Annotated in this window: 47 protein-coding genes and 4 pseudogenes (2 of these 51 cut by a window edge); 19 read left to right on the top strand and 32 right to left on the bottom strand. The window is 57.9% G+C overall.

Annotated features, from left to right (window positions below; all coding sequences use genetic code 11):
* Window positions 1-175 carry the 3' portion of an IS256 family transposase gene (locus tag P3S72_RS12995; RefSeq protein WP_276194114.1) on the top strand. 1,085 nt of this gene lie to the left of the window's left edge, so the window shows 175 of its 1,260 coding nt (coding positions 1,086-1,260); its start codon lies beyond the left edge, outside the window; its stop codon occupies window positions 173-175.
* A gap of 954 nt (window positions 176-1,129) precedes the next feature.
* On the opposite strand, the gene P3S72_RS12990 is transcribed toward P3S72_RS12995, so the two are convergent.
* Genes P3S72_RS12990 through P3S72_RS12980 form a run of 3 tightly spaced genes read right to left on the bottom strand, consistent with a single transcriptional unit; the run spans window position 1,130 to window position 3,280 of the window.
* Entirely contained in the window at window positions 1,130-2,056 is a 927-nt protein-coding gene (locus tag P3S72_RS12990) for a FecR domain-containing protein (protein ID WP_276197634.1), read from the bottom strand.
* Window positions 2,057-2,093: 37 nt separating this feature from the next.
* Window positions 2,094-2,639 (bottom strand): RNA polymerase sigma factor, encoded by a 546-nt coding sequence (locus P3S72_RS12985; protein WP_247408728.1) that lies wholly within the window; start codon window positions 2,637-2,639, stop codon window positions 2,094-2,096.
* The gene (locus P3S72_RS12980; protein WP_276197930.1) at window positions 2,636-3,280 is read right to left on the bottom strand and encodes a secretin and TonB N-terminal domain-containing protein; all 645 of its coding nucleotides are present in this window, start codon (window positions 3,278-3,280) and stop codon (window positions 2,636-2,638) included. The genes P3S72_RS12985 and P3S72_RS12980 overlap by 4 nt, the downstream gene beginning before the upstream one ends.
* A gap of 215 nt (window positions 3,281-3,495) precedes the next feature.
* Between P3S72_RS12980 and P3S72_RS12975 the strand changes: the two genes are divergently transcribed.
* Window positions 3,496-3,807: a hypothetical protein gene (locus P3S72_RS12975; RefSeq protein WP_276197633.1), complete on the top strand. Its 312-nt coding sequence runs from the start codon at window positions 3,496-3,498 to the stop codon at window positions 3,805-3,807.
* A 63-nt stretch (window positions 3,808-3,870) separates the two neighbouring features.
* On the opposite strand, the gene P3S72_RS12970 is transcribed toward P3S72_RS12975, so the two are convergent.
* A complete protein-coding gene (locus P3S72_RS12970; RefSeq protein WP_247406271.1) occupies window positions 3,871-4,938 on the bottom strand; it encodes an NAD(P)-dependent alcohol dehydrogenase in 1,068 nt (355 codons plus the stop codon).
* Window positions 4,939-5,085: 147 nt separating this feature from the next.
* On the opposite strand from P3S72_RS12970, the gene P3S72_RS12965 reads away from it, so the two are divergent.
* Window positions 5,086-5,904, top strand: coding sequence for an alpha/beta hydrolase (locus tag P3S72_RS12965; RefSeq protein ID WP_276197632.1), 819 nt, complete (start codon window positions 5,086-5,088; stop codon window positions 5,902-5,904).
* Window positions 5,905-5,959: 55 nt separating this feature from the next.
* On the opposite strand, the gene P3S72_RS12960 is transcribed toward P3S72_RS12965, so the two are convergent.
* Complete coding sequence (locus P3S72_RS12960) at window positions 5,960-6,346, bottom strand: DoxX family protein (RefSeq protein ID WP_247406265.1); 387 nt, start codon at window positions 6,344-6,346, stop codon at window positions 5,960-5,962.
* Between the two features lie 137 nt (window positions 6,347-6,483).
* Here P3S72_RS12960 and P3S72_RS12955 point away from each other — a divergent pair, with 137 nt between their 5' ends.
* Window positions 6,484-7,482: an NAD(P)H-quinone oxidoreductase gene (locus P3S72_RS12955; RefSeq protein ID WP_276197631.1), complete on the top strand. Its 999-nt coding sequence runs from the start codon at window positions 6,484-6,486 to the stop codon at window positions 7,480-7,482.
* 93 nt (window positions 7,483-7,575) lie between these two features.
* Here the strand turns inward: P3S72_RS12955 and P3S72_RS12950 are convergent, their stop codons facing one another.
* The 3 genes from P3S72_RS12950 to P3S72_RS12940 form a co-directional block, all read right to left on the bottom strand.
* Entirely contained in the window at window positions 7,576-8,700 is a 1,125-nt protein-coding gene (locus tag P3S72_RS12950; protein ID WP_276197629.1) for an alkene reductase, read from the bottom strand.
* A gap of 88 nt (window positions 8,701-8,788) precedes the next feature.
* The gene (locus P3S72_RS12945; RefSeq protein ID WP_276197628.1) at window positions 8,789-9,466 is read right to left on the bottom strand and encodes a type 1 glutamine amidotransferase domain-containing protein; all 678 of its coding nucleotides are present in this window, start codon (window positions 9,464-9,466) and stop codon (window positions 8,789-8,791) included.
* 26 nt (window positions 9,467-9,492) lie between these two features.
* Window positions 9,493-10,092: a TetR/AcrR family transcriptional regulator gene (locus tag P3S72_RS12940; RefSeq protein ID WP_276197627.1), complete on the bottom strand. Its 600-nt coding sequence runs from the start codon at window positions 10,090-10,092 to the stop codon at window positions 9,493-9,495.
* A 173-nt stretch (window positions 10,093-10,265) separates the two neighbouring features.
* On the opposite strand from P3S72_RS12940, the gene P3S72_RS12935 reads away from it, so the two are divergent.
* Window positions 10,266-11,210 (top strand): GlxA family transcriptional regulator, encoded by a 945-nt coding sequence (locus P3S72_RS12935; protein ID WP_253396638.1) that lies wholly within the window; start codon window positions 10,266-10,268, stop codon window positions 11,208-11,210.
* Here the strand turns inward: P3S72_RS12935 and P3S72_RS12930 are convergent.
* A complete protein-coding gene (locus P3S72_RS12930) occupies window positions 11,207-11,713 on the bottom strand; it encodes a GNAT family N-acetyltransferase (protein WP_247408585.1) in 507 nt (168 codons plus the stop codon). The two genes, P3S72_RS12935 and P3S72_RS12930, sit on opposite strands and share 4 nt — an antisense overlap.
* Before the next feature lie 180 nt (window positions 11,714-11,893).
* Here P3S72_RS12930 and P3S72_RS12925 point away from each other — a divergent pair, with 180 nt between their 5' ends.
* Entirely contained in the window at window positions 11,894-12,766 is an 873-nt protein-coding gene (locus tag P3S72_RS12925) for an undecaprenyl-diphosphate phosphatase (RefSeq protein WP_276197626.1), read from the top strand.
* A 31-nt stretch (window positions 12,767-12,797) separates the two neighbouring features.
* Here the strand turns inward: P3S72_RS12925 and yghU are convergent, their stop codons facing one another.
* Window positions 12,798-13,634 (bottom strand): glutathione-dependent disulfide-bond oxidoreductase, encoded by an 837-nt coding sequence (yghU, locus tag P3S72_RS12920; protein ID WP_276197625.1) that lies wholly within the window; start codon window positions 13,632-13,634, stop codon window positions 12,798-12,800.
* Between the two features lie 198 nt (window positions 13,635-13,832).
* On the opposite strand from yghU, the gene P3S72_RS12915 reads away from it, so the two are divergent.
* Complete coding sequence (locus P3S72_RS12915; protein WP_276197624.1) at window positions 13,833-14,435, top strand: glutathione S-transferase family protein; 603 nt, start codon at window positions 13,833-13,835, stop codon at window positions 14,433-14,435.
* Window positions 14,436-14,441: 6 nt separating this feature from the next.
* Here P3S72_RS12915 and P3S72_RS12910 read toward each other — a convergent pair whose 3' ends face one another.
* Complete coding sequence (locus tag P3S72_RS12910; RefSeq protein WP_276197623.1) at window positions 14,442-15,209, bottom strand: SDR family oxidoreductase; 768 nt, start codon at window positions 15,207-15,209, stop codon at window positions 14,442-14,444.
* 163 nt (window positions 15,210-15,372) lie between these two features.
* Here P3S72_RS12910 and P3S72_RS12905 point away from each other — a divergent pair, with 163 nt between their 5' ends.
* The 3 genes from P3S72_RS12905 to P3S72_RS12895 all read left to right on the top strand — a co-directional run bounded on the left by P3S72_RS12905 (window position 15,373) and on the right by P3S72_RS12895 (window position 18,394).
* On the top strand, window positions 15,373-16,578 hold the full coding sequence (locus tag P3S72_RS12905; protein WP_276192863.1) for an ISL3 family transposase: 1,206 nt from the start codon (window positions 15,373-15,375) through the stop codon (window positions 16,576-16,578).
* A gap of 85 nt (window positions 16,579-16,663) precedes the next feature.
* Window positions 16,664-17,812 carry an aldose epimerase family protein gene (locus P3S72_RS12900; protein WP_276197622.1) on the top strand — a complete coding sequence of 383 codons (1,149 nt, stop codon included), beginning with the start codon at window positions 16,664-16,666 and terminating at the stop codon, window positions 17,810-17,812.
* A gap of 150 nt (window positions 17,813-17,962) precedes the next feature.
* Window positions 17,963-18,394: a hypothetical protein gene (locus tag P3S72_RS12895; protein WP_276197621.1), complete on the top strand. Its 432-nt coding sequence runs from the start codon at window positions 17,963-17,965 to the stop codon at window positions 18,392-18,394.
* Window positions 18,395-18,446: 52 nt separating this feature from the next.
* Here P3S72_RS12895 and P3S72_RS12890 read toward each other — a convergent pair whose 3' ends face one another.
* Both P3S72_RS12890 and P3S72_RS12885 read right to left on the bottom strand, forming a co-directional pair.
* The gene (locus tag P3S72_RS12890; RefSeq protein ID WP_276197620.1) at window positions 18,447-19,424 is read right to left on the bottom strand and encodes a saccharopine dehydrogenase NADP-binding domain-containing protein; all 978 of its coding nucleotides are present in this window, start codon (window positions 19,422-19,424) and stop codon (window positions 18,447-18,449) included.
* 15 nt (window positions 19,425-19,439) lie between these two features.
* Window positions 19,440-20,183, bottom strand: coding sequence for an SDR family oxidoreductase (locus tag P3S72_RS12885; protein ID WP_276197619.1), 744 nt, complete (start codon window positions 20,181-20,183; stop codon window positions 19,440-19,442).
* 138 nt (window positions 20,184-20,321) lie between these two features.
* Between P3S72_RS12885 and P3S72_RS12880 the strand changes: the two genes are divergently transcribed.
* Both P3S72_RS12880 and potE read left to right on the top strand, forming a co-directional pair.
* Window positions 20,322-21,206: an AraC family transcriptional regulator gene (locus P3S72_RS12880; protein ID WP_276197618.1), complete on the top strand. Its 885-nt coding sequence runs from the start codon at window positions 20,322-20,324 to the stop codon at window positions 21,204-21,206.
* Between the two features lie 70 nt (window positions 21,207-21,276).
* On the top strand, window positions 21,277-22,605 hold the full coding sequence (gene potE, locus P3S72_RS12875) for a putrescine-ornithine antiporter (RefSeq protein WP_276197617.1): 1,329 nt from the start codon (window positions 21,277-21,279) through the stop codon (window positions 22,603-22,605).
* Window positions 22,606-22,719: 114 nt separating this feature from the next.
* Here the strand turns inward: potE and P3S72_RS12870 are convergent, their stop codons facing one another.
* From P3S72_RS12870 to P3S72_RS12845, 6 genes are read right to left on the bottom strand one after another with little or no spacing between them, the layout of a single operon-like run.
* Window positions 22,720-24,462, bottom strand: a complete 1,743-nt coding sequence (locus P3S72_RS12870; RefSeq protein WP_247397799.1) for an ABC transporter substrate-binding protein — start codon at window positions 24,460-24,462, stop codon at window positions 22,720-22,722.
* Between the two features lie 33 nt (window positions 24,463-24,495).
* On the bottom strand, window positions 24,496-24,768 hold the full coding sequence (locus P3S72_RS12865; protein ID WP_247397802.1) for a DUF2160 domain-containing protein: 273 nt from the start codon (window positions 24,766-24,768) through the stop codon (window positions 24,496-24,498).
* Window positions 24,769-24,778: 10 nt separating this feature from the next.
* Complete coding sequence (locus P3S72_RS12860) at window positions 24,779-25,579, bottom strand: carbohydrate ABC transporter permease (protein ID WP_276197616.1); 801 nt, start codon at window positions 25,577-25,579, stop codon at window positions 24,779-24,781.
* Between the two features lie 10 nt (window positions 25,580-25,589).
* Window positions 25,590-26,456, bottom strand: a complete 867-nt coding sequence (locus tag P3S72_RS12855) for a sugar ABC transporter permease (protein ID WP_247397808.1) — start codon at window positions 26,454-26,456, stop codon at window positions 25,590-25,592.
* Window positions 26,453-27,550: an ABC transporter ATP-binding protein gene (locus P3S72_RS12850; RefSeq protein WP_276197615.1), complete on the bottom strand. Its 1,098-nt coding sequence runs from the start codon at window positions 27,548-27,550 to the stop codon at window positions 26,453-26,455. The genes P3S72_RS12855 and P3S72_RS12850 overlap by 4 nt, the downstream gene beginning before the upstream one ends.
* Window positions 27,550-28,644, bottom strand: a complete 1,095-nt coding sequence (locus P3S72_RS12845) for an ABC transporter ATP-binding protein (protein ID WP_276197614.1) — start codon at window positions 28,642-28,644, stop codon at window positions 27,550-27,552. Before P3S72_RS12845 ends, P3S72_RS12850 begins: the two co-directional genes overlap by 1 nt.
* 287 nt (window positions 28,645-28,931) lie before the next feature.
* Between P3S72_RS12845 and P3S72_RS12840 the strand changes: the two genes are divergently transcribed.
* Together P3S72_RS12840 and P3S72_RS12835 are read left to right on the top strand one after the other, a co-directional pair.
* Window positions 28,932-30,749 (top strand): sigma-54-dependent Fis family transcriptional regulator, encoded by a 1,818-nt coding sequence (locus P3S72_RS12840; RefSeq protein ID WP_276197613.1) that lies wholly within the window; start codon window positions 28,932-28,934, stop codon window positions 30,747-30,749.
* 89 nt (window positions 30,750-30,838) lie between these two features.
* Window positions 30,839-31,168 carry a hypothetical protein gene (locus tag P3S72_RS12835; RefSeq protein WP_276197612.1) on the top strand — a complete coding sequence of 110 codons (330 nt, stop codon included), beginning with the start codon at window positions 30,839-30,841 and terminating at the stop codon, window positions 31,166-31,168.
* Here the strand turns inward: P3S72_RS12835 and P3S72_RS12830 are convergent.
* From P3S72_RS12830 to P3S72_RS12810, 5 genes are all read right to left on the bottom strand, one after another.
* On the bottom strand, window positions 31,138-33,255 hold the full coding sequence (locus P3S72_RS12830; RefSeq protein WP_276197611.1) for a TonB-dependent receptor: 2,118 nt from the start codon (window positions 33,253-33,255) through the stop codon (window positions 31,138-31,140). The genes P3S72_RS12835 and P3S72_RS12830 overlap by 31 nt on opposite strands.
* 223 nt (window positions 33,256-33,478) lie before the next feature.
* Window positions 33,479-33,748, bottom strand: a complete 270-nt coding sequence (locus P3S72_RS12825) for a hypothetical protein (protein ID WP_247397819.1) — start codon at window positions 33,746-33,748, stop codon at window positions 33,479-33,481.
* A gap of 111 nt (window positions 33,749-33,859) precedes the next feature.
* Window positions 33,860-34,153 carry a hypothetical protein gene (locus P3S72_RS12820; RefSeq protein ID WP_276197610.1) on the bottom strand — a complete coding sequence of 98 codons (294 nt, stop codon included), beginning with the start codon at window positions 34,151-34,153 and terminating at the stop codon, window positions 33,860-33,862.
* A 73-nt stretch (window positions 34,154-34,226) separates the two neighbouring features.
* The gene (locus P3S72_RS12815; protein WP_276197929.1) at window positions 34,227-34,940 is read right to left on the bottom strand and encodes a hypothetical protein; all 714 of its coding nucleotides are present in this window, start codon (window positions 34,938-34,940) and stop codon (window positions 34,227-34,229) included.
* 1,332 nt (window positions 34,941-36,272) lie between these two features.
* Complete coding sequence (locus P3S72_RS12810; RefSeq protein ID WP_276197609.1) at window positions 36,273-37,598, bottom strand: OprD family porin; 1,326 nt, start codon at window positions 37,596-37,598, stop codon at window positions 36,273-36,275.
* 370 nt (window positions 37,599-37,968) lie between these two features.
* On the opposite strand from P3S72_RS12810, the gene P3S72_RS12805 reads away from it, so the two are divergent.
* A complete protein-coding gene (locus tag P3S72_RS12805; RefSeq protein ID WP_247397827.1) occupies window positions 37,969-38,130 on the top strand; it encodes a hypothetical protein in 162 nt (53 codons plus the stop codon).
* 287 nt (window positions 38,131-38,417) lie between these two features.
* The gene (locus tag P3S72_RS12800) at window positions 38,418-41,018 is read left to right on the top strand and encodes a cation-translocating P-type ATPase (protein WP_276197608.1); all 2,601 of its coding nucleotides are present in this window, start codon (window positions 38,418-38,420) and stop codon (window positions 41,016-41,018) included.
* Window positions 41,019-41,349: 331 nt separating this feature from the next.
* On the opposite strand, the gene P3S72_RS29565 is transcribed toward P3S72_RS12800, so the two are convergent.
* From P3S72_RS29565 to P3S72_RS12785, 3 genes and pseudogenes are all read right to left on the bottom strand, one after another.
* Window positions 41,350-41,532: a hypothetical protein gene (locus P3S72_RS29565; protein WP_346429966.1), complete on the bottom strand. Its 183-nt coding sequence runs from the start codon at window positions 41,530-41,532 to the stop codon at window positions 41,350-41,352.
* A 1,006-nt stretch (window positions 41,533-42,538) separates the two neighbouring features.
* A pseudogene (locus tag P3S72_RS12790) lies at window positions 42,539-42,754 on the bottom strand (transposase); the annotation flags it as partial.
* Between the two features lie 107 nt (window positions 42,755-42,861).
* Window positions 42,862-43,040: pseudogene (locus P3S72_RS12785) on the bottom strand (lysis protein); the annotation flags it as partial.
* A gap of 355 nt (window positions 43,041-43,395) precedes the next feature.
* Here P3S72_RS12785 and P3S72_RS12780 point away from each other — a divergent pair.
* The 3 genes and pseudogenes from P3S72_RS12780 to P3S72_RS12770 form a co-directional block, all read left to right on the top strand.
* Window positions 43,396-44,232, top strand: a complete 837-nt coding sequence (locus tag P3S72_RS12780; protein WP_276197928.1) for a S24 family peptidase — start codon at window positions 43,396-43,398, stop codon at window positions 44,230-44,232.
* 51 nt (window positions 44,233-44,283) lie between these two features.
* Window positions 44,284-44,937, top strand: a complete 654-nt coding sequence (locus tag P3S72_RS12775; RefSeq protein ID WP_276197606.1) for a putative 2OG-Fe(II) oxygenase — start codon at window positions 44,284-44,286, stop codon at window positions 44,935-44,937.
* A 170-nt stretch (window positions 44,938-45,107) separates the two neighbouring features.
* A pseudogene (locus P3S72_RS12770) lies at window positions 45,108-45,971 on the top strand (IS110 family transposase); the annotation flags it as partial.
* A gap of 971 nt (window positions 45,972-46,942) precedes the next feature.
* Here P3S72_RS12770 and P3S72_RS12765 read toward each other — a convergent pair.
* The 5 genes and pseudogenes from P3S72_RS12765 to P3S72_RS12745 all read right to left on the bottom strand — a co-directional run.
* Entirely contained in the window at window positions 46,943-50,596 is a 3,654-nt protein-coding gene (locus tag P3S72_RS12765; protein WP_276197605.1) for an Eco57I restriction-modification methylase domain-containing protein, read from the bottom strand.
* A gap of 959 nt (window positions 50,597-51,555) precedes the next feature.
* Window positions 51,556-52,520: pseudogene (locus P3S72_RS12760) on the bottom strand (DUF4113 domain-containing protein); the annotation flags it as partial.
* A 569-nt stretch (window positions 52,521-53,089) separates the two neighbouring features.
* Complete coding sequence (locus P3S72_RS12755) at window positions 53,090-54,424, bottom strand: TolC family outer membrane protein (RefSeq protein ID WP_276197927.1); 1,335 nt, start codon at window positions 54,422-54,424, stop codon at window positions 53,090-53,092.
* 56 nt (window positions 54,425-54,480) lie between these two features.
* On the bottom strand, window positions 54,481-55,905 hold the full coding sequence (locus tag P3S72_RS12750) for an HlyD family type I secretion periplasmic adaptor subunit (protein ID WP_276197604.1): 1,425 nt from the start codon (window positions 55,903-55,905) through the stop codon (window positions 54,481-54,483).
* A 3-nt stretch (window positions 55,906-55,908) separates the two neighbouring features.
* Window positions 55,909-57,671, bottom strand: partial view of a type I secretion system permease/ATPase gene (locus P3S72_RS12745; RefSeq protein WP_276197603.1) — the 3' portion only. 397 nt of this gene lie beyond the right edge of the window; 1,763 of the gene's 2,160 nt are visible here — the last part of the coding sequence; its start codon lies beyond the right edge, outside the window; its stop codon occupies window positions 55,909-55,911.

Genomic DNA, 57,671 nt, shown 5'->3' with positions numbered 1-57,671 from the left:
CAAGATCATCAAGACCAGAGGCCATTTCCCAACGGACGATGCCGCGACGAAGCTAATCTGGTTGGGCTTACGCAATATCACCGCAAACTGGGGCAAGCCGGCACACGACTGGAAGAGTGCGATGAATCAATTTGCGATCTTGTATGGAGATCGATTTATCAGGCCGACCTGGTAAAACTACGGCCTGCCTAACGGCAGGCCGTTAACGGCCCGCACACAAAAAATCTGACACTCTCGTTTTTTTGGTAACGGCGGCGGCTGAGTACATATCCGTTTTTTTGGTAACGGCGGCGGCTGAGTACATATCCGTTTTTTTGGTAACGGCCGCTTATGGTTCCGCTCTTACAGCGGGTCACTTTGGAAAAGCCCCAAAGTAACCAAAGGGCTCTTGCCCCACCACTCGGCACCTCGCCTAGGCTCGGTGTGGCCGAACGCAGGCATTACTCCGCGGGCCGCCGTCACGGGCCATCCTTGGCCCGGGACGGCTAAACCGGCATCCCTGCCGGTTTACCCGCTGCGTAATACCTGCGTTCGGCCAGCGTGGTTTTACGGGGCGCCTAAGATCAAGAGCAAGAGCAAGAGCCAGAGCCAGAGCCAGAGCCAGAGCCAGAGCCAGAGCCAGAGCCAGAGCCAGAGCAGAATGAGGTCTATCTGATCCATGGAGATCAAAATGTGGGAGGGGGCTTGCCCCCGATAGCGGTGGATCAGTCATGCATGTAGTGACTGACACACTGCCATCGGGGGCAAGCCCCCTCCCACATTTTTGACCGGGTTCGGCTTCCAGGATCAGGTCGGCTATAAGGCCGCCTCGCTTTTGCTTTGGCTTTTGATCTTAGGCGCCCCGTAAAACCACGCTGGCCGAACGCAGGCTTGAATCCGTGGGCAACCCGGCAGGACGCCGGGTTAGCCGTCCTGGGCCAGGGATGGCCCATGACGGCGGCCCACGGATTCAAGCCGGAGTGAGGGCACACCGAGCACTAGCGAGGTGCCGAGTGGTGGGGCAAGAGCCCTTTGGTTACTTTGGGGCTTTTCCAAAGTGACCCGCCGTAAGGGCGGAACCCATAGCAGCCGTTACCGCAGAAATGGATATGTACTCAATCCAATCCAATCCAAAAAATGCGCGGTCAACCTAACTCAACAACACCACGCCCCCAGGCAACTCCGTACACTTCGCCCCATACGCATCACGAATCAACAACGCCACCCCCGCCAACTGCTGCAAATTGAACCGCGCCTGCACCCGGCGCTGGCCCAGTTCTTTGTTCAACAACACCAACATCCCCGGGCGATATCGGTTGATCTCATCCACCACCGTCGCCAGCGTCGCGTTGTTGAACACCAGCACCTGCTCGCGCCAAGCCACCACCGCCTGGGTGTCCACCGTCGCCACCTCTCCGATCACGTCGGCGCCATAGGTGAGTTGCCGGCCACTCTCCATGTGCACAGTGCGCCCGGCGACATCCACCGACAGCCACCCTTCGATGCAGGTCACGCACACGTTCCGATCGGTATGCCGCACATTGAACCGCGCCTGCGCCGCACTGACCCAGCCAACGCCGGCCTGGACCTTGAGCGGTTGGGCCACGCGGGCGAGCACTTCGACTTCGCCTTCGAGCAATTCGATCCCCTGCCCCACCCGGCTGATGCGCGTCTGGGTATTGAGTTCCAGGCTCACGCCGTCGCTCAACAGGACCTGGCGCTGCTCGCCGACCTCGGTGCGATAGTCCGCAGTCAAACCGGCCAGCCCACCCGGTGCGCCGACGCCCACCATCACCAACGCCGCCGACGCCGCTATCGCACCGCCGAGGAAGGCCCGCCGGCCAAAATGGTGCGGGCGCTGCGCCTGTTCAATCGCCGTGCCCAATTGCCGCCACATCGCCTTGATCTGCTCGAACGCCTGGGCATGCTCCGGGCTCTGGGCGCACCACGCCTTCAGGGCCTTGGCATCCGCCACGGTGGCGCCGCCCGAGGTCAGCAGGAGCAGCCAGTCGCGGGCTTCATCGTGCAATGGGCTGGCGGGGGTTGCCCGGACGGTGGAGAGGCTAAAAATGTTCAAGCGCGCAAATACTCACGGATTTATCAGGGACTCAACACTAAGACGGTTTTCCGGCCCCGGGACCGAACCGCTGGATGACTTTTCTTTCCAGACGCTTGGCGCAGTGGCCCAGGGCGGCCTTGATTTCTTTTTCGACCATGCGCGTGGAAATACCGAAGCGCTGGGAGATTTCCAGGTGCGGCGCTTCTTCCAGGCGCGCGGCGATGAGGATCTTGCGCCGGCGTGCCGGCAGTTCGTAGAGGGCCTTGACCAGGGATTGGATTTCTTTTTGACCACCCACCACCCGCGAGGGGTCCTGGGCTTCGTCGGCGCTTTGCAGCAGCTCTTCAACCTCGCTGCCAGTCAACAGGCGGGCGTCGGCCTCGCGGCGGTCGGCGGCGATGTTCAGGGCCATGCGGTACAGGTAGGCATTGGGTTGCGCCAGGTTCGGCGGCACGTCCATGCGGTCGACGCGCAGGTAGGTTTCGTGCAGGACGTCGTTGGCCAGGTCCTCCGAGCCCAGGCGCTTGCGCAAACGCACCTTGAAGTCCTCGTAGGACGCCAGGAACAAGCTGACCATCGTGCTGTGCCCGGAATCTTTCATCCGCCCCAGGCTCCTTTCCCTGCTGTGCATTCCATGCGTGTTCCTGTTGTGTCGGGCATCAAAAGTAAAGTCACCGGCTGGCGCAGCGAACTGGGCGCCGGGCGTTCGACCCGGGCAGCGCCCAGGCTGCGCACCAGGGCTTCATCGCGTTGTTCATCGCCAGTGGAACTGACCAACCGGCTGTATTCGATCAGCCCCTCAGGGCTGACCCAGAGTTGCACCAGCGCCCTGAAACTCCCGGGGCGGGTCAACGGCAAACGGCACAGGCTGGTTTCGATCGCCTGTTGCACCGCCGTGGCATAGCTGTTGTTGATCCGTGCGGCGTTGCGCGCCGATGCACCACGGGTGACAGCGGGTGGGCTGACCTCGGGCAGTTGCAAGGTGAACGCGTCACTGCGCGCATAGCGCGCCATCAGGCCACTCCCGGTCAGCAACATCGCCAAAGCCTCCTGCGCCGTGAAGCGCCCACGCACGCTGATGGCGCGCCGGCCCCGCGTCAGTTCACGGTCGACCAGCACCGCCATGCCGCTGGCGCGGCTGTACGCTTGCAGTGCGTGCTCCAGATCTTGCGCCGGCAGGTCCAGTACCAACAGCGGCGGCTCTGCTCTCGCCGGGGTGCCCCACGCCAGCAGCAACAGCAAGGCCAGGGCGCCGATGGCACGCCGCAAGCCCCGCTGCTCACCCCCCGCTCTGCATTGCTGCACGGCCGACGTGTCCTTGAAAACCGTCATCCTGAGGCCAATTTATGAACCTGATGTTACGGTGACAGCAAAAAAAACATCACGGTGACGGGAAACCCGCTGCACTACACTTTCAAGCCTACCGGCCCACTCCCTCGGGCCCGCCAGGAGGCCCCATGAAGCTGTTTCCAACCCTCGCCAGCCTGTTGCTGTGCGCCGCGCTGCCACTGCTCGCCCACGCCGAAACCACCGCCAAAGGCTGCACCGATGTCACAGTGGATGGCTACAAAGCCCGCGACTATGGCTGCATGAGCCAGCAGATGGGCAATGACCCGGACGCGGCCAAGGCGGCGCAGAAGAACCGCGAGGCGCAGAACATCCCGGTGCAGAAACGGCCGCCGAACCAGGTGGGGTTATCCACCCCTGCGGCGACCAGCATCCGCATGGGCAATACGTTTGGGACGGCGGTGAAACCGCAGCGGCCTTGAGCCGCTGACCGGTTGTACGCTTGCGGTCTGAAGACCTCTGGGAGCACGCCGCTAAAGGGTGTTTCAGGCCACGTGAGGTTCTTTCTTCAAGCTTTCCATATCGATCACGAACCGATATTTCACATCGCCTTTGAGCATGCGCTCATACGCTTCGTTGATGTCCTGGATATCGATCATCTCCACGTCCGAGACAATCCCGTGTTGGGCGCAGAAATCCAGCATGTCCTGGGTTTCCTGGATGCCGCCGATCAGCGAACCGGCCAGGCTGCGGCGCTTGAAGATGAGGTTGAACACCGTCGGCGATGGGTGCGGGCTGTCGGGGGCCCCGACCAGGGTCATGGTGCCGTCGCGCTTGAGCAGGTTGAGGAACACGTCGAGGTTGTGCGGCGCGGCGACGGTGTTGAGGATGAAATCCAGGCTGTTGGCGACCTTGGCCATTTCGTCCGGGTTCTTCGACACCACGACGTGATCGGCGCCGAGGCGCAGGCCGTCTTCACGCTTGTTCGGCGAGGTGGTGAACAGCGTCACGTGTGCGCCCATGGCATGCGCGATCTTCACCGCCATATGGCCAAGCCCGCCGAGGCCGACCACGCCGACTTTCTTGCCGGGGCCGACCTTCCAGTGATGCAGCGGCGAATAGGTGGTGATACCGGCGCACAGCAGCGGCGCCACGGCCGCCAGGTTGGCGTCATCATGGGAGATGCGCAGCACGAACTGCTCCTTGACGACGATGTTGTCCGAATAGCCGCCAAGGGTATTTTCGCCACCGAACACGGGGCCGTTGTAGGTGCCGGTAAAGCCGTTCTCGCAGTATTGCTCCTCGCCCTCGGCGCAGGAGGCGCAGTGCTGGCAACTGTCGACCATGCAGCCGACCCCGGCCAGGTCGCCGACCTTGAATTTTTTCACATGGGCCCCGACCGCCGTTACGCGACCGACGATTTCATGGCCTGGGACCGAGGGGTACAACGTGTTGTTCCACTCGTTGCGCACGGTATGCAGGTCGGAGTGGCAGACGCCGCAATAAAGAATGTCGATCTGCACGTCATCCGCCCCCGGCGCGCGACGTTCGAAGGTAAAGGGCTTGAGCGCATCCTTGGAGTCCCGAGCCGCGTAGCTGTAAGTCTTGGCCATTTCGTTCACCTGTGTGATCTGACGGTAGAGGTCAGTGGACCAGCGTAGACGCTGAACCGTTCAACCGAGCACATGCATACAAGCCCTTCGTCGGGTTTGCGGCAATAGTGAAGCCGAGCCCTTTCCCTCTCACCCCAGGAGTTTTCCATGAGCACATTCGTTGCCAAAGACGGTACCCAGATCTACTTCAAGGACTGGGGCAGCGGTAAACCCGTGCTGTTCAGCCATGGCTGGCCGCTGGATGCCGACATGTGGGAATACCAGATGGAATACCTGAGCAGCCGCGGCTTTCGCACCATCGCGTTTGACCGCCGCGGTTTCGGGCGCTCTGACCAGCCGTGGACCGGTAACGACTACAACACCTTTGCCGACGATATCGCCCAATTGATCGAACACCTGGACCTCAAGGACGTGACCCTGGTGGGTTTCTCCATGGGTGGCGGCGACGTCGCGCGCTACATCGCCCGCCATGGCAGCGCCCGTGTCGCCGGCCTGGTGCTGCTGGGGGCGGTGACGCCGCTGTTCGGTCAGAAACCGGACTACCCGCAGGGCGTTCCCGCCGATGTGTTCGACGGCATCAAGGCCGGCCTGCTGAAAGACCGTGCGCAGTTCATTGCTGATTTCAACCCGGCGTTCTTCGGCATCAACAAAGGCCAGAAAGTCTCCGACGGCGTACTGACCCAAACCCTGCAGATCGCCCTGCTGGCGTCGCTCAAGTCGACCGTGGATTGCGTCACGGCCTTCGCCGAGGCCGACTTCCGTGCAGACATGACCAAGATCGATGTGCCGACCCTGGTGATCCACGGCGATGGCGACCAGATCGTGCCGTTCGAAACCACCGGCAAGGTGGCAGCCGAGATGATCAAGGGTGCCGAGTTGAAGGTCTACAAGGATGCGCCGCACGGGTTTGCAGTGACCCACGCCCAGGCCTTGAATGAAGACCTGCTGGCGTTCCTCAAGCGCTGAAGCGCTTAGACTCCCTTCTCCTTATTTTGGCCGGGCTTGCCCGGCCTTTTTTTGCTCAGGCAACACGTTGACCGAGGGTGAAGCGACCCGGCCCGGCGATCAGGATGCTGGTGAAAATGATCAACAGCAGCCAGCCGAACTGCCCTTCAAACAACGTCCATTGCGGATGCACCACGAGCATCGCGATCAGCAGCACCGCGAGGATCGGCAGGCAGGCCAGGCGCACCAGCACCCCGGCGATGATCAGCAGCGGGCACAACACTTCGGCGAAAATTGCCAGCAATAGCGTGACGTTGGCCCCCAGGTGAAACGGGTCTTCGATCAGCTTTAGCTGTTCGCTGTAACCCAACAGCTTGGGCAAACCGTGTACCCACAAGAGGAACGCAGCCGCGCTGATCCGCAAAAACAGGAGGCCGAGGGCCTGGTTTGTTGATTCATTCATAAACACCCTGCATCCGTAAAAAATCATCGACATCGATTGTGTTCGCCAAGCTGGGTGTACGCTTGCATGTTTGTGCTGAACCGCCCGCCGCTCGATGCGGTCCCAAGCCATACGCTCATCGCTACAGGAACTCTCGAATGACGCTCCCGAAAGAAATGACCCTGATAGAAATCACCCGCCCCGGCGGCCCTGACGTCCTGCAACCGCGCCGGGCCGATGTACCGGCGGCAGGCCCGGGCGAGATCCTGATTCGGGTGCAGGCTGCCGGGGTCAATCGCCCGGACGCGTTGCAACGCGCCGGCAAGTACCCGATGAAACCCGGCATGAGCCTGATTCCAGGGCTGGAAGTGGCGGGTGAAGTGGTGGCGCTCGGTGACGGCGTCAGCGAGTATGCCCTCGGCGACAAGGTGTGTGCCCTGACCAATGGCGGCGGCTATGCCCAGTTTTGCGCGGTGCCCGCCAGCCAGGCGCTGCCGATCCCAGAGGGTATGGACTGGATTCAAGCCGCCGCCGTGCCGGAAACCTTCTTCACCGTGTGGGCCAACCTGTTCGGCCTCGGCGACGCGCACACAGGCCAGCGTGTGTTGGTCCACGGCGGCACCAGTGGCATCGGCACCACCGCGCTGATGCTCTGCCGCGAGTTCGGCATCCAGGCCTTCGCCACTGCCGGTAGCGCCGACAAATGTGCGGCCATCGCCAAGCTGGGCGCCGAACCGATCAATTACCGCGAGCAGGATTTCGCCGACGTCATCGCGCAAAAGACCGATGACAAGGGGGTTGATGTGATCCTCGACATCATGGGTGCCTCGTACCTGAACAACAACCTCAAGGCCCTGGCCATGGACGGTCACCTGGTGATGTTGGGCTTTCTCGGGGGTGGCAAGGCCAATGACGTCGACCTGCTGACGATCCTCGCCAAACGCGCGGTGATTACCGGTTCACTCTTGCGCGCACGCAGCAAGGAGGAAAAGGCCGCAATTGCCGAACAGCTGCGCGAATACATATGGCCCGTGCTGGCCGCCGGGCGTTGCCTGCCGATCATCGACAAGGTCTACGCATACACCGATGCCGCCCAGGCCCATGCGCGGATGGAAGGTGGGGAGCATATCGGCAAGATTGTGTTGCGGGTGGCCTGACACCTAAACAGTCGCCTTGATGCAGGCACTGTCGGGCCTTGGCAGGGCTCGACAGGTTCCACAAAAACCGGCCTTTGCGAGCCAGTCGACAACCTATTTCGCATGCACCGGGTAATCGATATAGCCCACCTCATTGCCGCCATACATCCCCTCCGCCCGCAGCGGATTCAACGGCCAGCCATTGAAAATCCGTTGCGGTAAATCCGGGTTGGCGATGAATGGACGCCCGAACGCAATCAGGTCGGCCAGCCCCGCGTCGACCAACCGCGCACCGCGCTCGGCGGTGTAACGCCCGGCGTAGATAATTCGGCCTTGGAAGGTGTCACGCACGGCCTGACGGAACGTGTCGGGCAGGTCGGGCGCGTTGTCCCAATCAGCTTCGGCAATGGAGACGTAGGCGATGCCCGACGCTTGCAGCACCTTGATCGCTTCGAGGTAGGTGTGGTGCGGGTCGTCTTCCACCAGGCCGATGTACACCCGGTCCTGGTCGGTGCCGCTGAACAACGGCGAAAAACGTACCCCCAGGCGTTCCGGTCCAACCACTTTGCTGACCGCCTCGACGATCTCACGCAAAAAGCGCAGACGGTTGTGCAGCGAACCACCGTACTCATCGTCGCGCTGGTTGGCGCGGGCCGAGATGAACTGGTTGACCAGATAACCGTTGGCGGCATGGATCTCGACCCCGTCAAACCCCGCGTCCAGCGCATTGCGTGCGGCCTGTGCGTAATGCCCGACCAGTTCCTTGACCTCAAGGGTGGTCAACGCACGGGGCACGGGCGGTTGTACCAAGTCACCCACGCCAGGCCCGGTGGCGATAAACGCCTTCGCTTGCTCGGCCTGGATCGCGGACGGCGCGATGGGCGCGGCGCCGTCAGGCTGCAACGCGTTATGGGACACCCGGCCCACATGCCAGAGCTGAGCGAAGATCACCCCGCCTTCGGCATGCACCGCGTCGGTGACGGTGCGCCAGCCATCGATCTGCGCCGGGGTGTAGATGCCCGGCGTCCAGGCGTAACCCTGGCCACGCGGCTCGATCTGCGTGCCCTCAGTGACCATGAAACCGGCCGAGGCACGTTGACGGTAATACTCAGCCATCAACTCGGTGGCGATATCGCCGGGTTGCGCGCTGCGTTGGCGCGTCAGCGGTGGCAGCACGACACGGTTCTTCAAGGTGTGGTGCCCGAGTTGTATCGGGGTACTTAAAACACTGTGGGTCATTCGAAATATTCCAAATTCAGGACGAACGAAAGCGTCGGCGGCTCCTGAGAGCCGCCAAGCAATAAAGCAGTAAAAGTGAGGGGTTAACTTACGCGGTGAGTTTCAGCAGGGCCTTGGCCACATCGCTGGAGCTGGCGGGGTTCTGCCCGGTGACCAGCAAACCATCTTCAAGCACAAAGGATTGCCAATCGGCGCCCTTCTCATACTTGCCGCCCAGCGCCTTGAAATCGTTTTCAATCAGGAACGGCACCACGTCGGTCAGGCCGACTGCGGCTTCTTCCGAGTTGGAGAAGCCGGTGACGCGACGACCCTTGATCAGCGGCTCACCATTGACCGCCTTGACGTGGCGCAAGGCGCCCGGTGCGTGGCAGACAAAACCGATGGGCTTGCCGGCACGCTCGAACGCCTCGATCAGGGCGATGGACACCGGCGACTCCGCCAGGTCCCACAGCGGGCCGTGGCCACCTGGGTAGAACACGGTGTCGAAGTCGGCGGTGTTGACCGTGTCCAGCTTGACGGTGCTGGCCAGGGCCTGTTGCGCGGCCGGGTCGGCGGCAAAGCGGCGGGTCTGTTCGGTCTGCGCATCCGCTTGATCACTCACCGGGTCCAGCGGCGGCTGGCCACCGGCCGGGGATGCCAGCACCACATCGGCGCCGGCGTCCTTGAACACGTAATACGGCGCCGCAAATTCTTCGAGCCAGAAGCCGGTCTTGCGGCCGGTATCGCCCAGCTGGTCGTGAGAGGTCAGTACCATTAATACTTTCATTTTCCAGTGCCTCGATAGGGTGAAGGTCAGTGTGTGTCAGGGCAACCCAACAGCTGTCGGGTCAGTAGCAGCGCCTGATCAAAAGGCGCGGATGTACGGGTGATCTTGCTCATGACGCTGGTCCCCAGCCATAACGCATACAGGCTGCGGGCCAGGCTTTGCGGGGTTTGCGTCACTGTCAGCGAACCGTCTTCGACGCCGCGCCCAATCGCGTCGGCCAGCAAGGCGATGGTCCTGGATGTGCCGCGATCCAGGGCCAATCGCATCGGTTCTGAAAGGTCTGACACTTCTGCACCGAGTTTGACGGCAAGGCATTTGCCCGCGTCGGTGCAACCGGTCTGATTGTCGATCCAGCATTGCCAATAGCGCATCAACTTGGCGTGTTGGGATAGCCCAGGCGCGTCGAACAGTTGCGCCATCCCCTGCACGTAGTGATCGAAGTAGGTATCGAGCAATACCACACCGAACGCGTCTTTGGAGTGGAAGTAGTGATAAAACGAACCTTTCGGCACATCGGCAGCTTGAAGTATTTCGTTCAGGCCCACCGCAGAAAACCCTTTGGCGCCGACAATCGATTGCGCCGTCTCCAGAATGGTCTGCCGGGCACTTTTGGTTGCGCTGTTCATGCTTCACTCCGTCCGATTAGACCAGTCGTCTAGTTCGTGGGGTGAATGTTAGGAGCCGGGCCGGACGCCCACAATGTCATATACGCAAGGATTCCGGACATGACGCGAACCCGGTTGCCGTTTTCCCGGCACGCGCCGACAATCGCCCCTCCCGCCCGCGTTGGAGAATGGCGATGCACAGCGTTGCGCTGATGGTTTACCCGAACTTCCAGTCCCTGAGCCTCAGCCTGGGCTCGGTGTTCGAGTGCGCGAACCTGCTGCGCGGCGAGCCGGCCTATGAGTTTCACCTGGTGTCCGAGAGCGGCGGCGCGGTGATGACGTCGCAGGGGTTCTCGGTGAATACCACGCCGATCCGGCCGCAGGGCTATGACACCCTGATCGTCAGCGGTTACCTGGAGTTTCGTCTGCCGGAGGCCAACCTGCTGGAGCTGGTCAAGGCTGCGTCGGCGCAATCGCGGCGCGTCGCCTCGCTGTGTACCGGCATTTTTGTGCTGGCCGAGGCCGGATTATTGGCGGGTAAGCGCACCACCACCCACTGGATTCACGCGCCGGCGTTTCGCAAGCGCTACCCGGATATTCAGCTGGAAGAAGACAAGCTGTTCGTCGTCGACGGCCAGATCTGGACCGGCGCCGGCATGAGCGCCGGGGTCGACCTGGCGCTGGCGATGGTGGAGAACGACCTGGGCAGCGACCTCGCCCGGCGCATCGCGCGCAAGCTGGTGATTGCCCAGCGCCGGGGCAGCGAACAGTCGCAGCTATCGGCGTTGCTGGAATTGGACCCCAAGTCCGACCGCATACAACTGGCCCTGGCCTACGCCCGCGAAAACCTGACCCACGACCTGTCGGTGGAAGCCCTGGCCGATGTCGCCCGGCTCAGCCCGCGTCAGTTCAGCCGGGTGTTTCGTGAAGAAACCGGGCAGACCCCGGCCAAGGCCATCGAGTCACTGCGAGTGGAAGCCGCGCGGGCGATGATGGAAACCAGCCGCCACCCGGTCGAAGTGGTGGCCCGCGAAACCGGCTTCGGCGACCGCGAGCGCATGCGCCAGGCGTTTCTGCGCGCCTTTGGGCAACCGCCCCAGGCCATGCAACAGGCTTTTTTTGGCGAACGCAGCGCTTAGTGCAACGACGCCCGCGTAATCAGGTAACTGGTCAATTGCGGATCATCGTCCAGCTCTAGGGTCTGCACCGGGCGTGGCAGGTTATCCAGCACGGTGCGCCAGAACGCCTGGGACACTTCATCCTGATCATAGAAGCGCACCAGCCAGTTGGCCGCGCCGCTGCATAGCACCTGGGTCGCGATCGCGCTGCCGATGCCCTTGCGGCGGTAGCGCTTGAGGATGAACAGGTCGGCCAGTTCCAGGGCATCGATGCCCGGTAACTCACTGCCTTCGATCAGCAGGAAACCGGCGATATAGCCATCGACCAGCAGCAGGTTGGCGCTCCATTGCGGGTCTTGCCAGTAGCGGTTCAGGTGTTCGTCATGGATGTAGAAGCGGCCGTCCGCCTCCACATCTTCTTGCTCCCAGTCCGAAGACTCATAAGCGTAGTACTGGTACAGGTTGCGGATCAGCTCGGACGCTTCCGGGCCGGTCTGGATCAATTCGACGGTGGTTTCAGGCATGAGGCTCTCGGTGAAAAAACGCAGGGCGCCATTGTTCACAAAACCCTGCCCCAGTCCAATAGCGGCTTGAACCTTTCTACTTGCTGAACCGATTGCAAATAGGCGCGGCCTTGTCCGAACCCTCGAAACATTTCGAATAAACTTCGCCGGCTTGCCTCTTTTTTCTCAAGGACACGTACTTTGACCAACGTCTGTTCCGCCGGCCTGGATGTGGGCTTTGCCTCCCTGGATTACCTGCAGATTTTCATCCTGGGCGTGATCCAGGGCATTACCGAGCTGTTGCCGGTGTCGTCCACCGCCCATATGCGTGTGGTGCCCGCCCTGCTCGGCTGGCAGGACCCGGGCTCGGCGTTTTCGGCGGCGATGCAATTGGCGGCGCTGGCAGCGGTGGTCAGTTACTTCTGGCGCGATGTGCGCCAGGTGGTCACCGGCAGTATTGGCGCGGTACGCCAGGGTGATTACAACAATCAGTGGTTCAAGCTGGCGGTGGCGATTGTGCTAGCGACCATTCCGATCGGCATTGCCGGCCTGGCGTTGTCCTCGACCTTGAATGCGTGTAACTCACCGCTGCGCGGGCTGATGGTGATCGGCATTGCCTGCGTGGTGATGGCGGTGTTGCTGGCGGCGGCCGAACTGAGTGCGCGGCATACGCGCAAGGTGAGTGAAATGCGCCTGCGCGACGCGCTGATCGTCGGCATCGCACAGATTGGCGCCTTGATTCCTGGGGTCTCGCGCTCCGGTTCCACGCTGACCGCCGCGCTGTTCCTCAACTTCAAGCGTGAAGAAGCCGCGCGTTTCTCGTTCCTGCTGGGCCTGCCGGCGATCGCCCTCGCCGGTTTGAAGGAGCTGTGGGTGCTGCTGCACGCCGACATGCCGGCCCATGCCTGGCCGCACTTGCTGTTTGGCCTGGTGGTCGCCAGCGTCTCGGCGTTCTTCGCGATCTGGGGCCTGATGAAGTTCCTGGAGCGGTTCTCCACCTGGCCGTTCGTGATCTACCGCGCACTGCTGGGGATCTTCCTGATCGTGGCGGTCAGCACCGGGTTGTTGAGCTAAGCCTCAGGGGCGCAACGGCGCGGCATCGACCTTAACGATCGAAATCGCGCGCATCGTGCCGCTCCGGCAACTGCTCTTCGAGCGGCCCGGACACCCGGTTGACCCGCCGCCCGCGCTGCACCGCCGGCCGCGCCTCGATCGCATCGGCCCAACGCAGCACGTGCTTGTAATCCTGCACCGAGAGAAACTGCGCCGCGTCATACAAGCGGCCTTTGACCAGGCCACCGTACCAGGGCCAGATGGCGATATCGGCGATGGTGTATTCGTCACCGGCAATGTACTCGCTCACGGCCAGGCGCTGGTCGAGCACATCCAGTTGACGCTTGGTTTCCATGGCAAAGCGGTTGATCGGGTACTCCATCTTGCTCGGCGCATACGCGTAGAAATGCCCAAAACCACCCCCCAGGGACGGCGCGCTGCCCATCTGCCAGAACAGCCACGACAGGCACTCGGCACGGGCCGCGGGTTCAGTGGGGAAGAACGCGCCGAATTTCTCCGCCAGGTACTGCAGGATCGCGCCGGACTCAAACACGCGAATCGGCGTAGCACCGCTGCGGTCGAGCAAAGCAGGGATTTTCGAGTTCGGGTTCACCGCGACAAAGCCGCTGCCGAACTGGTCGCCGTCACCGATCTTGATCAGCCAGGCGTCGTATTCCGCACCGGTATGCCCGAGGGCCAACAGCTCTTCGAGCAGGATCGTGACCTTCTGCCCATTCGGCGTGGCCAGCGAGTACAACTGCAACGGGTGTTTGCCGACCGGCAGGGTCTTGTCGTGGGTCGCCCCGGCGATGGGGCGGTTGATACTGGCGAACGTGCCGCCACTTTCGGCGTCCCAGGTCCAGACCTTGGGGGGTACGTATTCGGTCATGCTCACGGCTCCTGATGTGCTTGCGGTCAACGAAGCGTTCCAGACTAAACCAAAGGCAGGTGGCGCGTCACACCTGCAGCGCCGCGCCCACCGTAATGGGCGGCGCACGGGCATTGCGCGTTCAAACATTGCACAGACCGAACGAGTGCCTTTTAATCTTCCAGGCACCGCAATTCACCCGGCATCAATGGAGGCTTTATGAGACTGATCGGAATGCTCGACTCACCCTACGTGCGTCGCGTGGCCATTTCCCTGGAACTGTACGGCGTGGATTTTGTGCATGCGCCCTTGTCCGTGTTCAGCACCTACAGCGAATTTGCGCGGATCAACCCCGTGGTCAAGGCCCCGACCCTGGTGCTGGACGATGGCACCGTGTTGATGGACTCCAGCCTGATCCTGGATTACCTCGAAGCCCTGGCCCCGGCCGACAAAAAACTGCTGCCGCAGGCCCCTACGGCACGCGCCAAAGACCTGCAACTGCTCGGGCTGGCCCTGGCGGCCTGTGAGAAAAGCGTGCAGATCGTGTATGAACACAACCTGCGGCCGGCCGAGAAGCAGCATGCGCCGTGGCTTGAGCGCGTCAACGCGCAATTGCTGGCCGCGTATACGCTGCTGGACCAACACCTGAGCCAGACCGACAACGAAGCGCTGACCCAGGCCTCGCTGACGGCGGCGGTCGCCTGGTCCTTCAGCCAGTTCACCGTGGCCTCGGTCGTCAAGGCGGACGCGTTCCCCCATGTGCAACGCCACGCCGAGCGACTGGAGCAGCATCCAGCCTTCAAGCGCTGCCCGATCGTGTAACCCGCTCTACACCCAGCCGCCATCGACAATAAAGTTCTGCGCCGAACACATCGCCGACGCCTGCGAAGCGAGAAACAGCGCCATGTTGGCGATGTGTTCCGGCAATACGCTGCCAGGCAGGCACTGGCTGCGGCTGATCAGTTCCTTGGCAGCGTCGTCGACCCACATCATCAGTTGTTTTTCGGTCATCACCCAGCCCGGCACCAGCGTATTCACGCGGATACGGTCCGGGCCCAGTTCGCGCGCCAGCGCCCTCGTCATGCCGTGGGCGGCGGCCTTGCTGGCGGCGTACACCGGGTAGCCGGCGGAGGCCATCATCCAGCCAACGGAGCCCAGGTTGATGATCGAACCGCCGCCCGCCCGCTTCATCATCGGCACCACGGCCTTGGTGGCAAAAAAGGCGTGCTTGAGGTTGACGGCAATCAGCTTGTCGAAGGTCTCCGAGTCGACTTCCTCCAGGGTATGACGCACGTCGTTGGCGGCATTGTTCACCAGCACGGTGATCGGCCCCAGGGCGTATTCGAAGCGCGCAATCGCGGCCTTGTAGGCAATCTCGTCGGTGATATCGCAATGCCCGAACTCGACGGTATGCCCCTGGGCACTCAACAACGCGGCCAGGCGCTCGCCCTGGCCTTGCGCGCGATCGACGAAAGCCACCTTGGCCCCCTGCCCGGCGAAGGCGCGCACCATGAATTCGCCGATCCCCGAAGCGCCTCCGGAAATCAACACGGTCTTGCCCTTAAGGTCGGGATAAACGGCCTGTTCAGTACTCATATCAAGGTTGCCTCGATCAATTAGTCTTATTTTATTTTACGAAATCGGCGTTTAAGGCTATAAATTTGGTTCTTCACGGAATCTCGGGAAACACAGAAACAAGAACGCCGATTTGGTTGATGATGTTCGTGCGAGCAAACACATCTAACAAACCGGCGTTCTTATGCGAGATATTAATACTTTCCTTCCCTTTTGGGAGGGCTTTTCTGTCGTCAACATCAAGCCTGACGGCGATGCCCTTCAGATCGACCTGATCCCCCATGCCACCCGGTTCCCATGTTGTGGCGGCTGTCAAAAGCTCTGCTCAACCACTCATGAGTATTGCGAGCGCATCATTCGTGATTTGCCTATTCTCGGCCATGCGGTGCGCTTGAGCGTTTTGCTCCGGCGCGTTGGTTGCCGCGATTGTGGCAAGCGTATGGAGGCCGTTAGTTGGCTGGATCGCTATGCCCGCATGACCCGGCGCCTGGCAGAGGCCGTCATTCAAGCGTGCGAGCGCCTTCCAACGCTGCACGTGGCGCAGATGTTTGGCCTGCATTGGGAGACCGTTCGTTTACTGGAGCGTCGAGCCCTGCAAGCAGCATTAAGCGTTTTGCCAAAGGCGAAACCGCGACGCTTGGTCATGGACGAGTTCGCACTCTTCAAAGGTCATCGTTATGCCACCGTTGTCCTGGATGCGGATACGCGACGGGTGCTGTGGATCGGCGAAGGCCGTAGTCGGGCGGCGGTTAGACCCTTTTTTGAAGAGCTGGGGCCCGAGGGCTGCGCGCTAATCGAAGCGGTGGCGATGGACATGAACACCGCTTTTGATCTGGAGGTTCGTCACCACTGCCCCAAAGCGCGAGTGGTCTACGACCTCTTTCATGTGGTGGCCAAATATGGTCGAGAGGTAATTGACCGGGTTCGTGTCGACGAAGCCAATCGACTGCGCCATGACAGGCCTGCACGCAAAGTCATCAAGCAGGCGCGATGGTTACTGCTGCGCAATCCTGAGAACCTGAAAAACCCAGAGCAACAGGTTCATTTGCAGGATCTGCTGGCGGCCAACCAGTCGCTGATGACGGTCTATTTAATGAAGGCTGAACTCAAAACGCTCTGGACGCCGAGCACCGCCTGGGACTGGAGATCAGCTTGGAACCAATGGCTGCGTCACGCCCATGAAAGCGAGATACCTGCCCTGATGCAGTTTGCCAAAAGACTAAAGGGTTACTGGCGAGGCATCGTCAGTCGGGTTCGCTGGCCAATGCACACCGGTCAGTTGGAAGGAATAAACAATCGAATAAAGGTGATCAAGCGTATGGCGTATGGTTACCGGGATAGCGAATTCTTTTTCATGAAGATCAAGAGCGTCTTTCCCGGTAATCCGTGAAGAACCATAAATTTGCGGTCACACCGACAAAATATCGCACATTAGTAGAACTATTCCACTCAAAACAACAAAAGGAAGTTCGACCATGAAGCACCCTCGATACCTGCTGTCCGGCCTTGCCTTGTCCATGCTGATCGCCAGCGGTGGCGCGCAAGCGGCCGGTCTGTCCAGTGAACATAAACCGTTTGGGAAAACCAACGACGGCAGCGCCGTCGAGCAATACATATTGCGCAACAGCCATGGCATGCAAGCCACGGTGATCACCTATGGCGGCGTGTTGCAGGCGCTGAAAGTGCCGGACAAGCACGGCAAGGTCGAGGACGTGGTGCTCGGCTTCGACGACGTGCAGGGCTATCAGCGCGGCACGGCGTTTTTTGGCGCGACCATCGGCCGCTTCGGCAATCGCCTGGCTGGCGGTGCGTTTGAACTCGACGGCAAGCGCTATCAGGTGCCACTCAACGATGGTCCCAATTCGCTGCATGGCGGCGCCCAGGGCTTCGACAAGCGCGTGTGGCAAGCCAAGCCCGTCAAGGACAAGGATTCGGTCGGCGTAACCCTGACTTACCTGTCCAAGGACGGTGAGATGGGCTTTCCCGGCAACCTGACCACCGAAGTCACGTATCGGCTCAACGACAACAACGAACTGCACATCGACTACAAGGCCACCACCGACAAACCGACGGTGCTCAACCTCACCAACCACAGCTATTTCAACCTCGCCGGCGCGGGCAACGGCGATATCCTCAAGCAGGTGGCGACGTTGCATGCCAGCCACTACACGCCAGTGAATGCGACCTTGATCCCCACCGGCGAACTGGCGCCGGTCAAGGGCACGCCGATGGACTTTCTCCAGCCCACTGCCATCGGCCAGCACATCAAGGACGATCATCCGCAACTCAAATTCGCCGAGCCGAAACAGGGCGGGTTTGACTTCAACTGGGCGCTGGACACCCAAGGCGATCTCAAACAACTCGCCGCCGACGTGTACGACCCCGACTCCGGCCGCCGTTTGCAGCTCTACACCACCGAACCTGGAGTGCAGTTCTATACCAGCAACTTCCTCGATGGCTCGGTGAAGGGCAAGGCAGGCAAAACCTACAAGCACTGGAGCGGTTTCACGCTGGAGACCCAGCACTTTCCCGACGCGCCGAACCAACCGAAGTTTGCCTCGACACGCCTGGACCCAGGGCAGACCTACACCCAGCGCACCGTCTTCAAGTTCTCCGCCGATTGAGGCTGGCGGCCGGCTTACCGGCGACCAAAACACGGTCGCAGGCAAGCCGGCGTCCGGATCTATTGTGATGCAAATAGTCCCCAAAACCGTGCTTGGCTGCTATTGTGCCGCGCTTTGAAAAGCCGCCGCCTACCAGCAAGGAAATGGACGTTGAACACTGACGAAAAAATGACCGGGGACCTGTTCGAGGTGGATAAGCGCCTGTCACTCAAACCCGTGGTGGACTTCAACACCTACCTGCGCAACGCGTTTGGCGACGGCCCATGCACCTGCGTGCGCTGTGCTGCCAGTGGCGGGGATGAAACCGGCTATGCGTTCCAGCACACCTTCAACCTCGACGCCAAACCCACCCACCGCCGCTTTGCCTCGACGGCCGGCAGCGATGTGTTGTTGATGTTGAAGAAGGCGTGGCTCTCGTACACCAAGGCGGAATTGCCGCTCAGCGGCGTGCTGGCGTTGCCGACGGTAAAGGAGTTTGTCGAGCCGCAGTTGCACAAACGCCTGGCGCCGCTGTTTCTGGCCAGCGGGTTGGCAAAGGAGGTGGACGGCGAACTGCGCATCCAACCGCAGGCGATGGCCTGATCCCCTCCCCTGAAAACCACCGAAATCCAATTTGGGGCTCAGGCGCCGGGCGCTATAAATCGATGATCCGCGTGCCTGCAATCGTCTGTGCAAAACCCACGCCGAACAGGCCTGCCGGGGTTGCAAAACCTACACGCCGCTCGCCGCCGAGTACGCGACGTGCGGCTTCCACGGCGGCCAGCGGCGTGTAGCTATAGCCATTGACGGTCTCGATCACGGAGCGCGTAACGCTGCCGTCGGCAGCGGTCACTTCGGCCACGGCGCGGGCGCGGTGGGCATCGCGTTGCGCCTGGTTGGGGCCGTCGGGCAGTTGTGACAGGTCACCGTCGGGGAAGGCCTCGCCAGTGATATGCACGAACATGGCGATATTGGGAATGCCCGTGGAGTGCCACGCGGTGACCAGGTCGCCAAACGAAAGCGGTGCGCACAAGACCGGACCGGCGCCGAAATCCAGGTGTTGCGGTGGCGCGTCCGGGGTGGCGACCAGGTGACCATCGATGCGCGCCAAGACGCCGGCGCCGATGATCTCGCCGACACTCATCGCCGAACCACGCGACATGGCGCCGGGCACCTGCAGCGCGATCCTCAGCGCATGGGGTTGCTGCACGCGGCTGGCGACGTGCATCGCCAGACTGTCAGTGGGAACCACGTCCCAGCCCACGCCAGGCAGCAGCATCACGCCGGCCTCACGGGCGTCAACACCGAGTTGCTCGGCCAGCCGGTACACATTGATCTCGGCGGTGATGTCGAGGTAATCGGTACCGCTGGCGATACAGGCGCGCATCAATGGCTGGGCGGTGTGTACGAACGGCCCGGCGAAATTGAGCAGGACGTCGATGCCCGTGAGGCTGGCGGCGGCATGCTCATCCGCGCTGAACACACGGTAGGCAACGTCCAACTGTGCGGCGAGAGCTGCCAGGGCCGTTGCGTTGCGGCCCGCAATCACCAGGTCGAGCCCGAGTGCCTTGGCGTGCTCGGCCGCCATGCGCCCGGTGTAGCCGGTGGCACCGTAGATCATCAACGTTTTCATAAGGTGTACTTCCAATCAGATGAGGTAACCGCCCGCGACTTCAATCGTCTGGGCATTGATCCAGCGGCCTTCCTCAGACAGCAGCATCGCAATCACGCGCGCCACGTCTTCCGGCTCGCCGACCCGACCCAGGGCAGTTTGCCCGGCCAGCAGTGCTTCGAATTCATCGTTCAAGCCACCGCCCAGTTCGGTGCGAATGGCGCCAGGGGACACCGCGTTGGCGCGGATACGCCGCGCGCCGAACTCCTTGGCCATGTAGCGGGTGAGCACATCCAGGCCGCCCTTAAACGCGGCATACGGTGCGACGCCGGCAGTGGCGACACGGGTGGTAGCGCTGGTGAGGTTGACGATGCCGGCATGCTCTTCCAGCAGCGGCAGCAAGGTTTGGGTGAGGAAGAACGGGCCCTTGAGATGCACATTGAACAGGCCGTCGAACTGCGCCTCGGTCACCGACTCAAGGGGGTTGAACAGACCGTAGCCAGCGTTGTTGACCAGCCCGCTCAAGCTGTTCACGCCCCACGTGGCGCTCAGGGCCAGTGTCACTGTGTCGCGAAAGGCCGCGAAAGCACTCACATCGGCGACGTCCAGTTGCAGCGCGAGCGCCTTACCGCCGGCGGCTTCGATGCGCTGCACCACCGCCTGTGCCGCGTCGGTGTTACGGTTGTAAGTGAGGATCACGCCGTGGCCCTGGCGGGCACACCATTCGGCGGTACTGGCACCGATTCCACGGCTGCCTCCGGTAATCACGATGACGCTCATGGCCTGCTCCACTGTCGAAAAGTTAAGTGACCACAATAGCGATCGCCCTACCCTGGGACGCTGCCGTTCCTACTCCAATCCTGCCTGTTTCTGCTTTTCCCTTGCGCAAGGTTCATCAGTGGGATCAGCATGGCTCTCATGAATAATCAATTGATCGAACTGCGCGCCTTGGCCGCCAAGGCGGAAAACCGTCGCACCGAGACTGGCATCCCGCGCGTGGCGATGGTCCAGGGCGCGATTCCGGAGCATATGCTCGCGGCCGTGTACGACCCGATGATCAACCTGATCCTCCAGGGCAGTAAGTGCATGACCGTGGGCGACCGCACCTTGCATTACGACCCGGCGACGTATTTTGTGATGTCCATCGAGTTGCCCGCCGTGGGGGTGGTCAACCCGGCGAGTACCGGTGAGCCGTACCTGGCGGTCAGCCTGACCCTGGACCCGACGGTGCTCAGCACCTTGCTCAATGACCTGCCGGCGCCCAGCGGCCGCGGCGAGCAGGAAGCCGGGTTTTCCGTGGCGGCGGTGACGCCTTCATTGATGGACGCTTGGGTACGCATGCTGCGCCTGATGGGCGATCCGGTGGCGATTGCAGCCCTGGCGCCAGCCTACGAGCGGGAAATCCTCTACCACGTGCTGCAAGGCCCGCACGGTTGGATGCTGCGGGAAATCGCCGCGCCGGACACCGCCATGGCGCGGGTCAGCCAGGCGATCCAGTGGATCCGCCGCGACTTTGCCGAACCGATCCGGGTAGACGCGCTGGCTTCGCTGGCGGCGATGAGTGTTTCGGCGTTTCATCGGCACTTCAAGGCGGTGACCAACCTGAGCCCGTTGCAGTATCAGAAACGCGTGCGCCTGCTGCACGCGCGCACATTGATGGTGGCCAGTGCGAGCAGCGTGACCCAGGCCGCGTTCGAGGTGGGGTATGAAAGCCCGACCCAATTCAGCCGGGACTACGCACGGGTGTTCGGCTTGCCACCGGCACGGGATACGGCGCGGATTCTCAGCGCGACTAAAGGATAGAGCGGCTAAAACCGTCATCTGACGGCCTCAGCACAGGCTCGGGTTTTGCATTGATCACAAGGAGTTTCGGATGACCACACCCAGCAAGAAGATGAGCCTGTTGGGCCTGACCACCCTGGTAGCGATTAACATGATGGGCTCGGGGATCATCATGTTGCCGGCCAGCATGGCGCAACTGGGTGCGATTTCGCTGCTGTCGTGGGTCGTCACCGCGCTCGGTTCAATGGCGATTGCCTACGGCTTCGCCCAATGCGGGATGTTCTGTACCCGCACCGGCGGGATGTCGGCGTATACCGAGGAGGCCCACGGCAAGTCGGGGTTTTTCCTGTGTTCGTTTCTGTATTTTCTGTCGCTGATCATCGCCAATGTGGCGATTGCAATTTCGGCGGTGGGCTATTTGTCATCGTTTATTCCGTGGCTGGGTAGCGGGCCGGTGCCGTTGTTGGTCGGCAGCCTGGCGCTGATCTGGCTGACCACCGTGGCCAACTTCGGCGGCCCGCGCATCACTGGGCGCATCGGTGTGGTGACGGTATGGGGCGTGATCATTCCAGTGGCGGGGCTCTGTGTGATCGGTTGGTTCTATTTCAAGCCCGAGGTGTTCACGGCCGCCTGGAACCCACACCAACTGCACCTGTGGGACGCCGTCAGTGCGAGTATTCCTCTGACCCTGTGGGCCTTTCTTGGCATGGAGTCGGCCGCCCAGGGCTACGATGCGGTGGAGAACCCCAACCGCACCGTGCCCCTGGCCTGCCTGCTCGGCACGCTTGGGGTGGCCGTGGTGTATGTGCTGTCGACCTCGGTGATCCAGGGCATCGTGCCCAATGCCGAACTGGCCGCGTCCTCGGCACCGTTTGCGCTGGTTTACGCGCAGATGTTCAACCCCGGGGTCGGCCAGCTGATCATGGCGCTGGCGGTGCTAGCCTGTATCGGTTCGTTGCTGGGCTGGCAATTCACCCTGGCGCAAACGGCCAAGATGTCGGCGGACCAACGCCTGTTTCCGCGCTTTTTCAGCCGCGTCAGCGCCGCGAATGCGCCAGTGCTGGGGTTGCTGGCCTGTGCCACGCTGCAAAGCCTGATTGCCTTGTCGACCATCTCGCCCACTGCCAGCGCGCAGTTCAGCAAACTGGTGAACCTGGCGGTGGTGACTAACCTGTTGCCTTATGTGACCGCCCTCACCGGCTTGCTGGTGATGATGTATAAGGCGCACGCCAGCGCGACGGTGCAGGCGCGCAATACGCTGGTGGTGCTGGTGGCCGTGGGGTATTCGCTGTATGCGATTTATGCCTGCGGTGAAGACGCGGTGTTTGGCGCGATGCTGGTGCTGGCGTTCGGGTATCTGTTGTATGGCTTTCTGGCCAAGCGGTTTGTCGGGGAACAGGTCTATCCCCCTGACAGATGAAGATCAAAATGTGGGAGGGGGCTTGCCCCCGATAGCGATGGTTCAGTCAATGCATGTATCGACTGGCGCCGCAATCGGGGGCAAGACCCCTCCCACATTTTCTACCGAGTGCGTTTATTTACGCGCCGCCTCCCACTGTTTGAGCAGGTCGCCGTAGGCCACGGTTTCGCCTTTGGGTTTCTCGTTGGCCAGTTTCGGCTTCGGCGCGCCCGGCTGGTCGAACCAGTATTGGGCGTCGCGTTCCGGGTTCATTTTCGGCCCGCACACCGGTTGCACTTTGGAACGCTCCAGGCGCGCCATGATCGCGTCTTGCTCCTTGGCCAGATTGTCGAGCGCCTGTTGCGGGGTTTTCTCGCCACTGGCGGCCGCTGCGATGTTGCTCCACCACAGTTGCGCCAGGCGTGGATAGTCGGGCACGTTGGTGCCGGTCGGGGTCCACTCCACCCGGGCCGGGCTGCGGTAGAACTCCACCAGGCCACCGAGTTTCGGCGCCAGGTCGGTCATGGCTTGGGAGTTGATGTCGGACTCACGAATCGGCGTCAGGCCAACGATGGTTTTCTTCAGCGACACGGTTTTCGAGGTGACGAACTGCGCGTACAGCCAGGCCGCGAGTTTCTGCTTCTCAGGCGTCGATTTGAGGAAGGTCCAGGAACCCACGTCCTGATACCCCTTCTTCATGCCCTTTTCCCAATACGGCCCGACGGGCGATGGCGCCATGCGCCATTTCGGCGTGCCGTCGGCGTTTACCACAGGCAGGCCCGGTTTGGTCATGTCGGCGGTAAACGCGGTGTACCAGAAGATCTGCTGGGCGATATTGCCCTGGGACGGCACCGGGCCGGACTCGGAGAAGGTCATGCCCGCCGCTTCCGGTGGCGCATAGGCTTTCATCCAGTCCACGTATTTCTGCGTGGCAAACACGGCGGCCGGGCCGTTGGTGTCGCCGCCACGGGTCACGCTGGAGCCCACCGGGTGGCAGTCCTCCACGCGAATGCCCCACTCATCCACCGGCAAACCGTTGGGCAAACCCTTGTCGCCACCGCCGGCCATGGAGAACCAGGCATCGGTGAAGCGCCAGCCCAGGGACGGGTCTTTCTTGCCGTAGTCCATATGCCCATAGATGCGCTTGCCGTCGATTTCCTTGACGTCTTCGCTGAAGAATTTGGCGATGTCTTCGTAGGCCGACCAGTTCACCGGCACGCCGAGGTCATAGCCGTACTTCTCCTTGAACTTGGCTTTCAGCTCGGGACGTTCGAACCAGTCGGCGCGGAACCAGTACAGGTTGGCGAATTGCTGGTCGGGCAACTGGTAGATCTTGCCGTCCGGCGCGGTGGTGAAGGAGATCCCGATGAAGTCCTTGATGTCCAGGGTCGGCGAGGTGAAGTCCTTGCCTTCGTTGGCCATCAGGTCGGTGATGGATTCGGTCTTGCCGTAGCGAAAGTGCGTACCGATCAAGTCGGAGTCGTTGACCCAACCGTCATAGATGTTCTTGTCGGACTGCATTTGGGTCTGCAGTTTCTCCACCACGTCGCCTTCCTGCAGCAGGTCGTGGGTCAGCTTGATGCCGGTGATTTCACTGAAGGCCTTGGCCAGTACCTTGGATTCGTACTCATGGGTGGTGAGGGTTTCCGACACCACGTTGATCTTCATCCCACGGAACGGTTCGGCGGCCTTGATAAACCACTTGAGTTCCTCGAGCTGCTGGTCGGCCGTGAGGGTCGACGGTTTGAACTCGCTGCCGATCCATTTTTTCGCCGCCTCTTCATACGCATCGGCCCAGGCCGTGGCGCTCAAACCACTGAGGGCCAGTACGGCGGCCAATGAAATGCTATGTCGCAGCTTATTGTTTTTATCGAACATAGAGACCTCCTGGTTGTTTATTCATACGGAGCGCTAGCCCCAACGCATCACAGACAACAGCCACACCACAGACAGCGCGGACGCCACCCAGATGCTCCAGTCGGTTACGCCGATCACCAGCAGGTGCAGGTAGGCGCTTCCGAGAAGACCGATAAACAAACGATCACCACGGGTGGTGCTGATCGGCAAAAAACCGCGCCGAGGGATACTCGGCGAGCGCAGTTCCCAGGTGGTCATGCCCGCCAGAATCAGGGCGATACCGCCAAAGAACAGCGCGGTCGGGGTGGTCCAGGCCATCCATTCCATCATCGACTCCTCAGACCCGGCCCAGGGCAAAGCCCTTGGCCACGTGGTTGCGCACAAACCAGATCACCAGCATGCCGGGCAGGATGGTCAATACCCCCGCCGCTGCCAGCACGCCCCAATCGATCCCCGACGCCGAGACGGTGCGGGTCATCACCGCCGCGATGGGCTTGGCGTTGACCGAGGTCAGCGTGCGCGCCAGCAGCAGTTCGACCCAGGAAAACATGAAGCAGAAAAACGCCGTCACGCCGATGCCGGAGCCAATCAACGGGATAAAAATCTTCACAAAGAACTTGGGAAAGGAGTAGCCGTCGATGTAGGCCGTTTCGTCGATTTCCTTGGGCACGCCAGACATGAAGCCTTCGAGAATCCACACCGCCAATGGCACGTTGAACAGGCAATGCGCCAAGGCCACCGCGATATGCGTGTCGAACAGGCCGATCGACGAATACAGCTGGAAAAACGGCAGCAGAAACACCGCCGGTGGCGCCATACGGTTGGTCAGCAGCCAGAAGAACAGGTGCTTGTCGCCCAGGAAGCGATAGCGCGAGAACGCATAGGCCGCCGGCAGCGCCACGCTCAGGGAGATCACGGTGTTCAGGCTCACGTAGTACAGCGAGTTCAGATAACCGGTGTACCAACTCGGGTCGGTGAAGATCACCTTGTAGTTGGCCAGGGTAAAATGCTGCGGAAACAGCGTGAGCCCGCCGAGGATTTCGGTGTTGCTTTTGAAGGACATGTTCAGCAGCCAGTAGATCGGCACCAGCAGGAACAGCATGTAGATCAGCAGCGGTATGAGTTTGCGCTTGCTCATGTTGGCGGCCTCAACGGTTGGCGTCGGAATGGGTCATGGCGGTGTAGAACAGCCAGGACACCAACAGGATGATCAGGAAGTACACCAGGGAAAACGCTGCGGCCGGGCCCAGGTCGAATTGGCCGACAGCCATCTGGGTCAGCGTCTGACTGAGGAACGTGGTGGCGTTACCCGGCCCGCCGCCGGTCAGTACGAAGGGCTCGGTGTAGATCATGAAACTGTCCATGAAGCGCAGCATCACCGCGATCAGCAGCACGCTTTTCAGCTTCGGCAACTGGATGTGTCGGAAAACCGCCCACGCCGACGCCCGATCGATACGCGCTGCCTGGTAGTACACGTCCGGAATGGCGCGCAGCCCCGAGAAGCAAAGCAGCGCCACCAGGGACGTCCAGTGCCAGACGTCCATCACCAGCACCGTGACCCAGGCGTCCATGGTGTTGGCCGCATAGTTGTAGCTGATGCCCATGGCATTGAGGGTGGAGCCGAGCAGGCCAATATCGGCGCGGCCGAAGATCTGCCAGATGGTGCCCACCACGTTCCACGGAATCAGCAGCGGAATGGCGAGGATGATCAGCACCAGCGATGACCAGCGCCCCTTGGTCGGCATGGTCAGGGCGATGGCGATGCCCAGCGGGATTTCGATCAGCAGCACGCACGCCGAGTAGATGAACTGGCGCAACAACGAGTCGTGCAGACGCGGGTCGAGCAACACCTGCTTGTACCAGTCGGCGCCGACGAAATAGCGACTGGACTGGTCGAAAATGTCCTGCACCGAGTAGTTGACCACCGTCATCATCGGGATCACCGCACTGAATGCCACCAGCAGGAACACCGGCAACACCAGCCACCAGGCCTTGTTGTTCTGCACCTTGTTCATGGCAGCACCTCCAGCAGGTAATCGTCGGCGTAGAGCATCAACCACTGCGTGGGGAAGCTGATGGAGGCGCGCCCCTCGGGCACCGGTTTGTCTTCGGCCAGGCGCACTTTCAGCGGTGCGCCGTCGAGGTTGAGGGTCAGGATCTTGTAGGTGCCGAGGTCCTCCACATAAACGACGTCGGCCTGGAGGGCGTCGGGATTTGGCTCATCCCACACGTGAATGAATTCCGGGCGGATGCCCACCTGCAAGGTCGTGTAGTGCGTATCGGTAATGCGTTGCTGCAACGCGGCGGACATGGGCAGCTGGGTGCCGGCAAAGCGCACGCCGCCCGCCTCGGCCTGCACTTCGATCAGATTCATCCCCGGGCTGCCGATGAAATAGCCGACAAACGTATGGCTCGGCCGCTCGAACAACTCGCGTGGCGTGCCGAACTGCACGATCTGCCCGCCGTACATCACCGCGATCTTGTCGGCGAAGGTCGAGGCTTCCAGTTGATCGTGGGTCACGTAGACCATGGTGATATTGAACTGCTCGTGGATCTGCTTGAGCTTGCGCCGCAGTTTCCATTTGAGGTGCGGGTCGATCACCGTCAGCGGCTCATCGAACAGGATCGCCGAGACATCGTCGCGCACCAGACCACGGCCCATGGAAACTTTCTGTTTTTCGTCGGCGGTGAGGTTGCGCGCCTTTTTGCCCAGCAGGCTTTGCAGGTCGAGGACTTCGGCGATTTCCTGCACTTTGCTGTGAATTTTCGCCTCGGCCATGCCCTGGTTACGTAACGGGAAAGCTAGGTTGTCGAACACCGTCATGGTGTCGTACACCACCGGGAACTGGAACACCTGGGCGATGTTGCGTTTTTCCGGGGTCAGCTCGTTGACCACTTTATGGTCGAACAGCACCTGCCCTTCGGACGGGCTGAGCAGGCCGGAGATGATATTGAGCAGGGTCGACTTGCCACAGCCCGAAGGCCCGAGCAAGGCGTAGGCACCGCCCTGCTCCCACACATGGTTCATTTCCCGAATGGCGTAGTCTTCAGGACCAGTCGGCGTAGGGCTGTAGCTGTGCGCCAAGTTCTGCAAATGGATCTCGGCCATCAGGCAACCCTCGCGACACGGCGTCCGGGCGCCTGGACCAAACGGCCCTGGCTGTCGAACACAAACAGTTTATGGGTGGGGATGTACACGCGGATCGGCGCGTCGACGTCGTACTCATGCACCCCCGGCAAGTGCAGCACCAGCAGGAAATGCTCGCTGCGTACATGCAGGAAGGTTTCCGAGCCACTGATCTCGGCAACTTCCACGGTCACCGCCAGTTCGAGGTCGTCGTCGTTGCTGGGCACCAGGGCGATATGGCTGGGGCGCACACCAAAGCGGAACTCGCCCTCGCCGATGGGGCGCAGGTCGACGTTGAGCGGGAAATGAATGAAATTGGCGAAGCTCACTTCGTTGCCGCTGATGCGTCCCGGCATCAGGTTGATCGGCGGTTCGGAAAACAACTCGGCGGCCAATACGGTTTGCGGCTGGTGGTAGACCTCGGCCGCCTTGCCGCTCTGGATCACCCGGCCTTCGTGGAGGATGGTGGTGGTGCCGCCGAGCGCCAGCGCTTCGTTGGGCTCGGTGGTGGCGTAGATGGCAATGGTGTGGCGGGCCTTGAACAGCTCGCGCATTTCCTGACGCAGTTCTTCGCGCAGTTTGTAGTCCAGGTTCACCAACGGCTCATCGAACAGGATCAGTTCGGCATCCTTCACCAACGCGCGGGCCATCGCCGTGCGTTGCTGCTGGCCGCCGGACAGTTCCAGCGGGTGACGCTTGAGGAATTTCTCGATGCGCAGCATCTTCGCGGTTTCGAGCACCTTGCTCTGGATCAGCTCGTTGGACACACCGGCCTGGCGCAACGGCGAGGCGATGTTCTCGAACACGGTCATGGTCGGGTAGTTGATGAACTGTTGATACACCATCGACACGTTGCGCAGGCGCACCGGTTTATGCGTGACATCCACGCCGTTCATCAGGATGCGGCCGCTGTCGGGCTTGTCCAGGCCGGCCATCAGGCGCATCAGGCTGGTCTTGCCGGACAGGGTGCGACCGAGCAGCACGTTGAAAGAGCCGGCCTCGAAACGCAGGTTGGCATCGTCGATCCAGGTCTGGCCTTCGATGACGCGGGAGACATGTTCCAGGGTCAATGACATGACACGCCCTTTTTTATTATTGGAATGAATCTGGCCAGTCGTCAGAGCGAGTTTCATGCCAACTGCGGCAGGTGCTTGATCCACAAGCAAATGCCCTGAAAGAGATGTTCGGGAGTGAACAAAAATGAACAATGCTGACTGAACAACTGAACACTCGCCGGGTTGACAATGAACAGTTCTGAACAACACTGTTTTAACCCGATTTACTGAACACCGCCCCTCCCACATTGACTTGGTTACATCCGTTAGATTGTGCAAGACCCCAAAACAATAAAAAGAAGGTCTCCATGGCCGAACCGCTGACTCACGACACCCTCATCCAGGACTCCTGGCGCCGCTGCCGCGCGTTCGGCCTGGACCATCTGAGCCCACCCAGCTTTGACCAACTGCCCGCCGAGGGCATTAGCCAATTGCTGGAGAGCCAGCATTCCTTGGTGCAGACCACCCACCAGGAAGTATTGCCTTACTACGAGAACATCCTGAGCAACTCCAACTGTCTGATCATGCTGGCCGACAACCAGGGCCAGGTGTTGACGTCGTGGGGCACCCAACGCTTCATCGAACCCAAGTTGGCCCGTGGTTTCAGCGCCGGCGCCAGTTGGATGGAACGCTCCAGTGGCACCAATGCCATCGGCACAGCGTTGGCCTGCGCCCAGGCGGTGCATATCGAACACGATGAGCACTTCCTCAAGGCCAACCGCTTCATGACCGGCTCGGCGGCGCCGATCTTCGACGCCCAGCGCGAAATCATCGCGGTGCTGGACGTGTCCAGCGACAGCTACCTGCCGCCCTCCCACACCCTGGGCATGGTCAAGATGATGAGCCAGACCGTGGAAAACCGGCTGATCCTCAACCTGTTTCGCGGCGAGCATTTCCAACTGACCTTCAACACCGGGCTGAACAACCTCGACAGTCAATGGGCGGGCCTGCTGATCTTTGATGAAAGCGGCCAGGTGTTGTCGGCCAATCGGCGCGCCGACAATTTGCTGGGCATCAGCCTGTCGCGGGTGATGATCGACCGTTTGTTCAAGGTGTCGATGCTGGAGTTACTGAATCAGCCGCAGGGTTTGCCGTTTTCCTTGCAGGCGGCAGGCCGCAATCGCTTCCAGTGTTTATTGAAGCGGCCCAAGCAGATGCCGGTACACGCGCGCGTTTTCAGCCAACCGGCGCCGCCTAAAGCCGCATCGATCAGCCTCAACACCCTGCATTTCGGCGATGTGCGCGTGGAAAAGGCCGTGCGCCAGGCCGAACGCCTGCTGGAAAAGGACATTCCGCTGCTGATCCACGGTGAAACCGGCGTGGGCAAAGAGGTGTTCGTCAAAGCCCTGCACCAGGCCAGTTCGCGCAGCCAACAGGCGTTTATCGCGGTGAACTGTGCGGCGATTCCCGCTGAACTGGTGGAATCGGAACTGTTCGGCTACGAAAAAGGCGCGTTTACCGGTGCCAATCAAAAAGGCAGCATCGGCCTGATCCGCAAGGCCGACAAGGGCACACTGTTTCTCGACGAGATCGGCGATATGCCACTGCCGACCCAGGCCCGCTTGCTGCGGGTCTTGCAGGAGCGCTGCGTGCAACCGGTGGGCAGCAGCGAACTGTTCCCGGTGGATTTGCGCATCATTTCCGCCACCAACCATGTACTACGCGAGCAGGTGCAGGCCGGGCGCTTTCGCGAGGATTTGTACTACCGCATTGGCGGATTGACCCTGGAGCTGCCGCCACTGCGCGAGCGCACTGACAAGCAGGCGCTATTCCAACACCTGTGGCAGCAACACCGCGAACCGACCCAATGGGCCGGGCTGAGCGCCGAGGTGCTGGCGTTGTTCGAGCAGCACCCGTGGCCGGGCAATTTGCGCCAGGTCAGCAGTGTGTTGCAGGTGGCGTTGGCCATGGCCGAGGGGCAGGCGATCCGTCCGGAGCATCTGCCGGATGATTTCTTCGTGGATCTGAACGTGACGGCGCCGCTGCCCGCCAGCGCGTCTCTAGATGACAGCGTCGATCTGACGCTGCGCTTGAAAGCGGCGGGCGGGAATATTTCCCACCTTGCGCGGGAACTCGGAGTGAGCCGCAACACGCTGTACAAGCGCCTGCGCCAAGGCAATGACTGAACAAACGCGATTGAGACAGGGCCACCTCGGACTTGAAACCGCCCCGTCCACACGCGACACTTCGCCGCTCCATCACGAGGACACTGCCGATGACCGCAAGCGCCGCCACCGTTTCTGCACGGGAGGCTTATCAAGTGCTCAAGGATATGGCCCTGGAAACGCGGGTCATCAGCGCCTGCGCGGCAGTGGATGACACGGTGAGCGTGGAAATCGACGGCTGGCAGGTAGTGCTGCTGATCCAAGGCGCGGTGCTGGTGGGCTGCCAGCACTGCCGCTCACCCGACGGGCGGAATGGGTCATTGGACAGTTGGCAACGCTACGGCACCAATCCGGTGGCATTGATGAGTATGTGGGAGCAGGCGCAAGTCGAGCGCCTGTTGTCGGTGTCTCAACGCCAGCTCCACGACACGCCGGTGTAAATGCCCCGACCATCCCCAGGCGTGGAGCGGGCGGCGTCCAGGCCGTTATCGTTGTAACCGGGCGTGACTGTGTTGGCGTAGCGGCGGTTGGTCAGGTTGCGCAGGTCGACCCAGGCTTGCCAGTCCTGCTGCGGGGCGTCGTAGCCGAAGGTCGCGCCGAGTAAGGTATAGGCCGTCGCGTAGTAGGAATTGGCGTAGTCCACCGCCACACGCGAGGAGTGCTCGGTGTTGAGGCTGGTGTAGAAGCCGGTCGGATGGCTATAGCGCAGTTGCGCCTGGTAGTAGTGCTTGGGAATGCCAGGCAAGGTGTTGTCGCCAAAGCGCTCATCGTCGCGGTAGTGGAAGTCGCTGAAGGTGTAGGCCTGGCGCAGGGCGAGCTTACCGCTGCGGCCGCCGTCCCACAGCGGGCTGAGCAGGCTCAGTTCGACGCCTTGGTGAACCGTGGGGCTGGCGTTGGATTCGGCGAGGATCGCATTGCTGGTAGGGGTCTGGGCCTGGGTTTCGACGGTGAGCAACTCGTGGCGCACTTCGGAGCGGTACAGCGCCAGGTCCCATTGGCCGAACCACGCATCACCCCGACCACCGACTTCCAGCGTGGTGGCGGTCTGGTTTTTCAAGCTCACGCCTTCGCGTTGCAGTCCGGTCGCCGGGCCGCTGCCTGGCCCGAAGTATTTGTTGGAGCCCCAGATCATCGACCAGGCATGCGGCGGCTCGACCGAGCGGCTCAGGTTGCCGTACACCTGCAATTGTGGGGTGAAGTCATAGCGCAGGCCGATACGCGGCGCGTAGTCCCAGTCATGTTGACTGAGCGGCGCCTGGCCATCGGGATAGGTCACCTGGGTTTCGCGGCGGGTGTAGATCGCGGCCAGGCCGGTGGTCAGCCACAGGTCCGGGACCAGTTCCAGGTCGTTGCCGATGTGCAGCACGGTGTCGGAGCCCAGGTAGCTGTAGTCGCGGGTCTTGGTGCCAGGGGCGTAGCCTGCGGTATTGCCGACAGGAATGCGCACGTATTCCGACGCGCCGTTGTTCGGCATCGCCTGGGTGGTGCGCAAGCCGATCGTGGTTTTGCTGTCGTGGCCGAACAGCGTGTCCTGGCGAATGTAGTTCAGCGTGCCGCTGATATCGGTGTAGGCGACTTTCAGGCGATTGGTGCCTTCGCGCAGGTCCATCGGGTAGTCGTGATAGGCCAGGCCAACTTCGATCCGGGAATTGTCGTCGAGCTGCAACGTGGTCTTGTTGGCGAGCCAGGTGGAGCCCGGTTGCAGGCGTTTTGAGTCGCGGGCGGCGTTGAGGCTGTTGGCGGCACGCGGATCGTGGCTGATCTGGTAGCGCGTGAGCTTGCCCGGCGTATCGTTGGTGGTTTCGCGGTAGCGCACGTAGAAACGCGTCTCCAGCTGCGGGTTGAAACGGTAGCCGAAGTTGGCCGCGATGCCCTTGCCCGTGCCGGCGCTCTGCTGCTGATAGCCGTCGGATTCGGAATCGGTGAGGCTGATGTAGTAGTCGGCGTCCCCCAGCACCTGGCCCGAACTGATCTCGCGCTGGGCATAGCCACGGCTGCCCGCTTCATAGCGCACTTGCAACTTGGGTGCGTCGTACCCGGTGTGGGTCACGTAGTTGACCGCCCCACCCAGGGCCAGCGCGCCCTGGTCAAAACCGTTGGCGCCGCGCAGCACCTCGACGCGGCTTTGCCACAAGGGGTCCTTGAGTTCATAAGGCGTACCGCCGGGGCCTGTGAGCGGCAAGCCGTCGAGCATCTCGTACAACCCGGAAGCATGGGCGCCGGGGCTGCGATTCAGGCCCGAGCCACGAATCGAGAGCTTTACCCCTTCATTATTCGCCGCCTTGGCGTACACCCCGGCCTGGTACTTGAACACGTCCTCGTTGGTGCTCACCCGCCCCTGTTGCACGCTGCTCATGTCGATGTAATTGGTACCGCCGGGCACGCTCTTGAGCTGCGCCTGCGCCACTTCACCCGCGCTGGCTTCGCGGGTGGTGACTTCGATCGGCGCCAATTGCAGGTCTTCGGCCTGCACAAGGGAGCTGAGGGTCAGGGCGGCAAAAAGCAGCGGAGGTTGGCGCAGCAGCATGGGGCGGGTCCTTGGAATGCGGGGGCGTGAAGGCCAGGCCAGGCACGCGAACTGTGATGGGAAGACAGGGATGCTCGCCAGGTCACGCTTTATTAACGAACCGGAGCCTTCCTACAACAGCATCGGACCCTGCCTGTTTTTAAACGCCATGGGATTGGGGAGTCGCGACCAGCCGAAAGGAAATAAGCACTCCAATCATTGCAAAAGAAGCCCTGGCGGCTCCCTAGTCAGCGGCGGGCTCCAACGCCCGCATGAAATCATCCGCCTCCGAGCCCGCCGGGAACCGGAAGCCGTACATTTCATCGGTGGCCAGAATCGCGCTGAGGGCGTCGCGAAACTGGGCTTCGGTCGGCGACTCCTGCAGCAGTTTGTGCGCCTGTAACAACAGGTCGGCAGAGACACCTTGAACACTTGCGGCGTCAATCACCGCAAACAGGATAAATCGCAGACGAATTTCGCGATCCGTGGGCCAAACCGTTTTTCGCTTACCCAAGGTAGGGCCTCATATTTAAGAAAAGTCCGAGGCTATTGCCGACGGGTGGGCGTTTCAAGCAGTGCAGTGCAAGATAGGGCACTTCCTACAGAGGAAACGGAAACTCCGCACTCAACCGCCCTGTCGACGCTGCCGAGTGGCTTGCCAGCACATCAGCGAGCCGGCCGTCACCAGCACGGCGCCCTGCCAGAATTGCGCGGTGAGGTGAGCCCCCAACCACAGCGCGGCGAACGCCGAGGCCAACACCGGCCCCAGTGTGGAGATCAACGCCGCGCCACCCAACGGGCCGAAGCGTTCACTGACACTGCGGATCAATCCAGCGGCAGTGCTCCACAGGAGAATCGCCACCAAACCGCATGCTGTGGCGGCACGCTCGCTGTTGATCTGCAGGGTTACCCCTGACACCCGAAGAAATCTGGCGGTGATGCTACCAGCGATCCACGCGGGCCTGGGGATTCAAACCGGGCAACGTCAACGCTCACTGCACCGGCAGGAAATTCATCAGCAACAGGCTTTGCGCATAATTGACGCCAATACGTCGGTAGCGCTCATCGAGCATCCGGGTCAGCAGGTCGAGACGCGCGACGATCTTGCCGAACTCGACGGCGAAACTGAGGTTACTGCCCTCTTCCGAGATCTCGTTGGAAAACAGCAGCAGCACGCCGTTGGCGTCCTGACGCTGGCTGAGCAGCCAGGTGGCCTTTTCGATATTGCGCGCAGCGTTGCTGACGAATTGCGGGTCGATCGAGTCAGAGATATAGAACTGGGTGCGCCCGCCATGCGCGGTCACCAGCATGCTGCCAATCGCATAGATAAACGCCCCGACCCGATCGCCACGAAACTCTGGGCTCAAGGAATAGCTCAGGGCCGCCAGATCACGTCGGTCCCCCAGGGCAGGCAGCGGTTGGCGGTTCTCGATGGCCTGACGGATTTCCCGCGAAGCACTCACTGCGTCCGGATAACCCGACTGCCGCCACTGGTTGGGGTTACGCAGGTACAGCTTATTCATCAGCAGATACAGACTTTGCAGGTTATCGCGCATGCCCAGGGTGGCCATGCGATCGACACTGGTCTGGAAGAACTCATCAGGTTTGCCATCGCTGAACTGCCTGGCGATATCCCGCCCCTGTTGCTGGCTGCAAGCGGTGGTGCAGAGCATGAACACGACAACCAGCCAAAGCGGGCGGCTCATCCATCGGGGGATAAAAGGCGGGAACGTATGCTTCATCTGCACCAGGTCTAGTTCTTATGTCCACACGCAGTATGGGTGTGGCTGGGACAGAGATAGATCCGAAAAATCCGAAAAAGTGCGGGATTAGGCAACAGAAAGCCCTGAATTTCATGAGAAGTGCCCAGCGCATGTTAGTGCGTATCGCGACCCGCAGGATTACCCAATAAAAACCTGATACCGAGCGGTTTATTCATAACTACAAAAGACAGGCCTTTAAATATTTAAGCCCCTGCAAACCCCGCAAATTTAAATACCGTTTCCTGCAAGGCACCTGCTGTGTCGGTTCAAACGGGAAACGAGGGCGCTGAGCGCCGGCTCGACGACCGAAGTGACACCGAAACCACTCAAATCAATAGAAACGAGATTGAATACAATTAACAAAAACATAAAATTGATGAGCATGCTGCTTGCCAGATCGTTACACCCCTGACGTATCGGCTCTAAACTGAGAAAGATACTCAGCTATTCCGAACGAGGTGCTCGATCATGGCGTTCTGTTTTGGTCTATTCTCGCCGCGTCACCATTACAAAAATTACGTTTTGATCGATAACAGCGGTTGCTGTATAGGATTCAAGACGTGCGCTCGACATCCTGGCGGAAAATGGGTTGAAACTGAAGAGATAAACCTAACCTGGCTAAACAAACCATTTATCAACAGGTGCTCACCTCCCCCTTCAAGCCCCCATCCAAAGGCATAGAACAAAAGACATTCGCACTCAAAAGCAGACTGCTTTTGTTTCACCATGCCTCTTTGCATACATACTTATAAACACGCAGCTTACTCACATCAATATCACAATATTTTCACACTTCACACGATTCAAAACCAATCAACTTCCTTAAGCATGGGAAGCACTCTCAATTATTTTAATTGCATTGCTTTCACATCAACTATCAAACAACGGTACCGATAGTATTAACTCAATTTACAGCTGCTTAAGGAAATCAACATGACATCTGCAATCAACGGCTCAACTCAAGCCAATTTACCTCAAGCGATAGTCACTCCGCGCCAAGCGCCCCCCGCTCCGATGGTAGACAGTGATGGCGATACTGACGGTAGCAGACCAGGCGAAGTGGAACAGACCAAGGCGACCTCAGGGTCGGTCGGTACACGAATCAACACAACCGCGTAACAATCCGCAGGTTTAGGCTCCAAAAACGGGGGCCTAAACCTCGTAGTGCAGACCCAGACATAGAGCGCTTTATACAAATAAAACGGCCAGCTTCAGCAGGGCTGAAACTGGCCGTCATAGCATTGTGTCCTTCGGGCTTGGCCGATAGTCGTCCGATTAGAAAATCGAGATTGGGTAATCCACGATCAAACGGGTTTCGTTGTAATCCCCTTCCGCCTGATCGGCGTTACCGCGGTGCCAGGCTTGACGCACTCGCATCGACAAGTCTTTGACTGGGCCGGTCTGCACCACGTACTTGGCTTCAAAGTTGGTTTCGTGGTGCTTACCGTCAGCGCCATAACCATAGGCTTGGTAGGCACTGCCGACCGGCATGTGCGTGCCGTCGATATTGTCACCGTTCAGGTAGCGCGTCATAAAGCTAAGCCCCGGCACGCCGTAAGCCGCCATGTTCAGGTCGTAACGGGCCTGCCAGGACTTTTCGCCGGGGCCGTTAAAGTCAGAGTATTGAACCGAGTTGGCCAGGAAGATGGAATCGGCCAAATCACCCGATTTGTTATTACCCACGGCCACATAGTCAAACGGCGTGTCACCGTGCACTTTCTGGAACGCCAGTGTGACGGTATGAGCACTCAGGAAAGAGTATGCCGCTGCCAACGACCAAGTGGTGTTGTCGATGGCACCGGCTTTGGACTGGCCGGAATCGAGGGTGCGGTAGATATTGAAGTCCAGGTTCAGTGACTGATCGGCAGTGAACGGGATCGTGTAGTTGGCATTACCGTAGTATTGATGCCAGACGTCTTTGAGGTCCGACGCAAACACGCTCATGGACAGGTTATCGGTCAGCGTGTATTTACCGCCGAGGTAGTCAATGCTCTTGGCCGGCACGTTTGCATAACCGGCATACAGTTCATGGCTATTGTTGGTCGTGGTCGGACCGTTACTACTGGTGAAGTGTCCGGCGTCGAGGTTCAACCCTTCAATTTCGCTGCTCAACAGGTTGAAGCCAGTCGCTGTTTGAGGCGTGGCGCGAGTACCCGCCGTGGCCAGGACGGGGTTGTTGGGCTGCAAGTTGCCATAATGCAGTTCAGTCTTGGAAAAGCGGGCCTTGATCGACGCGCCTGCGCTACTGAAATCATTCTCCGGCCGGCCGTTGCTGCTGACCGGCAAGTTGCCAGAGTCCGCATTGCCTTTGCCACCATCCAGTTTCACGCCCCAGTATCCGTAAGCATCCACACCAAAGCCGACAGTGCCTTGGGTAAAGCCGGAGGTGAAGTTGCCTTGCATCACCTGCAACCAGTCCTGTTTGTCGCCCGCCGAATTTTTACCGTCACGATCAAAATAAAAGTTGCGAAGTAGGAGATTCAAGCTACTTCCGTCAACAAACCCCTTAGCCGTCGCTTGATCATCCACACCGGCGGCTGAGGCTAGTTGACTCACACCCAGCGAGACCGTCAGCGCCACCAAATTCCACTTAAAAGACATTGTTCGTTCCCCTGTTTTTAATAGAGCTGCCTCGTCTCTCGGTGCACAGTCAGCAGGGTGCCCCCTGAAGTCAGGCCGTCAAAGCGAACAGTTATAAGTCGATGGCAGATGAGAAAAATTCTAAGTCGCAACGCATTGACTGCGCAGCGCGAGGCACCGTTTTATAACGGTTTAGTTTTTGTACAGGGCAGACCCTAAGGGGGAGAACTTATAACACCTCCCCGCCGAAAGAATGATCTCGTTTCCCGTGAAAGTAATTTTCCATTTCTGTAACAATTCAGGCTTATACAAGAAAGGCGAACGCGTGAAATGAGTTAGACATCCATGTTTCTCATACATCTAAAGTCCACAACATAATGCGTTCAAAGCAATGCAACCCATTGATTTCTTTAAATTCCCCATCAAGCTCAAGCGCTATAGCGGCAAGGGTGAAGTCATGTCTGAGGAAATAAAACCGATCCAGGCAACCCCAGTCGTACTCGATGAAAACGGCATACGCTGGCACCCGGACCTGCCATCACTCAAAAAATGAAGACGAAGAAGTGAGTGCCGAAATCTATACGCGGCAGCCGATCGCGTCGGATTCACGTCTAACTAAGCAACGTTGTGCTAGCGTACCTGGAGGATGAATTACATGATGGTCTTAGACGCACGCATCGAGGTCGATACGACTATAAGCCTCGAGGCAGGACATCACATCGCTATAGAGCCTGCCTGCAAGTATCGCAGCGGCATGGGGGTACGGAACCTGATGACACACACTGTCCCATTGCACCCTCTTGATATGGATCATGATCAACCACTCATAAAGGTCGCTCTGTGAATACTGAGCTACCTCATTCAGGTTCGCCGCTGCTTGAGGGTTTGTGCGAGGAAGAGGTGCAGCGACGTCTGGCGCAGGACGGGCCGAACGAACTCCCCGCGTCCCGCCGACGCAGCGCCCTGCGCCTGATATGCGACGTGGCCTTCGAGCCGATGTTCCTCCTGCTGGTCGCGTGCGGCGCTTTGTATATGGTGTTGGGCGATGTCCAGGAAGCCCTCATGTTGCTGGGCTTCGTCTTCGTTGTGATGAGCATCAGCTTTATCCAACAGCGGCGCAGTGAACGCTCCTTGAATGCGTTGCGGGACCTCTCCAGCCCCAGGGCTCAAGTGCTAAGGGGAGGTAAGGAGTGCAGCGTTCCCGCGCGGGACTTGGTCGTTGGCGATGTTGTAATGCTGGCTGAAGGCGATCGCGTACCCGCTGACCTGCTACTGACAACTTGCGCCAACCTATCAATTGATGAGTCCTTGCTGACCGGAGAATCCGTGCCCGTCAGCAAACTGGTCGCCCCGCAGTCTCATACACTCGGTGATCCAGCGCCGCCACCAATAGATGTGGCGCTTGCACAGGCGTTTTCAGGCACATTGGTCACATGCGGTACCGCCCAGGGACGTGTCACAGCCACAGGCGAGCGCAGTGCGCTGGGCCGGATTGGCCAGTCACTGGCAAACATTGAGGTGGAACCCACCCCGACGCAACAGGAAACGCGTCGTGTGGTCAAGCGGGTCGCTCTCATGGGCCTGGTGCTGGCGGCGGCGCTCGCTATCGCTTTCGGGCTGCTGCGCGGTGACTGGCTGCATGGGATGCTTGCTGGCCTGACGCTGGCGATGGCGATTCTACCGGAAGAGTTACCGGTTGTACTGACGCTCTTTCTAGGCCTCGGCGCCTGGCGACTCGCCCGTGAGAAAGTGTTAGCGCGCAGCATTCCTGCTGTCGAACTGCTCGGTGCTACCACCGTCTTATGCGTCGACAAAACAGGTACGCTGACGGCTAACAGAATGACGGTCAGGCGCCTTTGGTCCGAGGAGGCCGTGTATGAAGTCGCTGGGGACGGTACTCACGTCGGCACGCCTTTGCAGGAGGCACTCCACGGCGTGCTTGAGTACGCGGTTCTCGCTAGCCACCGCCATGCTTTCGATCCGATGGAGTCGGCCATCGGCGAGACCGGGCAGAGCCTGTTGGCGCTCACCGAGCACCTTCACGCTGACTGGACCCTGATCGAAGACTATCCCTTGTCGCCCCAGATGCTCGCAATGTCGCGGGTCTGGCAATCGCCGAATCAACGAGAGCGACTCATTGCCGCAAAGGGTGCGCCCGAGGCAATCGTCGATTTGTGCCATCTGGATCCCGCCCGCAGCGCGCTCATTGCGGCTCAGGTCCTGGCAATGGCAGCAGACGGGCTTCGCGTTCTTGGCGTCGCACAAGCGACCTTCGCCGCCGAGGTGCTACCCGGTTTACAGCACGACTTCGACTTCAGGTTTCTAGGGTTGGTCGGGCTCGAAGATCCGATTCGCCCAGATGTGCCGCAGGCTATTGCCGAGTGCCGGGCCGCAGGCATCCGCGTGGTGATGATGACTGGCGACCACCCGGCCACAGCGATTTCGGTCGCCAGGCAGGCCGGTCTGGGCACCGATGCCCCTGTGATCACTGGAACCGAACTGTCCTCCCTGAACGATTCGGAGCTGGACAAACGGCTTGGCACGACGCAGATCTTCTGCCGCGTTCAGCCAGACCAGAAACTGCGCCTGGTACGCGCTTTCCGTGCGCATGGCGATGTAGTTGCCATGACCGGCGACGGCGTCAACGACGCACCTGCACTGAAGGCAGCCGATATTGGCGTTGCGATGGGTGCGCGTGGCACCGAGGTAGCACGCGAAGCCGCCGCACTGGTTTTACTCAATGATGATTTCGAGTCGTTGCTGACCGCAGTGCGCTATGGCCGCCGCATCTTCGCCAACTTGCGCAAAGCGATCGTATTTGTGGTGGCCGTACACGTGCCGATTGTCGGCCTATCCATGCTTCCAGTGCTTTTCGGCTGGCCGATGGTGCTGATGCCGGCGCACATTCTATTCTTGCAACTGATCATCGACCCTGCCTGCTCGGTCGTGTTCGAGGCCGAACCGCTTGAGCCAGATGCGATGAAGGCGCCTCCACGTCGACAGGACCAACGGTTATTCGACAGCGCGGTGATGACGCGTGGTATCTGCCAGGGCATTGGCTTACTGATACTGCTTCTAGCGACGTATGCGGGTATCAGGTTCTTTGCGCCGGTAGCGTCTGACCGAGATGAGCTTGCCAGAACACTAACCTTCGTCGTACTGGCGCTGGCCAACCTCGCCCTGATCCATACAAATAAGTCATGGCGCCGCACGCGCTGGATGGGGCATGGCGCGTTTGGTGCCCAACTGAGCTGGATCGCTTTCGCAACGTTGGCCATGTTGGCGCTAGCGCTCTTTTTTCCGCCTGTTACCCAGCTGTTCTCCTTCGTGACACCCGCGCCAGTATTGATACTCTTCGCGTTTGGCATCGTCGCCCTTAGCTTGATGTGGTTCGAGGTGGTGAAATGGGTAATAAACATGAGGAGCGAGCATAGTGGCTGAACTATGCTCGTTGGCGCTGACCGAAAGCCTTTGGTACTAATTCTTGAGTTCGCCAGAGGCCGCACATCAGGCAGTCGTTGATCTGGGCATTAATGTCGGTACCGTCTGCGAGGATCTTAAAAGTCGGTTTCAAAATGAATCGTATCCGTCCGGTCAAGTTATCTAGCGCACTTTGCAAAACCAAGACATGGTGTTCGCTTAAGTGGTAGCCAGCCAATCAGATGAGAAATCGATGTATGCATGGGGCTGAAACGATAGCCTCCAGTCTCGCGCCACGATCTGGCGCATTCGAAAACGTGGCGCGGATTAGACGAAATCGCGACCTATAACGCTATAGGCCGCCACGGACACTCAAGGAATCAGTCATCCCGATCATCACGATCTCGGCCGTGATTACGATCATACCCGCGATCATCGTATCGGCGATCGTACCCACGGCCTCGACCTTGATCATTGTCGTAGCCCTGGTCGTATCTCCGCCCATGATCATCCCCTCTGTAACGATCATGCCCATACCTTCCTCCGTCGTCCCAGATAGGCACGCAACCACTAAGCAGAATAAGACCAGAAATGGCCAAAAGTGTTACTGCTGCGCGCTTCATCTTGAACGTCCTAATTGCTTGTGGGGATTAATTTTTTGACTGCAAATTAGCCCAATGATTCAGCGGTGCCCCCGAATAAACATCAGCCCTTCGCCGACCTAACCAGCTACAAACACCGTGCCCAACAGCGCAAGTGGCTGAAGAACCGTAACTGGGTATTCGGCCTCTGGTGGGCAGCATGTTTGGCCGCATGAAGTTGGATATGGGCAACCCAACGATCGTCGACCAGAACCCGCTGCAGGCGCGACCGGCTTGGACGCCTGATTTTTCCAGAGTGAACTGAAATGCGCCCCCGAAACACAGAGAACAGGGACTTACCGCCGGGAATGGCACGATGCAAACGTCCGCGCAAGAACGGTAAGCCGACTCGTTAATAGCCTCAAGCCAAGACCTTGATCATCAACCTGCCGCAGCGACAGTAGAGCTATCCGCCAATAGAAAACTATAAACAAACTAGCAAATGCTCACGAAATCATCACAAACTTTTCACCACTCACTTGAAAACCAAAGCAACAAAAAACTTAAGCTCAAGAAACTCTCTCAGTTATTTTTATTCATGGGACTTTTAATTAGACCGCTTAACACATTGAAATAACATGCCGATAGTATTAACTCAAACCACCGTTTCTTAAGGGGATTCACATGACATCGGCAATCACTGGTTCGACACAGATCATCCAACCTCAACACGCAGCTATCAAACCCCAAGTCCGGCCAGCCGTGTCGGCAGACAGCGACGGCGATCATGACGGTAGCACTGCAAGCAAAGTCGAACAGCCCAAAGCAACCTCAGGATCGATAGGTACACGAGTCAACACGACCGCGTAACTGTCAGAAGACCTAGGAGGAGCAACAAACCCCCTCTGCGTCTTTGAAGGTTTTCCATTTGGCCCGTGCGCGGGCCCTTTTTTTGGTTCTTCACGGATTACCGGGAAAGACGCTCTTGATCTTCATGAAAAAGAATTCGCTATCCCGGTAACCATACGCCATACGTTTGATCACCTTTATTCGATTGTTTATTCCTTCCAACTGACCAGCGTGCATTGGCCAGCGAACCCGACTGACGATGCCTCGCCAGTAACCCTTTAGTCTTTTGGCAAACTGCATCAGGGCAGGTATCTCGCTTTCATGGGCGTGACGCTAGGAGTAGCGTAACCGCAGTCCATCGCAGTCCCATAATTAGATTCTTTTTTTGACTATTTGTTGTAACAAGCAAACCAAAATAAAATGTAGGAAAATCGCTATTTTACCCCCTGAAATCTAATCGTTCTGACATAAGCTTGGCACGCCCTCAGCACGATCAGTCCTTGGTCCCCGTCACTGGTGATGGCGTTAATTCGTTGAGCATGCGCCGGGGCAAGTTGGGTTCGCGCGGCGCCATAAACCCCGCCGACGGCGCCGGGCACGACAGGTGCAGGTCACGGCTCAGTGCCTGGGCGTAACCGTCTTGGCTCAGGCTGGTACGCACGATCCGGGTGCAGACCCGCAATGGTGATCTCGCTACCTGATGCATCCTGAAGACGGTCTGCCAGGTCAGCCGAGGCCTTTCGGTGACCGCCTGCCAACTGCCACAGGTGCCCTACCGTCGTCTTAGCTGCGGCAGCCAATGACTGGCGCCGTTCGTTTGAAGCGCTGGCGAGCCCATCGCGCAGATGGTCATTCATGGATCTCTTCTTAAATACAGGTTAAATTTAGCTTGAAGCTACTATTTCAGCAAAAACTGTTTAGCCTTGAGCACATTTAGCATTGAGCTAAACACTGGCATTCTTGCCTGTATGGATATTTATGAGATTCGCAAGCAGCAACTAGTCAGCCTCATAGGCGCCCAGCGAAAAGGCGCTTGCGCTGAGCGCTGGGGGATGGCTCCTGCGCACCTGAGTCAGATACTGTCTGACAAGACTGCAAAGAATTTGGGCGATGACGTTGCGCGTCGAATTGAAGTAATTGAGGGCTTGCCTAGAGGCTGGTTTGATTCAATCTCGGCGGATGAAGCCATCAATTTAGTTGGCGGGGATTCTGATAGCGCCGGAGTGGGTGACGCGTCAGGGCAGACCACCGCAGACCAAGTCAGGCTGATGCTTGCCAACGTTAAAGGGTTGTCGAGTACTGCCAGAGATAGGATTATTGCGGCGGCCGATGAGTCGAGTAACGTCGTCACAGTCGACTTCTCCCGCCCCGACCCGGTCGGCGATGAGGTGTGGATCGCACACTACGATGTCCGTGGCGCAATGGGTGCCGGTGAGGTACACCATGGCTATCCCGAGATACTCCAGGGCATCCGGGTAAGCCCTAAGCACCTACGCGAGATGGGCATCGAGTTCAAAGAGCACTTTCACCTGAAAATGGTGACAGGCTGGGGCCAGTCGATGGCGCCGACGATCAAGAACCGTGATCCGCTGCTGGTTGATATTACGATCAGGGAGTTCACGGGTGAAGGAACTTATGTGCTCACCTGGCAGCGCCACCTGCACATCAAACGACTGCACATCCTCGATGAAGACCATTTCGAGATGATTTCTGATAACGAGAGGCATGGTGTCCGAAAGATCAGAAGGGACGATACCTACATTCAGGCGCGAGTGCTATATGTGTGGAATGGACAGCCGCTTTAGCGCCATGCCCCTCACCAAGGCAAACCAGCAAATGTACCGAGAGCCAAAAAAATGAAAGCCATGGTTGAACCTGAAGCAATTAAAATAACTCGGCTATTCACCACTCCTGTCGCAAGCATAATTCATCCGTTAGCACACAGCCTCAATCCTCAGCTCCTGGAAATTATCCGTGAGCGGATGGAGAAAGATCCAGGATCTCGCCATAGCAACCAGGGTGGATGGCAGTCAACTGGCGACTTCAATGAGTGGGGCGGTATTCAGGGGCGGGAATTACACGATTTTGCCAGCAAAGCTGCCTCAGAATTAACCGCTGTGCATTCCCAGGAGTTCGGCTTAAGCGAAGCGCAGTTTCCATGGACTAGTAACAGTTGGGCGAATGTCAATCTCGCAGGTCAGAGCAACTCCGTGCACGGCCATGCGGGCGCATTCTGGTCTGCAGTTTATTGGGTAGACGATGGTGGGCGTCATGAAGACCCAAGCATAGGTGGTGACTTGAGTTTTATTGACCCTCGCGGCTTGATGCCTTCGGTATACAATCCGAGTCTGCGCATGAAGGTAGAGGGATGCGTGAGTGCTGGTTGCAACGCCAGCTTTGCCGCAACTAGCGGCATGCTGCTTCTATTTCCCTCTTGGTTGATGCATTCAGTAGAGTTGTTCAGCGGGCATCGCCCACGTGTTTCTATCGCGTTCAATTTCGGCTTGTAATTCTGGGTAAGTGAAACTGAATATATTCAAAGTTGTGAATTAGTCACCGCTTACTCCTGGAAGGCTAAGGACTCTAAAGCCCGCCGATCACGGGCTAATGAGATGGTCACCCCCAACACCCTGTGAGGGCTACGCTTTCACGGGGTGTTTTGTTTTCGGAGGCCATCATCATGAGCGAGTCAGCGCTGATCGGTATCGATCTCGGCAAACACACTTTCCACCTGCACGGCCAGGATAAGTCGGGCCGCGAGGTCTTTCGCAGAAAATGCTCACGGGCGCAGATGATGCGGCTTTTCGGCAATGTGCCGAGCTGTGTCGTGGTGATGGAGGCCTGCGCAGGGTCGCATTTTGTCGCTCGCCAACTGATGGCGATGGGGCATACGGCCAAGCTGGTCTCTCCGCAGTTTGTTCGCCCCTTCGTCAAGGACAACAAAAACGACTTTGTCGACGTTAAGGCGATTTGCGAAGCCGATTCTCGTCCATCCATACGCTTCGTTACGCCTAAAACCGAATCTCAGCAAACCCTGTCTGTGCTGCATCGGATGCGCGAATCGTTGGTGCGTGAGCGCACCAAAACGGCTAATCAGATGCACGGTTTCCTGCTGGAGTTTGGCATCAGCCTGCCCAAGGGATTGGCCATCATGAAGCGTTTGGCGAGCGTCTTGGCCGAGCATGAATTACCCGTTCGTCTGACGGTATTGTTACAACGCCTACACGATCACTTCGTCTATCTGGATGAGCAAATCAAGGTCTTGGATAAAGAACTGGCGGGCCAACTGGCCGACGATGACCTGGGTAGTCGTTTGCTGAGCATGCCGTGTTTCGGCCCGATCACCGCCAGCCTGCTGGCTGTGGAGATGGGCGATGGCAAGCAGTACCGATGCAGTCGGGACTTTGCTGCCTCCTTTGGCTTGGTGCCCAGGCAGTACAGCATGGGCGGCAAGGCCAATTTGCTGGGGATCAGCAAGCGGGGTGACAAGCACCTGCGACAACTGTTGATGCAGTGTTCCAGGGTCTATATGCAGAGGCTGGATCACCCTTCAGGTTTTGCGATAGCTGAACAACAGATGATGTGAACGGCACACCGGCCTGGCGAAAATCCTGACACAAAAATCGGCTTCAGAAGCCGACATTTTTTTAAGGATCGTCAGGCGCGACGCTCATCGTGGGGCTGGGGCATGCCCCAACAGACGCCGGATAGATTTAAGCAAGCCAACCACACCACCCGTTAATCAGTATTGCAAAAATGGGGGTGACCATAAATTTCTATGCTTGTCAGAAAGGTGCCAGTTCCTCTTCAGGTTCAAATTCTACCCTGCCCGCTAACTCGACCTCCTGTTGCTCCCACCTCTCCGTCACGCTGCCGTCATCGTTGACAAGCGCATCACGGAGACGGTCTACAGGCGCGCTGGCGAGATCGTGAAGCCGACTCGTTGATCTCGAATCTGGCGGAGTTGCGGAAACCGCCTGAAATGATGCTTCCCAAACCCCAGAAACACAAAAGCCCCGCATTGCGGGGCTTTTGTATGAATCTTGGCGGGAAACCAGGGATTCGAACCCTGGGAACGCTATTAACGTTCGCCGGTTTTCAAGACCGCTATGCAAACTCCAGCGGGCCGAGACCCTGAGGGCTCGCGGAGTTCCATTATTCAGCAGTAGCGACCAGGCTGGACGCCCCATTCCACAAAGGGTACGTTTTTAGTTTTGGAACTGTTTTCACCCCTCCCCAGCTTCCTGCCGACCGAACATCCCCCCCAATGCATAGCTATGTAAAATCCGCCTCCGTTTACTAAATCAGCGGACCGAAATTTACATAGGAAGGCTATTTTCGTTCCGACTCCGACGCTCAAATTTTGACTTGACTAATGGTTGAAGAAATTTACGGAGCAAACGAACTACCTTTCGCCCCGTTCATATTGGCGCGCAGCTTCAATTCTTACGTCTTCGCTCGTACAATTTTCGCTGCAGACTACCCACGAAATTCAAGACGAGCCATACAGACAAACTAATCGATTAATTCTAGTTCGTACCTCTCATCTTGCTTTAGCTTTACGCCTTCAATCATATCGACTTCTTCCTGCGATAAGTCATATAGCGCGTAGAGGATAGAACTTATCTTCTTTTCCAAATCCGAGATATCTGCATCGTAGCTCTCCATCTTGATATCTAATATACGATCCACCAGTTTAGCGATTTCGCTTATTTTTACAGAATTGACAGGAAGAGGGATCGAGTTGAGCATCTCTTTCGTGAAACTAATACCGCCATTATAACTAGCAGATCCATACTTGGCTTTAATGTAAAAAATACTCAATGGGCTATTTAAGATGGCGCATGCGTATTTCAGTACATCATCGTCCGCGGACGCCAGGACAAGAGTCGTTTTCCCGGGAATCATCTCACCCCGAAGATCGAGCGTTGCATCTAGCAAAGTAAGGCCTTTTACAATAATTTTCTTAGCATCGCACTTTATCTTATAGGTATTTGTAAAATGTACTCCGAACTCAATTCGACTAACTACCGGCCTCAAGTATTTATCCTTAAGATAAGTCATCGGTTTGACGTCCCATCGTGATATGTACTTCCCTAAAGTACCGGTGTTAACCATCGAATAATCTTCTTCCGAATTAAAAGCACCGACACATTCTCTAACGAACGGTTTTAGCTTGTAGGCATCAGAAGTGGCACATGCGCTTTCGCATTTAATCATATTACCCAAGCGATCATGAGTCTTGTCGAGCCGATAGATGAAGGAGTAATGTGGCGACAATAGCGGATCCAAAGAGAACGGAGCAGCCAGGTCAGTCTTCAAAACTTGATTGAGAACAGTAACCCCGCCGTTTGCCATGGATGCTGCGGTTACTGTCTGTATTGACGTATTTGATACCTGTGTAATTATTGAATCGACCAAAGCGCTATCAAATACGTCTCGACCTAGCACGATTACCTGCTCGATACCGTTGATATACCGATTCCTAAATTCGTCGCCGAACGATTTCGAAAGCCACTTATCTGGTGTAATGTAGGACATGGTTCCGGTCTTTTTCATAATATTCAAGGCGAGCTCCATGAATACGATGTACAAATCCCAATTTCCTACTGCACAGGCATAATTATCACTGAGATATTCGCGCAGATTATCATGTCCGTCCTTTATCATTTTCTCAGAGTCGATATAGGGAGGATTTGCGATCACTGCGTCGAATCCGATAAAATCACCGTTTTCGTCTAATACTTCAGGAAATTCGAAACGCCATTCGAACGCATCACGATAAATTTCCCCGCTATCCAGAAACCTGACTTGATCGTGCAGGGTTTTGACCTTGCCAACCATCCCCGTTTGTTTCTCTTTGTGTTTCTTTGCGATTTCGTAGTCCACACCAAACAAATCGACCTGGCCATGCGTCGCGTCGATAGCCAGTCCCTGTAGGTCCTTTCCTAATCCTTGAAACCCAAACAGCTTGACGTACTCTAGCAACTTGCCACTTAGTGCTTTATTTTTTGAGTGACGATCTTTCAAGGTCTGGTTGAATTTTTCCTTTATCTGCACGATAACAGCCAAGACGTCGTGTTTGCTGCCAACACTTTCCTTGTATTCTGTGACCGTGGCTTTGTACTTTAAAATTTCCGCCTTCGTGTTTTTATCCTTGATATCATCCGTCAGGCCAAAGCGATGCACGACTGAATTTCCGGTTTTAATGTTTATATCAATATTTGGCAATGTCACCAGTTGATATTTATCATCATAATAACTATGCTTCAGCAACTCTATCCAAAGTCGTAATTTTGTGATCTGCGTACTATTTGGATTTATATCAACACCAAACAACTGGTTTTCGATAATGCGTTGCTTTTCCTGGAAGAGAGCCTTTTGCAATAAGTGATTTGCACTATCAAAACTGGCCGGGCGTTTGTATTCGAACCATTCATCATCAAGACTTACATGTAATTCGTCGTTGAGCAAATCGAGCCGCATACCCTTTTGTTCAAAAAGACCCAACTCGTATTTAATGAATACGATTTCGTTGAGCACGGATACAAGATAGTGTCCGCTACCGACGGCAGGGTCACAAACCGTTATTGTGTCGATCACTACCGATGCAAGAGTGCGGAAAGACTCTTTGTGGCTACGCTTATCACAATAACGCTTTAATTCAGCCCACGTTGCATCTTTCAGGTCATCTACAAACTCCGCCTTGAACCGCTCCAAAACGGTTTTTTGCATGAGCTGCCTTGCCATAAACATCGTGACAAAACTAGGCGTGTAAAAGCTACCATCCTTGTAACCATTGATTTTCTCGAAAATGAGACCTAAAACTGATGCGCTTATGAGTGTTTTAGTATCGTCCCTGACCTCATCTGTACCCTCATTGCCGAAATCATAGGCACTAAGAAATTCAAAAAGATAATCTAACGCGTTGACATCCCCAGACTTTCTTTTGCTATGCTCGTTTTTTAGCACCGTCTTTTTATAATAAGTGATCTGCGCGTCAGCCGAAAGTAAACCAATCGTAATACCTGTTTTTTCTTCGGGATTAATCTCAAACAAGGAGCTATTCAAATAGGGAATATAGTCGAATGCCTTAGATTTCCGCTTACTGATTGGCTTTGCAAGCACCTCGAAAAATAACTCTTCGAGCGCGCTATACTGGGATACCTTCTCACTATTCAAAAACTTGTTGCCTACATTATTGGTCCATTTAACAATCTGCGACTCAAGCAGTTTCAAGAACAGGATCCGGTTAACCCAAATGATAATCAACTTTATCACAGTATCAAAGTCGTTTAACTTGTCGTGCTGACCAAGCTTGTTGGTAATATTTTCAAATAGCGAACCGTTTTGTCGTTGCTCTGCGCGACGGATAGTTTTTTTAATTCCGTCTTCCTCTAAGCCGATCAGGTACAGAAATTCGTTGTAGAATTCGCGATTCAAACGATTGGCATCGTTCGGATTGAACGATTTGGTTAGGCAATCGGCACTCAATAATTTGAAGATTGCGATCAAATCTTTTTCGCTTTTTACAGATTTTATTTCAAAGTAGCAACACTCGATACACTCTTCATCGAGCAGGTCAACCTTCAGGTTCTCAATTGCTTTCTGCAGCTCAAAATAAAACTCTTTAGTGGTGACCCCCAGAAGCGACGGATTTATGTGCGCCTTATATAATTTTTTTATCGTTGTATTTTTCCAGAATAACTGGTCGAAATCCTTGGCATCGAAAATAAACCAATTATAAAAATCAGTAATAACAATATGACAAAGAGCCTGGTTACCTTTATCCCGCTCGCGCATGAAGTACAATATCGACTCTTGGAATGCCTTCGTATTGACGTTTGCGCCGGAAATCATTTCCAACGAACCATGCTTCTTTGCCTCGAAAATCACTGCAGGCATGCTGCTATGTACGATAGCCAGATCGATACCACTTTGCCCTTTCTGACTATATAAGGTACTGACGAAACCAAGTGACTCAATGAAAGGCTTCAAGGCATTCGAAACGATATTAGGCTCACTTTGTTTGCCAGCATGCTGCGCGTCAACCGCAGACTTGTAATTAGAAAAATTAGTTTTGAATGCCTCGAATCCTGCAGCCGAGACGTTTTTTTTTGAAAGCAATGGGTTAATGAATTCACGTGGTTTTTTGATCTTGAGCTTCATGGGTTACCCATTGAAATAAATAATATCTTCCAGCGAACCCTTGCCCTTAGCCAACCCAAGGCGCATCGCTGGTGTTTTCCCGTCTTGCCCAGCAAGGCAATAACTGTAGAACACACGAAAAACTCCCTGCTCCTACAGCCGGTCGTCAGGTATCGCACTTCTCGCGCGCATCGACCAATGTTTGTAAAAATATTACCAGTACGAGGCAGCACCGTGGACATCGATGACACATCCGACTGGCTGGGGGTGCCCTCGCTCATCAAAAACTGCAAACAACATATGATCCTGCTCGAAAACGAGATCGACGATCTGAATCGGCAGCTACGCTTGGCCCGAGAAAACACTTTCAGACTCGTCCAGATGCACGCTTAAACATAGAGCGAGCAGGATAGCACCAGCGCTGCCGACAGAGTAAAAGCGGGGGATCGCTGATGGCAACGTCTCAAACGGTGTCGCGTTGCTGGTGAACAATTTCTTTGTGGGCGTTTTTTCAATGTGCATGAAGCATCTAACACAGCTTGATGATGCTGACGCAACGCACCATCTCGTCAGAGACCCCTTAAACTTGTGCGAAGCGCATCCTGGCCAAGAGGCGCTCGGGTGTCTCCTCCAAGTATATGAGTTTTCGCCGTGTTCGACCTGCCGCAAGCGAGCAGTAAAGGAGTTAACCGACGCGAACACCGCTCCGGCCTGGGTGCTTGTAGAGTCGGCATTCGACGCCGATCCCGAAACGCGGGCACTCGCCCGTGCAGACCGGACCTTTCAATTAGTCTTTATTACTCTCGGCCTACTGTGTAAGCAAAAGCTGGATCGATTGGCGTTTCGACGATATGAAAAGGAAGGGATCTATTCGAAGGACTGATCGTCCGCTTGTGGCAGTTTTCTGCCTGTGCTGCCCGGCAGCGGTCCGTTCCTCCGTGGCGGTATCACGCTAGGCTCAAGCACGCCGAAAGATGCCGTTATTTGCATGTGATCGACCAAAGCTGATCTAGCTTGGTCGTGTAGCTCTGGCTCATCATCTCCCGACGCATGCCCCAATCAGGATTGCTCGGGACACTCGCAGCACGAAGCGTCCCCCTACCCCACCGTCCATTGATCTCGTCCAGCACCGCCATCACCCTTGTCGCCTCAGCCGGCTGGGAAGTTGCGAACAAATCATCCGTGTATTCACCCGGCTGACACAGATTCAGCAACATGACCTCTGCCTTGCTGTAACTGAACCCAGGACGAAACACACGATCAAGCGCGTCCACGGCCGCTGTGGTCAGCAGCCTAACGTCATCCGTCGAATATGGCAGATCCACTACTACTCCATTTGCGTACTTGGCCTCATCGGGATTGAACATCCCGGTACGGATGCTGACCCGGATCTTCTTGCACAGTGACTTCTGCGCCCGAAGCTTCTCCGATGCCCTCATCATGTAGGTGGCCACGGCCTCTCTTATCGGCGGCAGCTCCTTCAGCCGTTTGCCGAACATTCGGCTGCAACAGATCTCCTGTTTCGGCGGGTTCGGCTCGTCCAGATCCAGGCACGAAGTACCGGCAAGCTCACGGGCAGTCTTCTCGATCACCACACTGAAGTTTTTGCGCAGCGACCAAGCATCAGCTTTGGCCAGATCCATGGCCGTCTTGATACCCATGGCATCCAAGTGCATTTTCATACGGCGACCCACGCCCCATACCTCGGCCACGTCCGTGTTGCGAAGCACCCAGTCGCGCTTCACCGGATCACAAATATTCACGACTCCGCCGGTCTCGGCCTGCAGGCGTTTTGCCGTGTGGTTCGCGAGCTTAGCCAAAGTCTTGGTCGGAGCATACCCACGCCGACCGGGATACCGGTGCAACGCAGCACCTGGCTGCGAATGCGCCGGCCGAGCAGGTCAAGCCCTTGGATACCTGTGAGATCGGCAAACGCCTCATCAATGTAAGGGTAAGTTGTATGCCTGTGGACACGGTGAAGTCCTTGAAGTAAGAGGCGATCAGTAGATCGACGTATGTCCATGGTTAACCAAAATTTTGGTGATAATACCCCTCCTTTCGCTCAGTATGATGGACTCAATCATCGAGGTCTTTCTTGAGGCACTTTTGTAAAGAAAATAATTATGTTCTGCTGTCTTCAGCGCTTCAGAGCATTGCTCCAAATTGGCACCAAACGGCTTAATTTGGATTCGGCTTGAGCTTTGAGGCACCGCTGACTTAATTTACCATTAATTTCTATGGGCGCTTTACAGATGAAAATCGAGATAGAGCAATTACCGTTCGATACAGACTGGCTGGTAAAGCTGGACACTTGCGTTGTGCGTTTTCGCAACAAGCGTCAAGCGCTTGTATTTGTTGAGCAACTGCAAGTGCGACTCGACGCGCCACATAATCTTCCAGCAAGCTACTCCGAGACATCAAAAGATTGCGTCCCCGGCACTCAGGGTCAAGATCTGCATTGAGCGGTGTCGGTATATCCTAATGTCCGATTTCTATATCGTCAGACCATGTTACTTATTGGCCGTTCACGTGTTGTGATTTGAGTTTTCCATCAAAGCACTGTGCCAAGATACCTATGTCCACATCCGAGAGCTTGCCGGCCAGGAAGCGTACTTTCAGCCAAGACGTCAGGTAGGCATAGCGCGCCTGGGCCAGATTGCGTAGCGCATCGTAATAGCGCTGCTCAGCATCCAGAATATCGGAGTTGACGCGCTCCCCGCCCGCAACGCTTTTTTTCATCGCCACGGTCAATTCCTGAGCCGAGTTTACGGCAAGCTGAAACGCTCGCATTTTGGCAAAGCTACTGTTGTACAGATTGAATTGCTTGCGCAAATCATTCATCACCTCATTGAGCTTGGCGTCATTCTCATAGCGCAGCCGGCCACTGTTGTCGACGGCTTGTCCCACCGCCGCCGATACACCACCACCGGCAAAGATCGGTACGCTGACCTGAATACCCACACTGTTAGTGACGTAGCGCTGATCATAAGTAGACTCCGAACTCGATTTCTGGCGCCCCGCCGTCGCATAGAGACTGACCTTAGGCAAATGGCCGGCGCGCGCTTGTTCGATCTGCTCGTCTGCGGCATCTAATGCGTAGCGCAACGAGGCCAACTCCGGATTGTTGAGCAGTGCAATGTCGCGCCAGGCCTCAAAACTGTTGAGCTCCAACGGCAGCACTTCAAACGTCTCGGCCAATGGTGCTAGGTCTTGGGCAGTCAGGGGTTGACCGACCATCGCAATCAGATCTCTTATCGCTGCATCAGCATTATCCTGTGCCTCAATCTCTTGGGCCTGCGCCAGATCGTAGCGCGCCTGCGTCTCCAACATATCGGTGCGGGTGCCTTCACCCACTTGCAAACGCCGTCCATTGAGCTTCATCTGCTCAGCAAAGGCACGCTTCTGGGCCTGGGCCAGTTCGATCTGATCATTGGCATACAGTGCCTCGGTATAGGCTTGAGTGACGCGTACCGCAAGTTCCTGGCTGCGGCTTCGAAAGCGGGCGTCGGCATGGTGCGCCTGGGCCACCCCCCGGTAGTAACGCGAGATCGCTTCATAGTCGATAATCGGTTGCTCCAGCGTCAACGAAGACGAATAACTGCGGTAGCTACGATCGGTCGTGGTTGCACCGAAAAAACCAGGCTGGGTGACTTCGGATTCATTACGGCCGCTCTGGTACTGGAGCGACAATTTCGGCAGCAACGCAGCCCGACCGATCGCTCGCTCCCCAAGACCCGCATCACGCTCCTTCATCGCAGCGTGGTATGTAGGGTCGTACTCCAGGGCCAACCCGTAGACCTCCATCAGGCCTGTGGCATGGTTACTCGCTTGGCTTTCGAGGCAGAACATGGCAAGCGCCAGAACCGTCCAACGCCATCTGCCGCTGACGCCAATCCTGTTAGTCATCAACGCTCCCGAATACTTTCACTGCCGTACTGCATCAGGGGATCGAGGAAATACTCAATCACTCGACGCCGGCCTGTCTTGATCTCGGCGGTCACGGCCATGCCCGGCGTTAAACGAATGTCGGCGCCTTTGACGGTAATGCTTGAGCGTGCCATGGCAACCCGCATGGAGTAGATAAGGCCGCGTTTTTCGTCATTGATCGCGTCGCTGGACACCGAAGTCACGGTGCCCGGCACGATGCCGTATTTGGTGTAGGGGAAGGTCTCGATCTTGACTTCGGCTTCCTGCCCAGGCAGCACGAAGCCGACATCTTTGTTCTCCAGGAAAGCCTCGATCTCCAGGACCTTTTCTTCCGGCACCACCAGCATCAGCGGCTGAGCTTCGGTTACTACACCGCCTAGCGTTCGCACAGCCAACTGCTGAACAGTGCCGGACACTGGCGCGGTCAGCCGAGTCAGGTGTTCGGACTGCCGAGCCTTGACCAGATCCTGCTCCAACAAGGAAATATGCTGACTGCCTTCGTTCAAGCGTTCGAGGCTGGCGTGCCGGGCATCTGCCCAGAGGGTTTCACGCTGCTGTCTGACCTCTGCAATAGAGGCTTCGATTTCCTTCAAGCGACTGCGCTGTACCGCCAGGTCCGACTCCTGCTCGATACTTTCGCGCTCACGTTCCAGATAGGTATTGCGCGCCACGTATTGCTCGCCAGCCAAATCTTTCATGGCCTCGGCACGCTGGCGAACGATGGGTGAGGTTTTCTCCAGCTTACTCACCAGGGCCAGCGTTGAGCGATGCTCGGCCTGCCGGCGCGCCAGTTCTGCATCAATGCCGAACTGCTTGGCCTGCATTGCCGAGAACTCCGCTTCTACCAGGCGCTGCATATCCGCCGAGGCGCGAGAATCGACATTGGTCTGCGTCAGCATAGGTTTGCGCTTTGCGTTAATCGCCGCGAGCATGGCTTCGGCGCGTGCGACCTGCAGAGTCCAGGTCTGTAACTCGTTGACGAGGCGTTGCTGTTCGGCCCCAGTGATAGTGCTGTCGAGTTCAATCAGCAAATCCCCTGCCCGCACGAACTGCCCTTCGCGCACATGGATGGCTTTAACGGTCGCCGTACCAATGGGCTGTACCACCTGCGTCCCTTCGCTGGGAATGATCTTGCCCTGGGCGGTCGCCACGATGTCCACCCGACCGAAGACCGACCACAATACCGCCAATACCGCAAAAGCAATCAGCAACCACATTGCCACTCTGGGCGCTGGCGATACCGCCTTCTGCTGCAACGACAAGGCCGCTGGCAGAAACTCCGCCTCGTCAGCTGAATGCCGCTTGCGCTCCCAGGATTTGCGCTCGCGCCAAGCGGCCGCCCACACACTGGCATAGCGCTTGTGCAAATCGCCCCAAGCGCTGAAAGTCTGTCCCCAAGCCATGCACTACCCCTGTTGCATGCGATGCAGGGCCGCGTAATGCCCCTGTTCTCGTTGGATAAGTTCGGCATGCGTGCCTTGCTCGACAATATCGCCGCGTTCCATGACAACGATGCGATGAGCATCCTTCACCGCTGACAATCGGTGGGCGATTACCAGCACAGTCCGGCCTTGGCTGATCTGGCGCATGTTCTGCTGGATGATGCGCTCGGACTCATAGTCCAGCGCACTGGTGGCTTCATCGAAGATCAAGATGCGAGGGTTGGACAGCAGCGCCCGCGCAATAGCGATGCGCTGACGCTGACCGCCCGACAGCGTTGAACCCTGCTCGCCAACCATCGTGTCGTAACCTTCGGGCAACTCGGCGATAAATTCGTGGGCTCCGGCCAACTGCGCCGCCGCGATGACCTGTTGCAATGGCGTGCCGGGATCGTTGAGGGCGATGTTCTCGCGAATGCTGCGGCTGAACAGAACGTTTTCCTGAAGCACCACGCCGATCTGGCGGCGCAATGAGCTGGCGTCAATGGTCGAGATGTCCACGCCATCAACCAGAATGCGACCTTGTTCCGGCTGGTATAAGCGCTGCACCAGCTTAGTCAGGGTGCTTTTACCCGAACCGGAGCGACCGACGATCCCTACCGTTTCCCCCGCCTTGATTGCCAGGCTCACACCCCGCAACGCAGGCTGTGCACCTGGGCGGTAACGAAACTCGACCTTGTCGAACTCGATTGTGCCACGCACAGGCGGTAATGCCGGCCTGGGGGTATGCACTTCGGTACGGGTATTCAAAATATCTCCCAGCCGCTGCATCGAAATGCCCACCTGCTGGAAGTCCGCCCATAGTTGCGCCAGGCGCATCACCGGGCCTGCGACATTCCCCGAAAGCATGTTGAAGGCAATCAGTTGGCCGACAGTCAACTGCCCATCAATTACCAAGCGCGCACCCAGCCACATGGTGCCGACGGTGACCAGTTTGCTGATCAGTGTCACACCGCCGTTGGCAACGGTACTGATGGTGGTGGTGCGAAACCCGGCTTTGACGTAAGCGGCCAACTGGTTGTCCCACTTACGTATCCACTGCGGTTCAACGGCGCTGGCCTTGAGTGTCTCCACACCGCTGATGGTCTCCACCAGGAAGGACTGGTTCTGCGCACCACGGTTGAATTTCTCGTTCAACCGCGCGCGCAAGGCCGGCGTAAAACCCACGGACAAGAGGAAATAACAGGGCAACGAGACCACCACGATCAGCGTCAGCCAGACGCTGTAGTAGGTCATGACGGCCAGGAACACAATGGAGAAAAACAGGTCCAGTACCACCGTGATGGCGTTGCCGGTGAGGAAAGAACGGATGTTTTCCAACTCCCGCACCCGCGCCACAGAGTCGCCTACCTGACGGGCGCGGAAATAAGCCAGCGGCAGGTTTAACAGGTGTCGAAACAATCTAGCCCCCAACTCCACGTCGATGCGGCTGGAGGTGTGGGCAAACACATAACTGCGAAGCCCGTTGAGCACCACTTCGAATGTGACGACCGCCAACAACCCGACCGCAATCACATCCAATGTCGTGAAACTGCGGTGCACCAACACCTTGTCCATCACCACCTGAAAGAACAGTGGTGTGACCAGCGCAAAGAGCTGAAGGACGAAGGACACAATAAACACTTCCAGCAGCAACCGACGATACTTGACGACGGCGGGAATAAACCAACTGAAGTCGAATTTCGCCAGGTCGCCGGCGATGGAGGCGCGAGAAGCAATCAGGATCAATT

The sequence above is a fragment of the Pseudomonas sp. D3 genome (genome assembly GCF_029320995.1).
In the GTDB taxonomy this organism is placed as follows: Bacteria; Pseudomonadota; Gammaproteobacteria; order Pseudomonadales; family Pseudomonadaceae; genus Aquipseudomonas; species Aquipseudomonas paraveronii.
The sequence above is the reverse complement of the archived record's forward strand: the minus strand, read 5'-3'. Positions and strand labels throughout refer to the sequence as shown.

What these genes read in the sequence shown, in the direction of transcription:
- P3S72_RS12985 (WP_247408728.1), bottom strand. Translation starts at nt 2,639, where the DNA reads ATGAAAGATTCCGGGCACAGCACGATGGTCAGCTTGTTCCTGGCGTCC.
- P3S72_RS12975 (WP_276197633.1), top strand. Translation starts at nt 3,496, where the DNA reads ATGAAGCTGTTTCCAACCCTCGCCAGCCTGTTGCTGTGCGCCGCGCTG.
- P3S72_RS12970 (WP_247406271.1), bottom strand. Translation starts at nt 4,938, where the DNA reads ATGGCCAAGACTTACAGCTACGCGGCTCGGGACTCCAAGGATGCGCTC.
- P3S72_RS12965 (WP_276197632.1), top strand. Translation starts at nt 5,086, where the DNA reads ATGAGCACATTCGTTGCCAAAGACGGTACCCAGATCTACTTCAAGGAC.
- P3S72_RS12960 (WP_247406265.1), bottom strand. Translation starts at nt 6,346, where the DNA reads ATGAATGAATCAACAAACCAGGCCCTCGGCCTCCTGTTTTTGCGGATC.
- P3S72_RS12955 (WP_276197631.1), top strand. Translation starts at nt 6,484, where the DNA reads ATGACGCTCCCGAAAGAAATGACCCTGATAGAAATCACCCGCCCCGGC.
- P3S72_RS12950 (WP_276197629.1), bottom strand. Translation starts at nt 8,700, where the DNA reads ATGACCCACAGTGTTTTAAGTACCCCGATACAACTCGGGCACCACACC.
- P3S72_RS12945 (WP_276197628.1), bottom strand. Translation starts at nt 9,466, where the DNA reads ATGAAAGTATTAATGGTACTGACCTCTCACGACCAGCTGGGCGATACC.
- P3S72_RS12940 (WP_276197627.1), bottom strand. Translation starts at nt 10,092, where the DNA reads ATGAACAGCGCAACCAAAAGTGCCCGGCAGACCATTCTGGAGACGGCG.
- P3S72_RS12935 (WP_253396638.1), top strand. Translation starts at nt 10,266, where the DNA reads ATGCACAGCGTTGCGCTGATGGTTTACCCGAACTTCCAGTCCCTGAGC.
- P3S72_RS12930 (WP_247408585.1), bottom strand. Translation starts at nt 11,713, where the DNA reads ATGCCTGAAACCACCGTCGAATTGATCCAGACCGGCCCGGAAGCGTCC.
- yghU (WP_276197625.1), bottom strand. Translation starts at nt 13,634, where the DNA reads ATGACCGAATACGTACCCCCCAAGGTCTGGACCTGGGACGCCGAAAGT.
- P3S72_RS12915 (WP_276197624.1), top strand. Translation starts at nt 13,833, where the DNA reads ATGAGACTGATCGGAATGCTCGACTCACCCTACGTGCGTCGCGTGGCC.
- P3S72_RS12910 (WP_276197623.1), bottom strand. Translation starts at nt 15,209, where the DNA reads ATGAGTACTGAACAGGCCGTTTATCCCGACCTTAAGGGCAAGACCGTG.
- P3S72_RS12905 (WP_276192863.1), top strand. Translation starts at nt 15,373, where the DNA reads ATGCGAGATATTAATACTTTCCTTCCCTTTTGGGAGGGCTTTTCTGTC.
- P3S72_RS12900 (WP_276197622.1), top strand. Translation starts at nt 16,664, where the DNA reads ATGAAGCACCCTCGATACCTGCTGTCCGGCCTTGCCTTGTCCATGCTG.
- P3S72_RS12890 (WP_276197620.1), bottom strand. Translation starts at nt 19,424, where the DNA reads ATGAAAACGTTGATGATCTACGGTGCCACCGGCTACACCGGGCGCATG.
- P3S72_RS12885 (WP_276197619.1), bottom strand. Translation starts at nt 20,183, where the DNA reads ATGAGCGTCATCGTGATTACCGGAGGCAGCCGTGGAATCGGTGCCAGT.
- P3S72_RS12880 (WP_276197618.1), top strand. Translation starts at nt 20,322, where the DNA reads ATGAATAATCAATTGATCGAACTGCGCGCCTTGGCCGCCAAGGCGGAA.
- potE (WP_276197617.1), top strand. Translation starts at nt 21,277, where the DNA reads ATGACCACACCCAGCAAGAAGATGAGCCTGTTGGGCCTGACCACCCTG.
- P3S72_RS12870 (WP_247397799.1), bottom strand. Translation starts at nt 24,462, where the DNA reads ATGTTCGATAAAAACAATAAGCTGCGACATAGCATTTCATTGGCCGCC.
- P3S72_RS12865 (WP_247397802.1), bottom strand. Translation starts at nt 24,768, where the DNA reads ATGGAATGGATGGCCTGGACCACCCCGACCGCGCTGTTCTTTGGCGGT.
- P3S72_RS12860 (WP_276197616.1), bottom strand. Translation starts at nt 25,579, where the DNA reads ATGAGCAAGCGCAAACTCATACCGCTGCTGATCTACATGCTGTTCCTG.
- P3S72_RS12855 (WP_247397808.1), bottom strand. Translation starts at nt 26,456, where the DNA reads ATGAACAAGGTGCAGAACAACAAGGCCTGGTGGCTGGTGTTGCCGGTG.
- P3S72_RS12850 (WP_276197615.1), bottom strand. Translation starts at nt 27,550, where the DNA reads ATGGCCGAGATCCATTTGCAGAACTTGGCGCACAGCTACAGCCCTACG.
- P3S72_RS12845 (WP_276197614.1), bottom strand. Translation starts at nt 28,644, where the DNA reads ATGTCATTGACCCTGGAACATGTCTCCCGCGTCATCGAAGGCCAGACC.
- P3S72_RS12840 (WP_276197613.1), top strand. Translation starts at nt 28,932, where the DNA reads ATGGCCGAACCGCTGACTCACGACACCCTCATCCAGGACTCCTGGCGC.
- P3S72_RS12835 (WP_276197612.1), top strand. Translation starts at nt 30,839, where the DNA reads ATGACCGCAAGCGCCGCCACCGTTTCTGCACGGGAGGCTTATCAAGTG.
- P3S72_RS12830 (WP_276197611.1), bottom strand. Translation starts at nt 33,255, where the DNA reads ATGCTGCTGCGCCAACCTCCGCTGCTTTTTGCCGCCCTGACCCTCAGC.
- P3S72_RS12815 (WP_276197929.1), bottom strand. Translation starts at nt 34,940, where the DNA reads ATGAGCCGCCCGCTTTGGCTGGTTGTCGTGTTCATGCTCTGCACCACC.
- P3S72_RS12810 (WP_276197609.1), bottom strand. Translation starts at nt 37,598, where the DNA reads ATGTCTTTTAAGTGGAATTTGGTGGCGCTGACGGTCTCGCTGGGTGTG.
- P3S72_RS12805 (WP_247397827.1), top strand. Translation starts at nt 37,969, where the DNA reads ATGCAACCCATTGATTTCTTTAAATTCCCCATCAAGCTCAAGCGCTAT.
- P3S72_RS29565 (WP_346429966.1), bottom strand. Translation starts at nt 41,532, where the DNA reads ATGGGCATGATCGTTACAGAGGGGATGATCATGGGCGGAGATACGACC.
- P3S72_RS12780 (WP_276197928.1), top strand. Translation starts at nt 43,396, where the DNA reads ATGGATATTTATGAGATTCGCAAGCAGCAACTAGTCAGCCTCATAGGC.
- P3S72_RS12775 (WP_276197606.1), top strand. Translation starts at nt 44,284, where the DNA reads ATGAAAGCCATGGTTGAACCTGAAGCAATTAAAATAACTCGGCTATTC.
- P3S72_RS12765 (WP_276197605.1), bottom strand. Translation starts at nt 50,596, where the DNA reads ATGAAGCTCAAGATCAAAAAACCACGTGAATTCATTAACCCATTGCTT.
- P3S72_RS12755 (WP_276197927.1), bottom strand. Translation starts at nt 54,424, where the DNA reads ATGTTCTGCCTCGAAAGCCAAGCGAGTAACCATGCCACAGGCCTGATG.
- P3S72_RS12750 (WP_276197604.1), bottom strand. Translation starts at nt 55,905, where the DNA reads ATGGCTTGGGGACAGACTTTCAGCGCTTGGGGCGATTTGCACAAGCGC.